This is a genomic window from Streptomyces sp. NPDC005070 (genome assembly GCF_053600395.1).
In genome coordinates this window covers 1-46429 of sequence record NZ_JBSFZS010000064.1, presented here as the reverse complement: position 1 = coordinate 46429, position 46429 = coordinate 1, and the positions used below count along the sequence as shown (strand labels likewise).

The following is a 46429-nucleotide window of genomic DNA, read 5'->3' as shown; positions in this document are numbered from 1 at the left end:
GGCCCCAGACCCGAGTACGTCCAGTACGCGGGTCTGGGGCCGGCACGCCGAGAGCACGCACCTGACGCCGCCGGGCCGCCCTTCGGGCGACGACGCGAATTGTCAGACAGGCCCTAGCGGGCCGCGGCCAGGGCCCGGGTCACCCCGTGCTCCTTCGGGCCGAGGAAATGCGGATCCGGCTCGAACACCGCGTCCAGCGCGGCCTTGCCCGCCGCGAAGATCTCCCGGGTGTTGCCGTAGTACCAGGTGACGTCGTGCTTGGCGGCCACGCCGATGCCGTACGAGCGCACGCCCGCCGTCCGGCACAGGGCCAGAGCGCGGCGGATGTGGAAGTCCTGGCTGATCAGGACGGCCTCGTGGACACCGAAGATCTTCCGGGCGCGGACGCAGGAGTCCCAGGTGTCGAAGCCGGCGTAGTCGCTGACGATCCGCCGGGCGGGCACCCCGTGCGCGGTGAGGTAGGCACGCATCGCGTCCGGCTCGTCGTAGTCCTCGCGGCTGTTGTCGCCGGTGACCAGGACCACCTCGATCCGGCCGGCCCGGTACAGCTTCGCCGCGGCGTCCAGGCGGTGGGCGAGATACGGGGACGGCTCGCCGTCCCACAGCCCCGCGCCGAAGACGATCGCGACCTCGGTGCGCGGGGCGTCCGCCGTCGTCCGCAGCCGGTCGCCCGTCGACACGTGCAGCCAGGTCGCCGGGAGCAGCGCCAGCACGCACAGGACCATCAGGGTCTGTACGGCCCGCCGTCGGGCGCGGCGCGTGCGCGGCAGCGGCGGCAGACGGAGCAGTCGCGGTCTGCGCGGGTTCGGACGCTTCAGGCGCGGCATGGTCGATGTCCCCCAGAGATCGTCACACGGACGAAGACGCATCGTAAGGCCGTCCGGTTCACCCGGACGCGCCGACCCCCCGGCCGTCCGGCGGGAGAGAGCCGCAGGTGAGAGTCCCTCACACCGTGCCCCCGCCGATCCGTGAACCACTGGAAAACACCCGACACGCCCACGCAACGGCCCGGCAACCTGCCGCCGCCAGGATCGACGTATGACGGCCTCGAACCCCGCTCGCGACGCGTTCCCCCACCGCTTCGGCGGCCCGCCGGTCCACCGTGCCCACGTCGAAGGCCCTGTCGAAGGTCTCGGCAGTGCGGCGCAGCTCATGAACCGGATCGCCGGCCAGCTCGGCAGCCGGCTCGCCCTCGTCGCGCCCGACGGCACCCGCCGTCCGGCACCGCCCGCCCTCGTCCTGGTCGCCCACGGCAGCCGCGACCCGCGCGCGCTCGCCACCGTACGGACCCTGATCGAACGCGTCGGCGAGCTGCGCCCGCACCTGGACGTGCACCTCGGCCACATCGAGCTGAACGAGCCCCTCCTCGCCGACACGCTCGCCGCCCTCGCCGGCCGGCAGGACACGGTCCTCGTGCCGCTGCTGCTCGGCCGCGGCTACCACGTCCGGCGCGACATCCCCGAGACCGCCGCCGCCGTCCCCGGCCTGCACGCCCGTGTCGCCGGCCCGCTCGGCCCCCACCCGCTGCTCGTGGAAACCCTCTACGCCCGCCTCGTCGAGGCCGGATGGCGCACCCGGATGAGCGACACGGCCCGCCGCGCGAGCGCGGTCGTCCTCGCCTCCGCCGGGTCCCGTGCCCCGGACTCGGCCGCCGACACCCGCCGCACCGCCCAGATGCTCGCCGAACGCCTCGGCGTCCCGGTCGTCCCGGCGTACGCCTCCGCCGCCGCGCCCACCGTCACCGCCGCCGTGCGCTCGCTGGCCGCCCGGGGCCGCCACCGGATCGCCGTCGCCTCGTACTTCACCGCCCCCGGCCGCTTCGCCACGCAGGTCGCCGAGGAGGCCCCCTGGATCTGCGCCGAACCGCTGGGCGACCACCCGGCGATGGCCCGCCTCGTCCTGCACCGCTACGACCAGGCCGTGGCCGCCCCCGAGTCCGCCCCGGAGCGCACCCTGATCCCGGCCTGAACCCGGCACGTCTCCCCCCGCCCGGCACCGTGCCGGACGGCGCCCCGCCCCGATTGTCACCGCCTGCGTCTACTGTCGGGGCATGGAAGGCATGGCACCGAGGACCGAAGACACCGCACCGCAGGCACACGAGAACCACACGGCACACGAGAACCACACGGCCCATGACGCGTACAACCTGTCCGCCGTCGAGCGCTGGGCCGCCGAGCCCGACAAACGGCCGGGCCGCACCGCCTTCCAGCGCGACCGCGCACGCGTGCTGCACTCCGCGGCCCTGCGCCGCCTCGCGGGCAAGACACAGGTCGTCACCCCCGGCACCCTTCCCCAGGTGCTCGGCGCGGCCGGGTCCGGCGGCGCGCCCATCCAGGTGTGGGACGCCAGTCCGCGCACCCGGCTGACCCACTCCCTGGAGTGCGCCCAGGTGGGCCGCGAACTGGGCGCCGCCCTCGGCTGCGACCCGGACCTGGTCGAGGCGGCCTGCCTCTCGCACGACCTGGGCCATCCGCCCTTCGGGCACAACGGCGAGCAGGCGCTCAACGAATTCGCCGAGGACTGCGGCGGATTCGAGGGCAACGCCCAGTCGCTGCGCCTGCTCACCCGGATCGAGCCGAAGCGCTTCGTGCGCAGCGACATGGTGACCCCGGCCTCCGCCGCCGCGGGCGACGACCTCGTCAGCGTCGGCCTCAACCTCACCCGCGCCGCCCTCGACGCCGCCACCAAGTACCCGTGGCCGAGAGGCGCCCGTCCCACCGATCCGAAGTCGCCGAAATTCGGGGTCTACGAGGACGACCGGCCGGTGTTCGACTGGATCCGCCAGGGCGCCCCCGGCACGCGCACCTGCTTCGAGGCCCAGGTGATGGACTGGGCCGACGACGTGGCGTACTCGGTGCACGACATCGAGGACGGCCTGCACGCGGGCCACATCGACCCCGCCAGCCTGCACGCCGGACCGGAACGCCGGGAGATCTTCGCCGTGGCCGTCGGGCGGTACACGCCCGAGGACACCGATCCGGCCGAGCTGGCCGAGGCCCTCGACCGGCTCCTCGGCCAGGAGTGGTGGCCGCACGGGTACGACGGATCGGCCGTCGCACAGGCCCGCCTGAAGGACGCCACCAGCCAGCTCATCGGCCGTTTCTGCCTGGCCGCCGAGGGTGCCACCCGCGCGCGGTACGGCAGCGGACGCCTCACCCGCTACGCGGCGGAACTGGTCGTGCCGCGCGCCGCCAGGCTGGAGTGCGCCGTCCTCAAGGCGGTCGCCGACCGGTACGTGATGCAGCGCGCCGAACAGGAGCGGCTCCGCGCCGACCAGCGGATCGTCGTCGCCGAACTGGCCGAGGCGCTCACCGCCCGCGCCCCCGAGGTCCTGGATCCGCAGTTCCGGGCGCTGTTCGACCAGGCGGCCGACGACCGGGCCCGCAAGCGCGTGATCGTGGACCAGATCGCATCTCTCACCGACGCCTCGGCGCGTTCCCTGCACCTCAGACTCACCACGCGTTCCCATGGAGGCGGAGAAGTGTGACCCTGCGTGGCCTGATCGGGCCACTACCCCTTCCCGCATAACGCTCCGTGCGGGAGGCTCGCATATGGCGACATCCTTACGAGGAGGCATCAAGTGGTCGACGCGGATCAGACATTCGTCATCGTCGGAGGAGGCCTGGCAGGCGCCAAGGCGGCCGAGACGCTCCGAGCGGAGGGCTTCACCGGCCGCGTGATACTGATCTGCGACGAACGCGACCACCCCTACGAACGGCCGCCGCTGTCCAAGGGCTACCTCCTCGGCAAGGAGGGGCGCGACAGCGTCTTCGTGCACGAACCCGCGTGGTACGCGCAGAACGACATCGAGCTGCACCTCGGCCAGACCGTGGACAAGATCGACCGCGCGGCCAAGACCGTCCGCTTCGGTGACGACGGCACCCTCGTCCACTACGACAAACTGCTCATCGTGACCGGCGCCGAGCCGCGCCGCCTCGACATCCCGGGCACCGGACTCGCCGGCGTGCACCACCTGCGCCGCCTCGCCCACGCCGAGCGCCTCAAGGGCGTCCTCACCGCGCTGGGCCGGGACAACGGCCACCTCGTCATCGCCGGAGCCGGCTGGATCGGCCTGGAGGTCGCCGCCGCGGCCCGCGAGTACGGCGCGGAGGTCACCGTCGTCGAACCCGCGCCGACCCCGCTGCACAACGTGCTCGGCCCCGAGCTGGGCGAGATCTTCGCCGAACTGCACCGCGAGCACGGGGTGCGCTTCCACTTCGGCGGCCGGCTCACCGAGATCGTCGGCCAGGACGGCATGGTGCTGGCCGCCCGCACCGACGACGGCGAGGAGCACCCCGCCCACGACGTCCTCGCGGCCATCGGCGCCGCCCCGCGCACCGGCCTCGCCGAGGCCGCCGGCCTCACGATGGCCGACCGCGCGGACGGCGGCGGCATCGCGGTCGACGAGCAGCTCCGCACCTCCGACCCCGATGTGTACGCCGCCGGTGACGTCGCCTCCTTCCACCACGGCCTCTTCGACACCCGGCTGCGCGTCGAGCACTGGGCCAACGCCCTCAACGGCGGACCGGCCGCCGCCCGCTCGATGCTGGGCCGCGGGGCGGCGTACGACCGGGTGCCCTACTTCTTCTCCGACCAGTACGACCTGGGCCTGGAGTACTCGGGCTGGGCGCCCCCGGGGACGTACGACCAGGTGGTGATCCGCGGCGACGCCGCCAAGCGGGAGTTCATCGCCTTCTGGGTGAAGGACGGCAGACTGCTGGCCGGGATGAACGTGAACGTGTGGGATGTCACGGACCCGATCCAGCGGCTGATCCGCTCCCGGGCCCAGGTGGACACCGAAGCGCTCGCCGACCCGCACGTCCCGCTGGAGAGCCTGGCCCCCTGACCGTCTCGCGGGAGCGGCTCGGGCCGGCTCCCGCACCGTCCGCCGTGCCGGGATTTCCGGGGTGTGCCCCCGGACCCGGGGCGGTGGGGGTCCACCTGCCCCGGGAGTGTCGGTGCGGCCCCGTAGAATCACCTCGTGGCAGGCAGGATCAATGACGAGGACGTGAAGGCGGTTCGGGACGCGGTCCCGATCGACGCCGTGGTGTCCGAGTATCTCCAGCTCCGCAACGCGGGCGGCGGAAACCTCAAGGGCCTCTGCCCCTTCCACGACGAGAAGTCACCCTCCTTCCAGGTCAGCCCCAGCAAGGGCCTCTTCCACTGCTTCGGCTGCCAGGAGGGCGGCGACACCATCACGTTCGTGATGAAGGTCGACCACCTCACCTTCTCCGAGTCGGTCGAGCGCCTCGCGGCCCAGGCCGGCATCACCCTGCGCTACGAGGAGGGCGGGTACAACCCCGCCCACCAGCGCGGCGAGCGCATCCGTCTGGTCGAGGCGCACAAGGCGGCCGCGCAGTTCTACATCGAGCAGCTCGGCACCAGCCCCGAGGCCGACACCGGCCGCACCTTCCTCGCCGAGCGCGGCTTCGACCAGGCCGCCGCCGCCCACTTCGGTGTCGGCTACAGCCCCCAGGGCTGGGACCACCTCACCCGCCATCTGCGCGGCAAGGGCTTCACCGACAAGGAGCTGGTCCTCTCCGGCCTCTCCCAGGAGGGCCGCCGCGGTCCCATCGACCGCTTCCGCGGCCGCCTCATGTGGCCCATCCGCGACATCGGCGGCGAGGTCGTCGGCTTCGGCGCCCGCAAGCTGTACGAGTCCGACAACGGCCCGAAGTACCTGAACACGCCCGACACCGCGATCTACAGGAAGTCCCAGGTCCTGTACGGCATCGACCTCGCCAAGAAGGACATCGCCAAGAGCAGCCGCGCGGTCGTCGTCGAGGGCTACACCGACGTCATGGCCTGCCACCTGGCCGGGATCACCACGGCCATCGCGACCTGCGGCACGGCGTTCGGCGGTGACCACATCAAGATCCTCCGCCGGCTGCTGATGGACAACGGCTCGGCCCGGGTGATCTTCACCTTCGACGGCGACGCGGCCGGCCAGAAGGCCGCCCTGCGCGCCTTCGAGGACGACCAGAAGTTCGCCGCCGAGACCTACATCGCCATCGCGCCGGACGGCATGGACCCCTGCGAACTGCGTCTGGCCAAGGGGGACCAGGCCGTCGCCGACCTGGTCGAACCCCGCACCCCGCTCTTCGAGTTCGCGCTGCGCCAGATCGTCCTGCGCTACGACCTGGAGACCCCGGCGGGACGCGCGGCCGCGCTCGACGAGGCCGCCCCGGTCGTCGCCCGCATCAAGAACAGCGGTGCCCAGCACGAGGTCGCCGTGCAGCTCGCCGGCATGCTCGGCATCCTCGACACCCAGTTCGTCGTCAAGAGGGTCGCCCAGCTCGCCCGTTGGGCCCGCGACCGCGGCGGCATGGGCCCCGCGCCCGCCACCGGCCGCCCGCAGCAGACCTATGCCGCCGCCACCCAGGGACCCACCGGCGGACCCGCCCTCACCCTGCGCAACCCCGTCTTCGCCACCGAGCGCGAACTGCTCAAACTCGCCCTTCAGCGGCCCGAGTTGGTCGCCCCGGCGTTCGACGCCTACGGCATGGACGAGTTCACCGCCCCGCCCTACGCCGCCGTGCGCCAGGCCGTGATGGACGCGGGCGGCGCCGAGTTCGGCGTCCAGGACCCCCAGGAGTTCCTGATCCGGGTCCGCGACGCCGCCCCGGACGACGCCGTGCGCGCGATGGTCACCGAGCTGGCCGTCGAGGCGATCCTGCGCAAGACCGTCGACGAGACGTACGCGGGCGACCAGCTCGTCATGGTCCGCCGCCGCGCCGTCGACCGCCGCATCCGGGACGTCCAGGGCTCCCTGTCCCGCCTCAGCGCGGGCGGCGACCCGGCTCAACTCGCCGCCGTGCAGAACGAGCTGTGGGTGCTCCAGCAGTACGGCCAGGCACTGCGCGAGCGGGGCGCCGAAGCCCTCTGAGGCGCGGCGACGGCCCCTCCGGTGGATGTTCCGGGAGGGGCCCCGCGAAGCCGCCGGGGCGCGACGGGCGGTCGAAGCGGCCCGGCACATGCCAATCCCGCGGCTGGATCCGCAGGTTTCGTCTCCGCTGAGCTGCGCACTCGTCCAGAGCAGTAACCAGGCGGTCACGGACCGGACGCAAAAAGTCACCGCACGCCCCTCGTGGCGGCGATGTGTCGTACTCCACACTGGGTTCCGGTGCCTGAGTCCTCGGAGCGCGGCCGACCCGCACGCGACGGGTTCCCCATCCCCGCGGTTCCGCCAAACGACTGTGGGATGGACAGCGGCGAGACCGTCGACCCCATCCCCGACACACCGCTGCCGCACGACTCAGCAGCGACATTCCTGGAGGTCGCCCCCGTGCAGACCCAGACCCTCGCCCAGACCGACAACACCACCGACACGGACGCGGATCCCGGCGTCGTCGGGGCGGTCCCCGCGCAGCGGCGTGCCGCGCACCACCCCGAGGGCGGGCCGGAGAGCCCTCCCGAAGCCATCGAAGAGGCTCCCGGGGCGGAGGTCGAGGTGGAGGTGGAGACCGAGGCCCCCGAACCGGTGGAGCCGGCCCGGAGCCGCGCCGCCGACACCGGCGGCCCCTCGTCCGACCTGTTCCGCCAGTATCTGCGCGAGATCGGGCGGATCCCGCTGCTCACGGCGGCCGAGGAGGTCGAACTCGCCCGCCGGGTCGAGGCCGGGCTGTTCGCCGAGGAGAAGCTCCGGCTCACGCCCGACCTGGACAGCCAGCTCGCCATGGACCTGGACAAGATCGTCGTCATGGGCCGGATGGCGAAGCGCCGGCTCATCGAGGCGAACCTGCGGCTCGTCGTCTCCGTGGCCAAGCGGTACGTGGGCCGCGGTCTGACCATGCTCGACCTGGTCCAGGAGGGCAACCTCGGCCTGATCAGGGCCGTCGAGAAGTTCGACTACGCCCGCGGCTACAAGTTCTCCACGTACGCCACCTGGTGGATCCGGCAGGCCATGTCGCGCGCGCTCGCCGACCAGGCGCGCACCATCCGCGTCCCCGTGCACGTGGTCGAGCTGATCAACCGGGTGGTCCGCGTGCAGCGGCGGATGCTCCAGGAGCGCGGCTACGAGCCCACACCCGAAGAGGTCGCGGCGCAGCTCGACCTGTCCGGCGAGCGGGTGAGCGAGGTCCTGCGGCTGGCCCAGGAGCCGGTGTCGCTGCACGCCCCCGTGGGCGAGGAGGACGACGTGGCCCTCGGTGACCTCATCGAGGACGGCGACGCGACGTCTCCGGTGGAGTCCGCCGCGTTCCTGCTGCTCCGGCAGCATCTGGAGGCGGTGCTGTCCACGCTCGGGGAGCGGGAGCGGAAGGTGGTCCAGCTTCGGTACGGGCTCGCGGACGGGCGTCCGCGGACCCTGGAGGAGATCGGGCGCATCTTCGGTGTCACGCGTGAGCGCATCCGGCAGATCGAGTCCAAGACCCTGAACAAGCTGCGGGACCATGCCTTCGCGGACCAGTTGCGGGGTTATCTGGACTGACGGCGTCGGCCGCTCGACGGCATTCCCGTCCCGCAGACGGGGGCGCTGCCCCCGGACCCCCGCTCCTCAATCGCCGGAGGGGCTGAATTCTCGGGCGATTCTCAGCGGGGGCCGAGGGAGGCCGGCTCTAGTCGACCTCTGCGACCGCCTGGGCGAACTGGGCCTGGTAGAGGCGTGCGTAGGCGCCGCCGGACTCCAGCAGGTCCGCGTGGGCGCCCTGTTCCACGATGGCCCCGTTCTCCATCACGAGGATGGTGTCCGCGTCCCGGATGGTCGACAGACGGTGGGCGATCACGAACGACGTCCGCCCGTGCGCCAGCTTCGCCATCGCCTTCTGGATCAGCACCTCGGTCCGGGTGTCCACGGAGCTGGTCGCCTCGTCGAGCACCAGGATCACCGGGTCCGACAGGAAGGCCCGGGCGATCGTGACGAGCTGCTTCTCGCCCGCGCTGACCCCCGTCCCCTCGTCGTCGATCACCGTGTCGTAGCCGTCGGGCAGGGTGCGGATGAACCGGTCGGCGTGCGCGGCGCGCGCCGCCTCCTCGATCTCCCCGCGTGTGACGTCCCGCGAGGCCCCGTACGCGATGTTGTCGGCGATCGAGCCACCGAACAGCCAGGTGTCCTGGAGCACCATGCCGATCCCCGAGCGCAGCTCGTCACGGGACATGGACGTCACGTCGACCCCGTCGAGGGTGATCCGGCCGCCGGTGACGTCGTAGAACCGCATGAGCAGGTTCACCAGGGTCGTCTTGCCGGCGCCGGTCGGGCCGACGATGGCCACCGTGTGGCCCGGCTCCACCTTCAGCGAGAGATCCTCGATGAGCGGCTTCTCCGGGTCGTAGCGGAAGGAGACGTTCTCCAGCGCCACCCGGCCGCGCAGCTCCTCGGGACGGGCCGACAGCTTCGGGTCCGCCTCCTGCTCGTCCGCGTCCAGGACCTCGAAGACCCGCTCCGCCGACGCGACACCCGACTGCACCAGGTTCGCCATCGAGGCGACCTGCGTCAGCGGCATGGAGAACTGGCGGGAGTACTGGATGAAGGCCTGCACGTCACCGATGGACAGCGAGCCCGAGGCCACCCGCAGCCCGCCGACCACCGCCACCAGCACGTAGTTCAGGTTCGACACGAACATCATCAGCGGCTGCATGACGCCGCTGTTGAACTGCGCCCGGAAACCGGCCTCGTACAGCTTCTCGTTCTGCTCGGCGAACTGCGCCGCCGACTCGTCCGCCCGCCCGAACACCTTCACCAGGGTGTGGCCGGTGTACATCTCCTCGATGTGGGCGTTGAGCTTGCCGGTGGTGCGCCACTGCTGCACGAAGTGCGGCTGCGAGCGCTTGCCGATCCGGGTGGCCACGACGAACGACAGCGGCACCGTGACCAGCGCGACGAGCGCGAGCAGCGGCGACACCCAGAACATCATCGCGAGCACACCCACGATGGTCAGCAGCGAGTTGACGAGCTGGCCCATCGACTGCTGGAGCGTCTGCTGGATGTTGTCCATGTCGTTCGTCGCGCGGCTGAGCACCTCACCGCGCTGGCGCTTGTCGAAGTACGACAGCGGCAGCCGCGACAGCTTCGCCTGCAGGTCCTCGCGCATGCGGTAGACGGTCTTGTTCACGGCCCGGTTCACCAGCCGCGTCGCCACCGCCATCAGCAGGCCGGCCAGCAGGAACGTACCGAGCGCGAGCAGCAGGACGTGACCGACGGCGGTGAAGTCGATGCCCTGGCCGGGGGTGAAGTCCGTCCCCGAGAGCATGTCGGCGACGCCGCCCTTGCCGTTCGCGCGCAGCGAGTCGAGGGCCTGCTCCTTGGTGGCCCCGGCGGGCATCTGGCGGCCGACGATCCCCGCGAAGACCAGGTCGGTGGCCTTGCCGAGGATCTTCGGGCCGACCACCGAGAGGCCCACGCTGAGCACGACGGCGACCAGCATCACGTACAGCGTGGCGCGCTCGGGCTTGAAGTGGGTGAGGAGCCGGCGGCCCGACGCCTTGAATTCCATCGAGCGCTGGTCGGGGCCGCCCCCGGCCATCATGCGTCCCATGGGCCCTGCCATCAGGCGGCCTCCGCTTCCGTGAGCTGGGAGAGCACGATCTCCCGGTAGGTCTCGTTGTCCGCCATCAGTTCGTGATGCCGTCCGGTGCCGACGACGCGGCCCTCGTCGAGGACCACGATCCGGTCGGCCTCCCTGATGGTCGACACCCGCTGGGCGACGATCACCACGGTCGCCTCCGCGGTCTCCTCGGTGAGCGCCGCGCGCAGCGCCGCGTCGGTCGCGTAGTCGAGGGCCGAGAAGGAGTCGTCGAACAGGTAGATCTCGGGGCGCTGTACGAGGGTGCGGGCGATGGCCAGGCGCTGGCGCTGGCCGCCGGACACGTTCGTCCCGCCCTGCGCGATCGGCGAGTCGAGACCGTTCTCGAGCTGCTCCACGAAGCCCTTGGCCTGCGCCACCTCCAGCGCGTGCCACAGCTCCTCGTCGGTCGCCTCCGGGTTGCCGTACCGCAGGTTCGAGGCGACCGTCCCCGCGAACAGGTAGGGCTTCTGCGGGACCAGCCCGACCGTCCTGGCCAGCAGCTTCGGGTCGATGGTCGCGACGTCCACGCCGTCGACGAGCACCTGGCCGTCGGTGGCGTCGAACAGGCGGGGGATCATGCCGAGCAGCGTCGACTTGCCGCTGCCGGTCGAACCGATGACCGCGGTGACCTCACCGGGGCGGGCGACCAGGGTGACGGCCTTCAGAACCGGCTCCTCGGCGCCCGGGTAGCGGAATCCGGCCTCGCGGATCTCCAGGTGGCCGTGCCGGCGCAGTTCCAGGACCGGCGCGACGGGCGGGACCACACTGCTCTCGGTGCCGAGGACCTCCTGGATGCGCTCGGCGCAGACCTCCGCGCGCGGCACCATCATGAACATGAAGGTGGCCATCATCACGGACATCACGATCTGCATCAGGTAGGCGAGGAACGCGGTCAGATCGCCGATCTGCATGCCGCCGCTGTCGATGCGGTGGGCGCCGAACCAGACCACCGCGATGGACGACAGGTTCACCACCGTCATGACGATCGGGAACATCAGGGCCAGCATCCGGCCGGTGGCCAGCGACGTCTCCGTGAGCTCGGTGTTGGCGCCCTTGAAGCGGTCCTTCTCGTAGCCGTCGCGCACGAACGCGCGGATCACGCGGTTGCCGGTGATCTGTTCGCGCAGCACCCGGTTCACGGTGTCCAGGCGGACCTGCATGGTGCGGAACAGCGGGCGCAGTCGGCGCACGATGAGCGTCACGCAGATGCCGAGGGTCGGCACCACGGCGATGAGCACCGCGGACAGCGGCACGTCCAGGCCGAGGGCCAGGATGATCCCGCCCACACACATGATCGGCGCCGACACCAGCAGGGTGAACGTCATCAGCGCGAGCATCTGCACCTGCTGGACGTCATTGGTCGTGCGGGTGATCAGCGACGGCGCTCCGAAATGGCCGATCTCACGCGCCGAGAAGGACTGGACGCGGTCGAAGACGGCGGCGCGGATGTCCCGGCCCACCGCGGACGCCGTACGGGCGCCGTAGTAGACGGCCCCCATGTTGCAGACGACCTGGGTCAGCGAGATGCCGATCATCAGGGCGCCGAAGGACAGGATGTAACCCGTGTCACCCTTCACGACACCGTTGTCGATGATGTGCGCGTTGAGTGTGGGCAGGTAGAGCGTGGCGCAGGTCTGCAGGAACTGCAGCAGCACCAGCAGGGCGATGGGTTTCTTGTACGGACTGAGGTGGGTCCGCAGGAGTCGTATGAGCACGCGGGGTCTCTCGGAATCGTGGACGGCGGGGGTGACCGGCGGGTTGTGCATGATGCACGCACCACCCCCTATCGTCGGACACTCCCCCCGCGTTACCTCAACCGATTAACCCAAGTGCGGTCCAAAAATGGACTCCGCCTCCGTCTTCGGACGTACGTCCGTCAAGGCGTTACGCCCGGAATGCCCCGGGGTGCGTCTGTTCGCGTACGGATACGTACTGCTGCCGTACGGCCTGCCCCACGGCGAGTTCGTCGCCGGGCTCCAGCACCTGGGCGACCGGGCCCTGCCACATCGGCGGGGTCCGCGGGTCGAGCGTGCCCCGGGAGACGCCGAGGGCCCAGGCCGCCTGACGGGCCGCGCCGAGCGCCGCGTAGTCCGCGGGCTGCGGTACGACGACCTGCGCGCCGAACAGCGCGGGCGCCACGGCCTGGACGGCGGGCAGCTCGGCGGCCTGGCCGAGCAGGAAGATCCGGCGCACGTCGACACCCCGGCCGCGCAGCACGTCCAGTGCGTCCGCGAGCCCGCAGAGCATGCCCTCGAAGGCCGCCCGCGCCAGGTGCTCGGGCTTCATCGACTCCCGGCGCAGGCCGGCCAGCGTCCCCGCCGTGTGCGGCAGGTTCGGGGTCCGTTCGCCCTCCAGGTACGGCAGCAGGACGAGCCCGTGCGAGCCCGGCGTCGACTTCATCGCCAGCTCGGACAGTCCCTCCAGGTCGGACACGCCGAGCAGCTCCGCCGTCCCGCGCAGAGCCCGTACGGCGTTGAGCGTGGTCACGACCGGAAGGTGCATGCCGGTCGCGTCGGCCAGAGAGGTGATCATGCCGGTGGAATCCGCCAGCGCCTCGGTGTGGACGGCCATCACGGAGCCGGAGGCGCCCAGCGACACCACCGCGTCGCCGAGCCCGATGCCGAGCCCGAACGCCGCCGCCATGGTCTCGCCGGTCCCGGCGGATATCAGGAGCCCCTCGGGCGTGGTCCCCGCCGCCTCGTAGGGGCCGAGCACGTCCGGCAGCCCGGCCTGGTGGCCGAGCGCCAGTTCGACGAGATCCTGCCGGTACGCGCCGGTCGCCGCCGACCAGTACCCGGTCGCCGAGGCCCCGCCGCGGTCCGTGGTCCTGCGTACGGGGCGTCCGAGGAGCTGCCACACCAGCCAGTCGTGGGCCTGCAGCAGCATGCTGGTGCGCCGCGCGGCCTCCGGCTCGGTCTTGCTCAGCCAGCGCAGCTTGGTGACCGGCTGCGCGGCCTGCGGGACGCTGCCCACCGCCTGCGCCCAGGCCTCGCGCCCGCCGAGCGCGTCGATCAGATCGGCCGCGGCGACCTGGGCCCGCTTGTCGCCGCCGACCATCGCGGGGCGCACGGTGTTGCCCTGCGGGTCGAGCGGGACCAGCCCGTTCTGCTGGGCGGACACGCCGATGGCCTGGACGCCTTCGAGGAGCCCGCCGCCCGCCGCCTCGCCCAGGGACAGCAGCCAGGCCTGCGGATCCACGTCGGAAGGACGGCCGCCACCTTCGCCGCCGTCGACCGGATGTGGCGCATACCCCTGCCTGAGCACGGCACCCGTGTCCGTGTCGCAGACGACGATGCGAGTGAAATCGGGCGCACTGTCCAGCCCGGCGACTATCCCCATGGCGGAAATTCTGCCGTACGGCGCGAGCCCGTGGCGCCGGGCCGGTACACAGGACTCCGCCGTACGGGGAGTCGGCGGTGCCGGGCGGCCACGCGGGGCACCGCCGTACCGGGGGAGCGGGTGGTGCCGGGCCGGTGCGCGGGACCCGCCGTACGGGTGCCGGGCCTGCGCGCGGAACCCGCCGTACGGGGGAGCGGGCGGCGCCGGACCGGGTCATCGGGACCGGCGCGCACCCGGTCACCTAGGTGTTGCTGGTGCCCCAGTCGTCCTCGACGGCGCCGGCCCCGTTCCGCTCGCGCAGGGAACGCACCCGGTCCGTGACCGAGTCGGGGACGCGGTCGCCGACCTTCTCGCTCACGGTGTGCAGCGCCTTGCCCGCGATCTCGCGGCTCTGCTGGGCCGCGGTCTCGGCGGTGTTGCGCACCGCGGGGTTCTGCGCGACCTGGCGCATGGACTTCTTCAGCTGTTCGTAGCGCTCGCGTCCGGCCCGCGTGCCGAGCACGTAACCCAGGGCCAGTCCGGCGACGAACGTGAGCCGGTAGCGCATGACGGCCACCCTTCCCTTGCGTCGGCATCGGTGTGGAGGGAACCGATTGGCGGAGCACCCCCCTGCTTGCGCTAATGTATGTGTCGCAGCAAGCGCACGCCCCCTGGCGAATACCCAGGTGGGTGCGTTCGATGCAAAGATCAATCCCCTGTAGCTCAATTGGCAGAGCAGCCGGCTGTTAACCGGCAGGTTACTGGTTCGAGTCCAGTCGGGGGAGCTCGATCTCCTGTAGCTCAATTGGCAGAGCAGCCGGCTGTTAACCGGCAGGTTACTGGTTCGAGTCCAGTCGGGAGAGCAACGAAAGAGGGCCCTTCGGGGTCCTTTTTCATGTCCGCAGGGACCGCCCAGGGCATGCCGAAGGCGTCATGGTCGCGCGAAGCCGACCAGCCGGAGCAGGAGATCGTATGAGCGGCTATGCTGCGGCAGACGGCGCGCACAAATGTGCGCGGCGCGCCGTAACGGGGCGGTAGCTCAGCCGGTTAGAGCAGCGGACTCATAATCCGTCGGCCGTGGGTTCGAGTCCCACCCGCCCCACCACTGGCTACGCGAGGAGAGGCCGTCAGGCCCACGGCAGGCGTCGACGGCTGCCGGAGACCCACGGAGTCCGTCCGGCACCTTCCCCCGGATTCCCGGGCGCGCGAGACTGCACCATGGCATCAGTGGGACGACTGTCTCCACCCCCTCCTCGCGGTCCGTTCGCGGACCTCACCGGTCATCGCAGGGCGGTCAACGCGGTGGCGTTCAGCCCCGACGGGCGGCTGCTGGCGTCCGGGGGCAACGACCGGGCCGTGATCCTCCGGGACGTCACCGACGCGGCCCGTCCGGCCCCCGTCGCCGAACTCACGGGCCATCGCAGGGCGGTGAACGCGGTGGCGTTCAGCCCGGACGGGCGGCTGCTGGCGTCCGGAGCGGGCGACTGGACCGTCATCCTCTGGGACGTCGGCGACCCGGCCCGTCCGGCCCGGTCGGCGACTCTCGTCCATCCACGCCCCGGCCCGCTGACGCGTGACGGCTGGCGGCAAGGCGGTGTCCACGCCGTGGGGTTCGGCCCGGACGGGCGGTCACTCGCCTGCGGCGTCGACCGGACCGTGGTCCTCTGGGACATCGGCGACGCGGCGCGTCCGGTCCGGTGCGCCGTCGTCACGCACAACCGCCGCCTGTGGCGGTCGGGTCCCGTCGGAACGGTGGCGCTCAGCCCGGACGGACGGCTCTTGGCCACGGGCGCCTCCGGCGACAAGAACACCGGGGTCCTGTGGGACGTCGGTGAGCCGGCGCGTCCGGTCCTGACCGCCGTCGTCCGGCCGCAGGTCCGTGACTGGGCGAAGGCGTTGACCTCGGGCGGGGCGCCCGCCGTCCACGCGGTGGGGTTCAGCCCGGACGGCCGGTTGCTGGTCACCGGAAGCGGGGATCTGGGCGTGGTCTCCGGCACGTACGGGTCGTGGCGGCAAGGAGCCGTCACGGTGTGGGATGTCGGCGACCCGGCGCACCCGGTGAGGACGGGCACGGGGATCGTCCCCCTGGCCCGCGGTGGGGACACGGCGCAGGTGTACGCGGTGGCGTTCAACCCCGACGGGCGGTCGCTGGCCTCCGGCGGCGAGAACGCGACCGTCACCCTGTGGGACGTCACCGACCCCGCGCACCTGACCGCGACCGCCGCACTCGTCGGCCACCGCGGCGCCGTGCGGGCTCTGGCCTTCCGCCCGGACGGACGGCTGCTGGCCGGCTGCGGCGCCGGCAGGACGGTCACCTTGTGGGACACGAGTTGACGCGCTTTCCGCCACGGTGGCAGCGCCGCCCACGCACGGTCCGTCGGTGACGACTGGTGACGGCCTTTCAAATGGCGCCATTCCAGGGGTTGTTGACGATCGCATTCCGGCGCTCAAAGAGCGCGCACAGTTTTCGCGGTGTAGCTTCTACCCGTCAGTAGAGGCTTCAGCAAGGGTGGATACGTGGCTGCCCCTTCGCAAACCGAGAAGTTCGCCGCCTGCCTTCGGATGCTGAAGGACCGCAGTGGCCGGGGCTATGACCGCCTCGGCAAGGAAGCGGGCGTGAGCGGCTCCAGTCTGCATCGCTACTGCTCCGGCCTCAGCGTCCCGGGCGACTACCGGGTCGTGCACTCCTTCGGCAAGGTGTGCGGGGCCAGTCCGGAGGAGCTCCGCGAACTCCACCGCCTGTGGGCGCTGGCGGACACCGACCGGAACGTGCCGGCCGTGACCACCGCGACCGACCCGGCCGTCGAGGGCCAGGCGGAACCGGCACCGGCGGAGGCACCGGCAGCGGCGCCGGCGGAGGATGCTCCGGCCGTGTCGGCCGGGACGGACCCCGGACCGGGCGACGCCGTCCCGCCGGAGCCCCTCCCCGCCGGGGCCGGGCAGCCGCGACGGCCCCGGCTGCCCGAGAAGCTGTCCTCGCGTTTCGCGGTCCTGGCCGGCGCGGTCGTGGTCGTGACGGGGCTGGTGGCCGGCTTCGTATGGATGCCCGCCGATGCCCCGCCGTCGTCCGAGGAGGGGCTGTTGTACTCCTCCGCGTGCAAGTCGGTGAGCATGGGCCAGCACGACGAGTGCGTGCGTGAGGTCCAGACGCTGCTGGTGCGGGCCAAGGGCAGGCTCGCCGTCGACGGCGACTTCGGGCCCGAGACTCTGCGCCGGCTCACCGCGTTCCAGGTGCTGGCGGGTATGCCGGCCAGCAGTGTGGTCGACGAGGGGACGAGGAAGGCGCTCTACGCGCGGAAGGTGAGCATGGCCACCTGGTCGCCGGACCGCGTGGCGAAGCGGATCCGCGAGGTGTTCGCCGAGGACCCCGGCACCGCCGTGGCCATCGCCCGCTGCGCCTCCTTCCTCGACCCGCTGTGGGTGCTGCCCAACACCAACGGCAGCCGCAACTGGGGCGTGTTCCAGATCTCCGACGTCCGCCTGCGGGAGCTCGGAGGCACCCCGCGGCGGGCGTTCGACCCGGAGTGGAACATCCGGGCGGCCCACCGGTTGTGGAGCGTCCGGCACGACTTCCACGACTGGCCCTCCTGCGAGGCGGCGCTGAAGGACTCGAAGGACTCGAAGGGCGTGAAGGACACGGCGAAGAGCTGAAGGCGGAAGGCCGCACCGCAGAGACGGAGCACGGAGGTCCCGGGTACTGCCCCGCGATACCCGGGACCCCCGCGTTCCGGATCACCGGGACCTCGGAACTCCGGGTCACCGGGACCTCCGTGCTCCCGATCACCGGGACCCCGGCTCCCGATCACCGGGACCCCCGGCTCCCGATCACCGGGACCCCCGGCTCGGGGTCACCGGGACCTCCGGCTCCGGATCACCAGGAGCGTCAGACCGTGCCGCTCTCCCACCACCAGTCGCGGCCGAGGTCGGCCCGGCTGTCGACGTGCTGGTGGTCGACGGTGTACCGCTCCAGGCCGGAGAACCCGCAGGTCTCCGCCTTCTGGTAGACGGTCTTGGTGGCCACGCCGGGAACGTCGAGGTCGGCCGCGGTGCCGTACAGGTGCATGCTGTCGCTGGCCCCGCCGATGTCGGCGTTGTGCGCGATGCTGCGGAAGCCGGAGTTGACGGTGATCGGCTTGTCGCCCAGCTTCTTGCGCAGCGCTTCCAGCTTGTACATGCAGCGGCGGGCGTTCTCCTTCGTGTCCGCCGCGCTCAGCTTGCCGCCGTTGAAGGTGCCGCTCGACTGGTCCACGAACTCGCTCCAGTTGAAGTGGGCCGTGGAACCGTCCGACTGCTCCAGAGCGTTGAGCTTCGCCTGGGTGTTGGGACCGGCGACCCCGTCGTTGTCGAGACCGTACGCCGCCTGGAACCGCTTGACGGCCGCGGCCGTGCCGGGACCGAAGTCGCCGTCCAGGCCGACCCGGGTGTGGCTCGCGCTGTCGGCCGCCCAGCCCGAGACCCGGATCTGCAGCTCCAGCACGTCGGCGCCGCTGTCGCCCTGCTTCATGGTGCGCGACCACGAGTAGGCCTGCGCGACACCGGAGAACAGGACCTGGCCGAACGCGACGCCGGCGCCGACGGCGAGCGTGCCGCGCAGCATGCTGCGGCGGTCGAGGGGGCGGCTGCCGAGGGAACGGCCGCCGGAGGAACGGAAGAGGAAGGTCATCGTCGTCCTTTCGGGACGGTGGTGCGAGAAGGAGCGGAAGGAGGTCAGTAGGCGAGCTGGAAGTTCACGTTCTGCGCGTCGGTGTCATAGGGGCCGACACGCAGGACGAAGCGGGTGCCGTCCTTGACCTCGGTGGCGACCGTCGCCCACGGGGTGCCGTGGAGGGAGTACGTGTTGTCGTGGTTGCACTTGTCGGTGTGGTCGACGAACACCACGCAGGCGTACAGGAACCCGCCGTCGTCCGTGGTGAGCCGCATGTTGATGTCACCGCACCGCGAGGACGTGGTGAAGGGGCCGAAGTCCTTGGGTCCCACCTGGTAGCGGTAGTTCAGGTTCTTCGCGCCGCCGTAGCAGCTGGTCGCCGCGGCCGAGGACTGTGCGGCGGCGGGCGCGGCACCCGCTCCCAGCAGTGCGGCCACGGTGACGAGAGCCGAGGCGAGCGCCCTGGTCTTGATCATGGTGGTCTCCGTTCGGTGAAGTGGGCGGGAGATCAGAAGGCGATCTGGAAGGTGGCGGAACTGCCTTCCAGATCAACGCCGTTGGGCACGGTGAACCTGGTTCCGTTCAGGACGTCGGTGGCGATGGTCGTCCAGCTCCGGCCGATCTTGGTCCAGTAGTTGCAGGCGCCGGCCCTCGCGAACTGCACGCAGGCCCAGCCGAACTCGGCGTCGCCGCCGGTCATCCGCATGTTGATGTCCGTGCAGCGGCTCGTGGTCACGTACGGGCCGAAATCGCGCACCTCCCCGTAGTGCACCGTGACCGCTCCGCCGTAACAGCTCGTGGCGGCGGCGGCCGAGGCGGGCGCCGGGACGGTGAAGCCCAGGGTGACGAGCAGGGCGACGAGGGACGCGCGGGCGAACCGGGCGGTCATGGGGACGCTCCTCGGTAGGGCGGCGGTGGCGGCCGGGGTCACCGGTTGGCCAGCCTGTCCAGGTCGGCCTGGGTGCCGTTGAACACGTCACCGGTCGCCGGCGCCCGCAGGCCCGGGAAGACCGCGGCGTCGGTGTACTGCCACATCGCCCAGGTCGTCGAGCCGTTCGGTACCGGCGGCTGGGTGATCGACTGGCGGTAGTCCGCGAGTTGCAGCGGATACCGGGCGAAGGCGGTGGTCGACCCCATGCAGTCGTCCAGGAAGGACTTCTGGGTGTAGATCATCGGAACGCGGCCGAAGGCGTTCTCCACCCGGTCGAGCCAGGCCTTGGCGTCGGCCACCGTGCCGTAGGTGGGACAGCGTCCGCTGCCGTCGTCCATGCGCTCCAGGTCGAAGATCGGCGGAAGGTCGCCGGCCCGCTTCCCCGTGTAGCCGGTCGCCCGCACGGCGGCGATGAACCGGTCGGCCTGCGCGGCACCCGTGTCGGCCGCCGTGCCCGTGTAGAAGTGGTACGGCGCCACGGCCAGCCCCGCCGTCCTGGCCCCTTCGAGGTCGGTGGCGAGGTATTCGTCGGTGACGTTCATGCCGCGGGTGGCCTTGACCGTCGCGAACTCGGCGCCCGAGGCCCGTACGGCCTTCCAGTCGATGGGCGCGCCACCGGGGTGCTGGTACTTGGCCGTGTCCAGGCCGTCGATCGGGTGGCCGGCGGGGTGGGGCGGCGTGCAGTACGCGTTACGGCTGGACCAGTCCACCAGCTTCGCCCAGGTGTTGGGGCCCACGGTGCCGTCGGCGCCGAGGTTGGCGCAGTGCTGGAGCTCGACGACCCGGTCCTCGGTGCCGCCCCCGAAGTCGCCGTCGATCGTCAGCGGCGGATAGTGGAACGGCTCCATGGCCAGGTTCAGCCGGCACTGGACCTCCTTGACCTCCTCGCTCTTCGCGCCCTTCTTCAGGGTCGGGCGCGCGTCGGTGTGGCCGCACACGGTCGCCTGCGCCGTCCCTGCCGTGCCCTGGGTCGCGCAGGTGTGCGGCTGAGCGGCCCAGGTGTTCAGCGCCGCCCAGGTGTTCGGGCCGAGCACGCCGTCCGCGCTCAGCCCGGCGCACCGCTGGAACTCCTTGACCCGTGTCTCGGTCGCCGCTCCGAACGAGCCGTCCGCCGCGATCGGCGTGTACCGGCTCGGTTTCGTCGCCAGGTCGAGTTCGCACTGCGCCTCGACCGTCGCGTCCCCCGTGGATCCCTGCTTCAGCGTGGGCTGTTCGCTCGTGTGCCCGCAGACCGCGACCGCGGCGGCCGGCGCAGCTTGCACCGCCGCCGGCCCGCACAGGGGCAGGACCGCTGCCACGGCGAGGGTCAGACCCCGCAGTAGCGTCCTTGTTCCCATCTGGTGTTCCCCCTCTGATCAGTAGCCGGGAAACCCCGGCCGCCGACCAGGCTGGCAGCGCCTGTCCCGCGGCGGATCCTCTTGATCCGGATCGGGACGACGGGACAGTCCCACCCGCGTGACCTGCGGGAACGCAACACCTCTGGGACGGGCATGGGACACGGGCGGCGACGCCGGAGCGCGATCAGGCCCGCGGGAGGCAGGGTCAGCCGCTCGCGGACCGCTTCCCGGCGAGGAAGCCCACCACCTCCCCGGGCACGATGTGCCCGGCCTCCGGTTCCTCCCACTGGACGGGATGGATGCCGTGGTCCGCGAGACTCCGCACGAACTGCTCGGGCAGCCTGTCGCCCTCGACCAGGTGGAGATCGAGGACCGCCTTCCGCGCCGAAGGCTCCAGAGCTTCCCACCACTGCGTGAGGCGCGCGCTGTGTGTGCTGTTCATGAGCCCAGGTGAACACGGACAATCAGCCGCGAACAACCGAAAGCGCCGTTTGCGCGTCGGGGCGCGGCCGGGCTGGGGGCCGGTGCGGCGGAGCCGGGACGGAACATGCTGCTCGGAGGGTAGGAGGGGCGCATCCGTGGGCACCATGCGTCTATGCGCGTCGACGAGGACGCCGGTCTCATCAGCCATGAGGAGGGGTCATGAACCGTCAGATCCGGATTCGCGTCAACCGTCGGCCCGCCGCTCCGCGCGAGATGCCGATCGACCGCAGGACGCCGTCGGGCCGACTCCTGCCGTACTGACGCACGCGCCCCGACTCACCCGCACCGACTCGTCCGCCGGTGCGAACGGCACGGCCCGCCTGGTGGATTCCCGGCGGGCCGTGTCCTGTCCGGACGGTGTGTCCGGTCGTCCGTGCCGACCGTGTCGCCGACGCGGTCCGCCGGTTCGGCGCCCGTCACCTGGAAGTCGGCGGTGTTCTCCGCGGTGACCGGTACGGTGCCCCCGTCCCGGTCCGGGTGCGCCCCCCCGCGGGATCGAGGCCCGCCCTCCACCGCCCCCGGCCGTCACAGCGGTGCCTGCCAGGTGACGTCCGGGTCCGCCGAGGCGCCGTTCGGGGTGCCGTCGTCGTGGACGGTCAGGCGGACGCCGGGGCGGCCGTCCGGCAGGGTCACCGTCACATCGACGGCGACCTCGATCCGCGACACCCCGGATCGCCGCGAGGCGGCGGCCAAGGCGCGCCGCAGCACGGAGAGCAGCCGGCCCGCCACCGGGTCCGTGATCCTGTTCTCCACCGGGCCCGTGAACCGGGTGGACGGCTGGACGCCGAGGACCGCCGCCGCGCCGGCCGTCTCGCGCAGGACCTTGCCGCGGAACGTGGTGGGGGCGTCGGCCGGCGGCTGCTGCAGCGCGAAGATGGCGGTGCGTACCTCCTGGACCGTGGCCTCCAGTTCGTCGACCGCCCGGCCGAGGGTCGCCGACACCTCCTCCGCCCGCCCGTCGTCGCCCCCGTTCGCGGCGTTCCTGCGCTGGGTCGACTCCAGCATCATGCCGGTCGCGAAGAGGCGCTGTACGACGAGATCGTGCAGGTCACGGGCGATGCGGTCGCGGTCCTCGTAGACCGCGAGGAGTTCACGGCTGTGCCGGGCGTCGGCGAGGACCAGGGCGAGCGCGACCTGCGAGGCGAACTGGATGGCCAGCAGGCGTTCGACCTCGGTGTACGGACGGTCGCCCCGCCCGCGCGGCAGGGCCAGCGTGCCGATGAGCCGACCCTCGGTCTGCAGGGGCAGCATCATGCTCGGCCCGAACCGGGACCGTACGGGGGTCGTCATCAGCGGGTCGGTCGCCGCGTCCTCGATGAAAACCGGCTCCCCGCCGAGGAGTTGTTCGAGGACGGGACTGCCGGGCGCGATGGTGGTGCCCACGAGGCCGGCGGGGTCCCCGGGGGTGGAGGCGACCACGATCTCCATGCCGCCCTCGGCCGTGGGCTTGAGGATGATCCCCGCCGCGGCTCCCGCGAGAATCCTGGCGCGTTCGGCGACCGCGGTCAGCGCGTCGGCCGCGGTCCCGCCGCTGAGCAGGGTGGTGGTGACGGCGGCGGCGCCCTCGATCCAGCGCTCCCGCTGCCGGGCCGTCCCGTACAGCCGGGCGTTGGCGATCGCGATACCGGCCTGCGCGGCGAGCAGGCGCACCACCTGCTCGTCCTCGCGGGTCACGGGCCCGGTGGACTTGTCCGCGAGACAGAGGTTGCCGAACACCTCGTCGTCGACCCGGATGGGAACGTCCAGACAGATGTCGACTTCCTGCGGCTCCCGGTGACCGGGGGAAGGGTGGGGGGACTCCTCGGGCGCCCCGGACTCCTCGGGGGCCCCGGATTTCGCGGAGGCCGAGGACTCCTCCGGCGCCCGGGACTCCTCCGGCGCTCCGGACTCCTTCGGCCCCCGGGACTCCTCGGACGTCCCGGGCTCCTCGGACGTCCCGGCCTCCTCGGACGGAGGGCCCGTCTCCGGGAGGTGCGGACTCGCCGTGCGGATCCGTACCAGCCCGTCCCGCGCAGGGTCCCGCATCCCCAGCACCGCGTACCGGGCCCCGGTCAGCTCGGCGGCGGCGTCCACGATCCGCTGGAGGGTCGCCCGCAGTTCGAGTTCGGTGCCGACGCTGAGGACCGCCTCCAGCAGCGGCGGGAGTCCGGGCACGGGGTCGGTCGCACGAGGCCCCTCGGACACCGGTTCGCCGGTCCGCCGGTGCGTCAGTTGGCCAGGGGGTTCAGGATCATCGGCTCGATCTTGCCCTCCAACATGTAGCCGAGGCCCTGGACGGCACAGAGTTCGGGCCGCTCGGCGATGTGGACGGGCACACCGGTCGCCTGCCGGAGCATCTGGTCGAGCCCGGGGAGCAGCGCGCTGCCGCCGACCATCATGATCCCGCGGTCGGCGACGTCCGCCACCAGATCGGGCGGGCAGGACCGCAGCACCTTGCCGATTCCGTCCAGTACGGCGGTCAGCGGCGTCTCGATCGCCATGCGGACGGCGGCGGTGTCGACCTTCACCGAACGCGCCAGCCCGGTCGCCACGTCCCGCCCGTGGATCTCGGTCAGGGCCGGCCCGTGCGGGGTCAGCCCGTTCCCGGAGAGGGCGAGCTGCAGAGGTCGTACGGCCTGACTCGGCAGCATCAGTTCGTGCTGGTGGCGCAGGTGCTGCACGATCGCGTGGTCGACGGCCTCACCGCCGACCGGGATGCGCTCGGCGGTGACGATCGAGCCCAGCGACAGCACGGCGAGCTGGGTCGCGGCGGCCCCGCACACCATGATCATGGTGGCCTCGGGACGTTCGACGGGCAGCCCGCAGCCGACCGCCGCCGCGATGAGGGTGTCGACGAGCTCGACCCGCCGCGCCCCGAGCCCGACCAGCGTCTCGATCGTGGCCCGCTGGGCCAGCGGGCCCGCGTCGTGCGGGGTGCAGGCCGCGGCCCGCAGGCGGGGCTTGCGGCGCAGGGTGCGCCGGACCTTGTCCCCCAGGAGCTGGCGCAGCATCCGCTGGGCCATGTCGATGTCGACGACGGTGCCGCCGGACACCGGGCGCACCACCCGGATGTAGTCGGGGGTGCGGCCCGTCATCCGCTCCGCGAACTCCCCGACCGCGATCAGCGCGCCCGTCTTCGTGTTGATCGCCGCGACGCTCGGCTGATCGACGACCAGGCCCCCGCCCCGCACCCACACACGGGTCCGCGCCGCGCCCAGGTCGACGGCGAAGTGACAGCGGCGAAGCTGCTCCAGACTGGCGGTCATGGCAGGCCCTCCCGAGAGCGCAGACCGTGGGGCTCCGCCGGGCGGCGGTCCTTGACTCGCATCCTGCGTGCGCGGCCGGGTTCGCGCCCCTTTTGGACCGCCGGGCGAGGTGCCGCCGGACGGGTGATCCGGGGGAGCCATGACGCGCCCGCGAGCCGCCGGCCGGGCTCGAACCCAGGGAGCCGGGCCCCGGTCCTCCGTCGCCGAGCGTCCGGAGCGCCGGGCGGTCCACCGGCACAACGGCGTTGCCGCACAAGCCACTTGAGACTGTCCCGGTTTCTGCGGCTCCTACCGGCATGTCCTGGCGGGAAGCCGCCAGGGCGCCTTCCCGCCAGGCTCCGTCGATGTCACGGCAACACAAGCCCCCCGACACTCTTCGCAAGTACCGGGCGCCACCCCCTGCCCGGTGCGCGCACGGCCGACGAAGAGAGGCCATGAATGACCAGAGGACCACTGATGCGACCGGCGGCGCTGCTGTCGGCGGGGCTCGTGTTCGCGCTGCTGCCCACGGGCCGGGCCGGCGCGCAGGCCGCGGCGGGCACCACCGCCGCCCCGGCCGCGACGAAAGCCGCCCGCACCGCACACACCGTCACCCTCGTGACCGGGGACAAGGTCACCGTCACCGACGTCGGCGGCGGGAAGAAGACCGTCTCCGTCGTACGTCCCCGAGGGGCCACCGGGGCCGTGCGCACCCAGGTCGCGAACGGGACCGTCACCGTCGTACCGGACGAGGCGCTGCCGTACCTGAAGGCCGGCACCCTCGACCGGCGGCTGTTCGACGTCGGCGAGCTGATACGGCAGGGGCTCACCGACGGGCAGACCGGTGAGCTGCCGCTGATCGTGACGTACGACCCGAAGGCACGCACCACGGTCCCGGGCGGAGCCGAGCGGACGCGATCCCTGCCGAGCATCCGCGGCGCGGCCGTCGACGCGGACAAGGGCCGGACCTTCTGGAAGGCGATGACCCGTCAGGCCGGGATCGGCAAGGTCTGGCTCGACGGACGCGTCAAGGCCGACATGGCCGAGAGCAACGCGCAGATCGGCACCCCGAAGGCCTGGGAGGCCGGGCTCACCGGCAAGGGCGTGACCGTCGCCGTCCTCGACACCGGCGTCGACACGAGCCACCCCGACCTGGCCGGCCGGGTCGCGCAGACCAAGAGCTTCATCGACGGGGAGGAGGTCGCCGACCGCAACGGGCACGGCACGCACGTCACCTCCACCGTCGGCGGCAGCGGCGCCGCCTCCGACGGCCAGGAGAAGGGCGTCGCCCCCGAGGCCACGCTCGCCGTCGGCAAGGTGCTCAGCGACCAGGGCTCGGGCAGCGAGTCGCAGATCATCGCCGGCATGGAGTGGGCCGCGCACGACGTGCACGCCAAGGTCATCTCGATGAGCCTCGGTTCGACCGAACCGAGCGACGGCACCGACCCCATGGCCGCGGCCGTCGACACCCTCTCGCAGGAGACCGGCGCCCTCTTCGTCATCGCCGCGGGAAACACCGGCGCCCCCTCCTCCATCGGCTCACCCGGCGCCGCCGACTCCGCCCTGACCATCGGCGCGGTCGACTCCGCCGACGAGGCCGCCTACTTCACCAGCGCCGGACCCCGCTACGGCGACAACGCGCTCAAGCCCGACCTCTCCGCCCCCGGCGTCGACATCCTCGCCGCCCGCTCCCAGCTCGTGAGCGGCAGCGGCTACTACACCTCCATGAGCGGTACGTCGATGGCGACCCCGCACGTCGCCGGTGTGGCCGCGCTGCTCGCCCAGGAACACCCCGATTGGACCGGCGCGCAGCTCAAGGACGCGCTGATGTCCACCTCCAAGGAACTCGACGCCTCCGCGTACCAGTTGGGCGCGGGCCGGGTGAGCGTCCCGGACGCGGTCGACGCGAAGGTCACCGCCACGGGCAGCGTCGACCTCGGCTTCGTCGGCTGGCCCTACGAGGACGACAAGCCCGTCACCAAGACCATCACCTACTCCAACTTCTCCGACGCGGCGGTGGAGTTGACGCTCGCCGCGGAGGGGGCCGGCGAGGGTGTCGCCACCCTCGCCGACACCACGCTCACGGTGCCCGCGCACGGCACCGCCTCCACCACGCTCACCGGCGACGGCCGGACGGCGCCCGTGGGCCAGACCTCGGGGCGGATCGTGGCGTCGGTGGACGGCACCCCCGTCGCGCACACCGCGTTCGGGCTGGTCAAGGAGGAGGAGCGGTACACGCTCACCGTCCATGTGAAGGACCGGGACGGCGGCCCGGCCGCGGCCTACCTCGTCGTGCAGCAGCTCGCGAAGGACGTCGACGCGTACCCCGCGGCCGTCGACGACTCCGGCACGCTGAAGCTGCGGCTGCGCCCCGGCACGTACAGCCTCACGTCGTTCCTCGACGTGCGCGGCAGCCACGGCGCCGACTCCCTCGGCCTCGGCTTCCTCGCCGCACCCCAGATCGCCCTCGACCGGGACCGCGAAGTCACCCTGGACGGAAGGACGTTGCGGGAGATCAGCGCCAAGGTCGACCGGCGCACCGAGACCCGGCAACTGATCATGGAGTACGACCGCTCAGGCGGCGGCTCCGACCTGTTCGACGCGGTCCAGCTTCCCGTCAAGTACGACAGCGTCTTCGCCGCGCCGACCCCGAAGGTCACCGAGGGCGCCTTCGACTACCGGACCGTGTGGCGGCTGGGGAAGCCGCTCCTCGAGGTCGCGGGCGTCAAGGAGACGGTCTTCCAGCCGGGAGCCACGCTGACCGAGGGCCGCACCCGGCTGCCGCTGGTCGACGTCGGAAGCGGACCGTTCACCGGCGTGAGCGGCAAGGCCGTGCTCGCGCGACTCACCGACGGCGTCTCGCCGGCCGCGCTCGCCCAGGCGGCCCAGGACGCGGGCGCCAAGGCCCTGTTCGTCACCGACGACTCGCCGGGACGCCTCAACGCCTGGTTCGGCACGGACGCCTACGAGAACCGGCCGCTGCAGGTCGCCACGGTCAATGCGGCCGACGCCGCACGGCTGCGCGCGCGGCGGACCGTCGACATGACCGGCACGCGCAACTCGCCGTACGTGTACGACCTTTCGCACGGCTACACGGGAGCCGTCCCGGACCGGAGTCTCGCCTATGAGCCCGGCAGCGGTGAACTGGCCGTTCTGGACACGAAGTTCCACGCGGTGAAGCCCGTCTCGGGCAGCGAGTACCGCTACTCGATCGTCGACCCCTTCCCCATCGGACTCGGCTTCCAGGAGCGGATCGACTACCCGGCCGAGCGCACCGACTACGTCTCCACCGGCACCGGACAGACCTGGATGGAGTCCGTGAACGTCGGGACGGGCGCGCTGGAGGAGCGCAGCGGCCTGGTCCCCTACCGGGGCGGCACCCACCGGACCCTGAACTGGTTCAAGCCCGTCTGGCACCCCTGGCTCGGCACCGGACTCGGCTGGGGCCAGCAGCGCTCGGGCAACGTCATCCAGTTCAACACGCCCGGCTGGGGCGACTCCGGGCCCGACCACACCGGCTTCGGCGACGTGTGGAGCGACGACACCGGGATGACGCAGTTCACCGCGGTCTACCAGGACGGTGTCCTGCTCGCCCGGCGGCAGAGCTCCGCGGGATACGTCTGGGACGCGCCCGCCGACGAGCACACCTACAAGGTCGTCACGGACACCACCCTCGACCCCGAGCGCTGGAAGCTGTCCACCAAGGGCCACACCGAGTGGACCGTCCGCTCGGCCGCCACCCCCGACGACCACTGGACCTTCCTCCCGCTCGTCAACCTCGGCTACGACGTCGACACCGACCTCGCGGGCGACGTGCGCGGCGGCCGGGTACCGGTGAGCATCCACGCCGAGTACGTGAAGGGCGCGCCGGACACCGGCACCCTCGGCGGCGGAAAGCTGGAGGTGTCCTACGACGACGGGGCCACCTGGAAGACGGTCCCGCTGAGCGGCGGCGGCACGGCCCGCTGGAAGGGCACGCTGAACGTTCCGCGCGGCGCCGATTTCGTGTCGCTGCGGGCCTCCGCCCACGACGACCGGGGCGGCTCGGTCCGCCAGGAGATCATCCGGGCGGTGGGTGTCCGGTGACCGGTCGCCGGGTGGCGGGCCGCCCGGGGCGGGAGCCCGCCGCCCGGTCCCCCTTCCCTCCGGCACGCCGCCACGGTGGCGGCACGGAGAGCGGGCGGCCGTCGCCGTGGGGCCGTGGCGCCCGTGTGAGCAGGCGCCCACCGCCGTGGCGCCCGCGTGAGCAGGCGGCCGTCGGGTCCTCCCGGGAGTGAGGAACCGGCGGCCGCCGTCCGTTCGCCCTCAGGGGCGGTGCGGCGAGATGCCCCGGATCACTCCCAGGTCCAGCAGGTCCTGCGGCCGTACCCGGAGCTGGGCGGCCGTCGCCCGGACCTCGTCGGCGGGCCGCTTGAGGATCGCGGCCGCCGACTCCGGCGCGATGACGGAGAAGTAACTGTCCGGCGTGGCCCAGGTGTTGCCGGGAGCGGCCAGCGCCAGCGCCCCGCCCGAGCCGCCCTCACCGATCACCAGCGTGGTGACGGGAGTCCGGGCGCCGGCGACCGCCGCGAACAGGTCCGCGATCGCCGAACCGGCCCCCTGCCGCTCGGCGAGCGCGTCGTTCGCGGCGCCCGGGGTGTCCACCAGCGTCAGGACCGGGATGCCGAGCCGTCCCGCCATCCGCACCAGCCGGGCCGCCGTGCGGTATCCGGCGGGACGGGTCGGTGTCCCGCGCTGGGCGGCGTACGCGACGGTCCGCCCGTCGTGCGCGCGGCCGAAGCCGCACAGCACGCCGTCGTCGGTGCCGCCGCAGCGGTCGCCGCCGATCGCCGCCCGACGGGTGAAGTACGCGTCCAAGTAGGCCTCGGCGCGCGGGCGTTCGGCGGACCGGGCGCGCCGCACCGCCTCCCAGCCCGTCGCGGGCGGGTCGGTCGCGTCACCCAGCGCGGCCGGGACGGGCGCCGCCCCGACGGCGGGCCGGGTGAGCAGGTCCAGCCACAGGGCGAGCGCCTCCCGCAGCCCGTCCTGCGGCACGAGGGCGTCGACCGAGCCCGCCGCGACCTGCGCCTCGGCGGTGTACGCGGCCGGGTCCGCGTCGGGCGGGCGGACCCGGGAGCCCGCGAAGGCGACCTGGGCACCCGGCAGCGCCAAGGTCACATCGGCGCCCGCGCCGAGCGTGGCCCAGCCTCCTCCCGTCGTCGGGTCCCGCAGCACCGCGACCTGCGCGAGCCCCGCCTCCCTGACGAGCGCCGACTGCCGTGCCACCCGCTGGAGCTGGGTCAGCGCGAGCATGCCCTCCTGCATCCGGCTGCCGCCCGTGGCGACCAGCGAGACGACCGGCAGCCGGTGCGTACGGGCGTAGTCGTAGGCCGCTTCCAGACGGTCCCCGGTGCGTTCGCCGAGGGAACCGCCGAGGAAGCCGAACTCGAAGACGACGAGGACGGCGGTGACCGGACCGAGCGGATCCCTGCCGTCGATCGTGGTGCCGAAACTCGCCGTCCCGAACGTCGCGGTACCGCAGACGACGGACTCCTCCTCGCCGGTACGGGCCGCCGCACGCGCCCGCGCGTCGCCGTACCCCTTCCAGGAGAGCGGGCCATCGTGCGGGAACTCGCCTTCGGGGGAGGGGAGTTCGGCGAAGCTGTCGGTGACGAGGGCGATGGCCTCACGGGCCGAGATCCGTTCAGTCACGCGGCAGCTCCCGCTTCAGGATCTTGCCCATGTCGTTGCGGGGCAGCTCTTCCAGGAAGCGCACGGTGCGCGGCCGTTTGTGCGGGGAGAGGCGCCGGGCCACGTGGTCGGCCAGCTCGTCCGCGGACGGCGGCGCCTGGGGGTCGAGCGGGACGATCCAGGCCGCGACGCGCTCACCGAGGTCGGCGTCCGGCTCCCCGGCGACGGCGGCCTCGCGCACCCCGGGGTGTTCGAGGAGCGCGTTCTCGATCTCGCCCGCGCCGATCTTGTAACCGCCGCTCTTGATCAGGTCGGTGGCCTTGCGGCCGACGATACGGACCGAGCCGTCGGGGTCGAGAACCGCCATGTCGCCGGTGCGGAACCAGCCGTCGGCGGTGTACGCGGCGGCCGTGGCGTCGGGCCGGTTCAGGTACTCGGTGAAGAGGTTCGGCCCCCGCACCTGGATCTCGCCCACACTCTCGCCGTCGTACGTCCCGGCCGGTGTGCCGTCGGCCTCGTACCACGCGATCGCCGTCCCGTCCTCCTCGACGAGCCGCAGACCGACGCCGGGCAGCGGCACGCCCACCGTGCCGGGGCGGACCTCCCCGTCGGCCCGTACGCTCGTGTTCATCAGGGTCTCTGTCATGCCGTACCGCTCGACGACCCCGCGCCCGGTCGCGGCACTGATCCGCTCGTGGTCGTGGAGCGGCAGCGCCGCCGAACCCGACACCAGCAGCCGTGCCCCGCCCAGCGCCTTCGCGAGCCCGGGGTCCTCGCCGAGCGCCTCGGCGAGCCGGTGGTACATCGTCGGCACCCCGAACAGCATGGTCGCCTCGGCGCCCAGCTCCCGCGCCACGCCCTCCGCGCTGAACCGGCCCAGATGCCGCACGGACCCGCCGCGCCGCAGCGGGCCCAGGATGCCGATGATCAGCCCGTGCACATGGAACAGCGGCAGGCCGTGCACCAGCACGTCGTCGCCGGTCCACTGCCAGGCGTCGGCCAGGGCGTCCAGGGTGGCGGCGATCGCGCGGCGCGGGATGACCGCGCCCTTGGGCGGGCCGGTGGTTCCGGAGGTGTAGACGATCAGGGCCGGGGCGGCGGGATCGGTGACCGTGCCGGAGCCGGTTGCCGTCGCGCCCTCGGCCCCCGCGCCCTCGGCCCCCGCGCCTGCCTCCCACTCCGCTCGGGCCGTCGCCGACGCCTCGGCGTTCACCTCCACGTCCACGCGCTCCAGCGCCTCGAGCGCCGCGGGCAGCCGGTCGCCCGGAGCCGCGAGCACCAGGGACGGCGTGCTGTCACCCAGGATGTGGCCGAGTTCCGTCTCCCCCGACTTCGGGTTCAGCGGCACGGCCGGCACCCCGGCGAGCAGCGCGGCGACGACACCCACGGCCGTCTCCAGGGCCGGCGTGGCCCAGACGGCGACCCTCCCGGCGCCGTCGAGCCGCGCGGCCAGTGCCTGCGCCGAGGCGGCCAGTTCCGCGTACGTCAGGGACCGATCGCCGAAGCGCAGCGCGGACCGGTCCGCGACCGAGCCGCCCACCAGGGCCGGGAAGAGGGAGAACACGAGGACTCCTTGCCGAGAGGACTTCACCGGGAGGGACACGTTCTTCCTACACGATCGGAATCCCGCACCGGGCGGTCGGCCGCCCGATCGCGCCGAGGACGTGGAGGGGGAGCGCAGGCTCCGTAGGGATCGCCGCGAAACGGGGAACGATCGCCGGGGAACCGTGGCGTGGACGGACCCGGACACGTAGTGTCGGGCTCGCGTCACAACTTGACGAGTCAACTGCCGGGAGACCTTTGGTGAGTGAGTCCCCGCCGCACCTTCCCGCGGTCCTGCCGGACGGTGAGGAGGCGGAGCGATGACGACGAGGCCTGCCGGCTCCGTCGGAAGGTTCGTGGCGGCGCTGCGTCCGCGCGGAGCCCGCTCCGAGATGCGGGCGCTGGCGGTGGAGCTCGGCCGGGTACTGCGGAGAAGGATCGATACGCCCGTCGACATGCGGGAGCTGGCGCAGGCCCTCTGCGAGGAGATGAGCCGGCGCCGGGGCGGCCGTCCGGTCCAGCTCCGCTTCGAGCGCTTCCCCGACGAGATCGAAGTCACCGGTTTGTGGATGGAGTTCAGCGACTTCGACCTCGTCGTTGTCGAGGAGCGTGCCGAGACGGTGCAGCAACTCGTCATCCTCGGGCACGAGTTGTGGCACATGAGGGAAGGCCACCGCGACCACCACGTGGACGGGGCGACGGCCGTGGCGCGGGCGGCCCTCTCGGACCGTTCCCGCTGGCACGAACCGGGACCGCGGGCGACGCCGTTCCGGCAGGAGGTCGCGCGTGCCGTCGCCGCCCGCGACGGTTCGCGTCAGGCGGACGAGGCGCAGGCCGAGGCCTTCGGCCTGCAACTGGCGAGCGTCTTCCGCTCCTGGGTGACCGGCCCCGTCGACCACACCCCCGTCGACCCGGTGAGCCGCGCCATCGAGGCCTCCCTCGGCTACCGCAGGCCCCAGGACTGACGCGAGGCCCGCCCGGACAGACCCTGCCCGGGCCGGAGTCCGTCCGGACAGACCCTGACCGGATCGGAGTCCGCCCGGACGGTCCCTAACCGAACCGGAGTCCGGCCGCACGGGCCGTCTCGACCACGTCCGCGACCACACAACTGACGTTGTCCGGCCCGCCCGCGTCGTTCGCCGCCCCGACCAGGGCCCGGACGGCCGTGCCGGGATCGGGCGCCGACGTGAGAAGCCGCTCGATCCCCTCGTCCGGCACGACGGTGGACAGGCCGTCCGAGCACAGCAGATAGCGGTCGCCCGGCCGGACGTCCTGAAGCCGCAGCTCCGGTACGGACGCGGCGCTGCCCAGCGCCTTGAGCAGCAGGGCGCGCTGCGGATGCGTGGCCGCCTCCTCCGGGGCGAGGCGGCCCTCGTCGATCATCGACTGGACCACCGTGTGGTCGTGGGTGATCCGGAACAGCCCGCCGTCGCGGAGCACATAGGCCCGGGAGTCCCCGATGTGGACGAGCGCGAGCTGGGAACCGGTCCACACCAGGGCCGTGAGCGTGCTGCCGGTGCCGCCGCCGTCCGGCGCCCCCGCCGTGGCGTGCCGCGGCACCAGGTCCGCCACCGCCTGCGCCGCGCCCTCCACGGCGTCCTCCAGCAGGTTGAGCACACCACCGGCCGACAGCGGCTCGTCGTCCAGGAACGTCAGGGCCCGTACGGCCGCCGTGCTCGCGGGTGCGCCGCCCGGCCCCCAGCCGTCGGCGACCGCGAGGACGCGGGCACCCGCGTGGACGCTGTCCTGGTTCGCCTCGCGGACCAGACCGGTGTCGGTGAGAGCGGAGCAACGGAGTTCCAGCATGGTGGTGTCCTTCCCTGGGGACGGTGACAGTTGGTCCACGAGGAACGCGGCCAGATCCCGGCGGGCGGCCGTCTCGGCCTCGACCCCGGCCCAGTACGCGCCGATCTCCCGCGCGGCCGGCCCCGGTTCCAGGGCGCACACCCGCCGGATCCTGGCGAGCGGCATGCCGAGCCGCCGCAGCCACGCCACCAGCCGGGCCTGTCCGAGCTGTTCGGCCGCGTAGTAGCGGTACCCGGTCCCGGGGTCCACCCGGGCGGGGCGCAGCAGCTCCAGTTCGTCGTAGAGCCGCAGTGCCTTGGGCGACAGCCGGGAGGCCTTCGCGAAGGCCCCGATCGTCAGCATGTCCACGTATCCACCCCGTCGCTCCCGTGCCCGGGCCGAACCCGGGCCGCACGCGGCTCGGATCCGGTCCCGCGTCCTCGTTCCGTCATCGATGCTGGGCCCTGCCCCTTGGTGAAGGTCAAGTGTGGCCCGGCCCGGGGGCGCGGGAGGTTGTTAGCCTGCGGCGGGGCCCGGGACGGCGTGCCGATGGGGTGCGTCCGGGGCCGTGCGCCGGTGCCGTGCCGGTGTCGTACGAGGATGGAGTCCGTTGTGGCCCGTATCGCGCTCGTCACCTACGACCCGGGCGAGGAGCCCGGCGCGGACCGGGACCTGCCCGTGCTGAGGGGAGCCCTGGAGGACGCCGGGGCGGTGGCGGAGATCGTGCACTGGGACGATCCCGCGATCGACTGGGCGGGGTTCGACCTGGCGCTGATCCGGTCGACCTGGGACTACAGCCGGCGCGTGGCCGAGTTCGTGGGGTGGGCCGAGCGGTGCGCGGGGCTCACCCGGCTGATGAATCCGGCGGCGGTCGTGCGCTGGAACACGGACAAGCGGTACCTCGGTGACCTGGCGGACGCGGGGGTGCCGGTGGTGCCGACCCGGTATCTCGCGCCCGGGGACCCGGTCGACCTGCCCGGCGGGCACGACTTCGTCGTGAAACCCACGGCGGGGGCGGGGGCGCGCTACGCCGCCCGGTACACGCCGAAGGAGCGGGAGACGGCCCTCGGGCAGCTCGCCCGGATGCACGCCGAAGGGCTGACCGCCATGGTCCAGCCCTACGTGACCGGCATCGACGTCCAGGGCGAGCGGGCGCTCCAGTTCTTCGGCGGACGACTGCTGCACGCCAGCCGCAAGGGAGCCGTGCTGGAGCCCGGGACGCCCTACGACGCGGACAAGACGCCCCACCCGCGCCTGGAGGTCTGGGAGCCGACCGCCGCCGAACTGGCCGTCGCCGAAAAGGCGTTGGCCGCCGTTCCGGGAGGCGCGGACCGTGTGCTCTACGCCCGTGTCGACCTCGTCGACGGCGAGGACGGCGAGCCCCGGCTGATGGAGCTGGAACTCGTCGAGCCGAACCTCTTCCTGTGGCTGCACCCCGGGTCGCTGCCCGTCGTCGTGGACCGGATCATCGAGGCCGCCGCCCCCTGAGAGCCGCGCCCTGAGGTTCCAAGAATCCCCGTCACCGGCCGGGATTCCGGAGGCCCCTACCGGCCGGGAGCCTCGGGTCCATCCGGTACGGGCCCCTTGACCCCCACCCGTTGCAGCAGCCCCCAGGTGAACTCCGCCGCGCACGCGTGCGGCACGCCCGACGCGTCGGGCGCCGTGAACGCCAGAGCCCACCGGGTCGGGGCCGTGCCCTCCAGCGGCCGGGCGGGGGCGAAGGCGCGGGCCACCTCGTCGACCGTGCAGCACCAGGGGGCCAGATCCTCCAGGGTCTCCAGCGCCGGGGCGGGGGTGCCCGGGGCCCGAACCAGCCATTCGTTCCAGACGACGCCGTTCGGGGCGAGCAGGACCTCGAAGCGCAGGCCGGGCCACAACGGCACGGGCCACCGCAGGGCCTCGCAGGTCAGATCGCCGATCCGGCGCTCGGACACCGACTCGGGGGCGCCGAGGACCGAACGGTAGCGCGAGGCGGCGGAGCGGGCCCGCGGGGTACGCAGCATGGCCTGCCAGCGCCGGTTGGCCTCGCGCATGTCCGCGACGGACACGCCCAGCTCGTGACGGGCGTCCTCGACCGGGCCGGGGTTGTGGTCGGCCATGCGGCGCAGCAGGACGAGCTGGAAATCGAGCGGGGTGAAGGGCGTGGCGGGGCGTCTGGCCGGCATGGGCTCCATGGTCGCGCACCCGGCACCCGCAAACCATTGCCCGCCCCGGGGCGAATGACTAGCCTGTGTTCGTCATCCCGATCGTCTGTTGAAATTTCGAACAAAAGGGAGGGGGCCGGCTGTGGGACGCCTCGTACCTGCCGTGACCCGGGCTCTGGACATACTGGAGCTCTTTCTCGACGGGGACGGGACGCTCTCCGCCCCCGACATCGTGCGCAAGCTCCAGCTTCCGCGCACCACCGTGCACGAGCTGGTGACCACGCTCGCCGCGCGGTCGTACATCGTGCAGGTGCCCGGCCAGCCGGGACGCTATCGGCTCGGCGTGCGCCCGTACCAGCTCGGCAGCCGCTACGCCGAGCAGCTCGACCTCGCGGCCGAGGGCCAGCAGGTCGCCCGTTCCGTCGCCGAGACCTGCGACGAGACCGTACACGTCGCGATCCTCGAAGGCACCGACGTCATCTACATCGCGAAGGTCGACTCCACGCACGCCGTGCGCATGGTCTCGGCCGCAGGGCGCCGCCTTCCCGCGCACTGCACCTCCGTCGGCAAGATGCTGCTCGCCTCCCTCTCCGAGCCGGAGCTCACCTCACGCGTCCCGGACGACGCCGACCTCGTGGCGATGACCCCGAACAGCATCACCGAGCCGGGCGCCCTGCGCGAGGCCCTCGCCGAGATCCGCCGGCGCGGGATCGCCGTCGAGAGCCGTGAGTCCAACCCGGACGTGAGCTGTGTCGCCGCCCCCGTGCGCGACCGGGCGGGACACGTCGTCGCCGCGCTCTCCATCTCCGTGCCGATGATCCGCTGGAGCGACGAGCGCCGCGCCGAACTGGAGCGGCTCGCGGTCAAGGGTGCCGAGGAGCTGTCCGAGCGGCTCGGCCACCGGAACGTGCGGTGACCGCCGTCGAGGTCGCGGTCCAGGCGCACGCGGCGCTCGGCGAGGGACCGACCTGGGACGCCCGGGCGGGGCGGCTCATCTGGGTCGACATCCTCGGCTCCCGGATCCACACCTACGACCCCGCCTCCGGCCGCCGCACGGTGCTGGCCACCGAACAGCACGTGGGCGCGGCCAAGCCCCGCGCGGGCGGCGGCCTGGTCGTCAACCTCCGTGACGGCGTGGGTCTTTACGGTCCCGCCGGGTCCGGCGATTCCGGTGCCGGGCCGGAGGGAGCCACGGAGCCGGCGGGCGGCGCGGCCGCACCGGCCGGCGGCTCGTTCCGCTGGCTGCACCGGGAGCCCGTGCCCGGCCGGCGCGCCAACGACGCCGCCGTCGCGCCGGACGGCTCGCTGTGGTGCGGCACCATGCGCTACGACGAGGCGCCCGGCGGGGGCACGCTGTCGCGGATCGCCCCCGACGGCACGGTCCGCCCGATCCTCGACGACGTGAGCGTCAGCAACGGCACCGGCTGGAGCCCCGACGGCCGCCGTGTCTACTACATCGACTCGCCGACCCGCCGCATCGACGTGTTCGACATCGGGGACGATCGACTGCCGGTCGGCAGGCGTCCGTTCGCCACCGTGGAGGACGGATTCCCCGACGGTCTGACCGTGGACGCGGAGGGCTGCGTCTGGGTGGCCCTCTGGGACGGCGGAGCGGTCCGCCGCTACACGCCGGACGGCGCGCTGGAGCGGGTGCTCGAACTGCCCGTCCGGCGCCCCACCGCCTGCGCGTTCGGCGGCGCCGACCTCACCGACCTGTACATCACCACAGCGCGTACGGGCCTCACGGCGCCGCACCCGATGTCCGGCTCCCTGCTCGTCGTCCCGGGCGCGGGCAAGGGCCTGCCGCAGCCGGAGTTCGCCGGATAGCCGGACGCCCGCGCGTCCCCGCCCGGTCGACGGTCACCGGGCGGGGACGCGCCTTTTCACACCCCCGCCCTTCCCGGCTCTCCGTCCGGTGCGCAAACCATTGACGAGTAAGCGCTTCCTGTCTACGGTCCCGTTCGAAGTCGCGATCACCCTCCGAAATCTCGGACAGGGAGGGTGAGGCTCCGTCCTCCGGCACCCCGAAAGGACACCATGCGCACCGCCCGCTTCACCCTCGACCCCGCCTTCACCGTCGGCGAGGTCGACCCCCGTCTCTTCGGTTCCTTCGTCGAGCACCTCGGCCGCTGCGTCTACACCGGCGTCTTCGAACCGGACCATCCGGCGGCCGACGCCGACGGCCTGCGCACCGACGTGCTGGAGCTCGTCCGCGAGCTCGGTGTCACCGCCGTCCGCTACCCCGGCGGCAACTTCGTCTCCGGCTACGCCTGGGAGGACTCGGTGGGCCCCGCCGAGGAGCGGCCCCGGCGGCTGGACCTCGCCTGGCGCTCCACCGAGACCAACCGTTTCGGGCTCAGCGAGTTCATCGGCTTCGTGCGGAAGATCGGCCCGCGCGCCGAGCCGATGATGGCCGTCAACCTCGGCACCCGCGGGGTCGCCGAGGCCCTGGCACTCCTGGAGTACGCCAACCACCCCTCGGGGACCGCCCGTTCCGAACAGCGGATCGCGCACGGCGACAAGGCCCCCTTCGGCATCCGGCTGTGGTGCCTCGGCAACGAGATGGACGGCCCCTGGCAGACCGGCCACAAGAGCGCGGAGGAATACGGCCGGCTCGCCGCCGAGACGGCCCGCGCGATGCGGCAGATCGAGCCCGGCCTAGAACTCGTCGCCTGCGGCTCGTCCGGCCAGGGCATGGCCACCTTCGCCGCGTGGGAGGCGACGGTCCTCGCCGAGACGTACGACCTCGTCGACCACATCTCCCTGCACGCCTACTACGAGGAGACCGACGGCGACCGGGGCTCGTTCCTCGCCTCCGCCGTCGACACCGAGTCGTTCATCGAGAACGTGGTCGCGACCTGCGACCACGTGGGCGCCGGACTGAAGTCCAAGAAGAAGATCAGCCTCTCCTTCGACGAGTGGAACGTCTGGTACCAGAGCCGGCCCAACCCGCACCCGGTCCAGGACTGGCAGGAGGCCCCGCGCCTGCTGGAGGACGTCTACACCGTCACGGACGCGGTCGTCCTCGGTTCGCTGCTCATCGCGCTGCTGCGGCACGCGGACCGGGTGGCCGTCGCCTGCCTCGCCCAACTCGTCAACGTCATCGCGCCGATCATGACCGAACCGGGCGGCCCGGCCTGGCGGCAGACGACGTTCCACCCTTTCGCGCAGGCCTCCGCCCACGGGCGCGGGCGGGTCCTCGACGTCCGGGTGGACTCGCCGACGTACGAGACCCGCAAGTACGGAGAGGCGGACCTGCTGCACGCCACCGCGGTACGCGCCGAGGACGGCTCGGTCACCGTCTTCGCCGTCAACCGCGGCCAGACCGAGCCGCTGCCGCTCGAAGTCGCCCTCCACCGGACAGGGCTGACGACGGTCGTCGAGCACAGCGCGCTCGCCGACGCCGACCCGGACGCCGTCAACAGCCTGCACGACCAGGAGCGGGTCACCCCCCACCCGGTCGAGGGGACCACGCTCCGGGACGGCACGCTCACCGCCGTCCTGGAGCCGCTGTCCTGGAACGTGATCAGGCTCGCCTAGGGCTCCCTTCCCTGCGCGCTCCCGGGGCCGGGGGAGGCGACCGGTGTCACCGGCACTCCTCCGGCCACGCTGCCCAGCAGCGTCAGTTCCACCCGGCCGGGCCCCGCGGGCGTGGTCCCGTCGGACAGCACCGCGAGGGCCAGTGTGTTGGCCCCCCGGGTGCGCAGCACCCCGTTGGGGAGGACGAACGTGTGCTGCGGGCCCACGTCGTTGATGTACTGGCCCATGTTCCAGCCGTTCAGGAAGATCTGGACACGATAGGCGCGGGCCGGATCGTCCGTGAGGGTGAGCCCGATCGACGCGTCCACCCCGCTGTCCACACCGAGCCGGAAGCCGGTGCGGTACCAGGTGACGCCCTGGCGCGGCTCGGCGCGCGGGAAGCCGACGGTCCGCCAGCCGCCGTCCGCGAAACCCGGCAGATGCCAGCCGTGGCGTTCCCCGTGCAGACCTCCGGTGTTGAGCGGTCCGCGCACCGGGTCGGGGGCCGCCTCGCCCTGGATGCGCCAGCGGACCGCCGGGGAGGCCCCGGCGAAGGTGACGGCCGTCAGGCCCCGGGCCGCCTTGTGCGTGTCGTCGGCCCGGCCGTCCTCGTCGTGCTGCATCCGCCGGACCAGGACGGACAGCACATGGGAACGCCGCTCCCGCGGCCGGACGGGGAAGGTGGCGGTGGCCGCCCAGGTGCCCTTGCGCACGGTCTTCTTGTCCGGCACGGGCATCCGGTGCGTGCCGAGCGGTACGCCGTCCAGCCAGGCCATCAACAGCCCCTGGGTACCGGCGACATAGGCCAGGGAGACGGAGTCCGCGTCACCCGCGTCGGTGAAGTGCCCCCGGTACCAGACGTCTCCGTAGTGGAAGCCGTAGTCGTCGGCGAACAGCACGGGCTGCCCGGCGGGTACCGGCGTGACGCTGTACGAGGCCGTCCGGTCCGCCGGCCGCCACGCCGCGTCGTCGTGATCGGCAGCCGCCTCGGGGTTCTCCTCGGCCCGGCGCCAGCCGGTGAGCGCGGGCAGCCGCACCCGGCCCGGTCCGGCCAGCGGCCGCTCGGCCCGCAGACTCCCGGAGGAGGTGGCGTGGGCCGTCAACGCGCGCTCGTTCCAGACGAGTTCGGTCATCCCGCGCGGCCCCCACACCTCCAGGTCCGCCGTCCCCGCCGTGTCGCCGGTGAGACGCGCCGTCGTGCCGCGCAGGACCGCCGTGCGCAGCAGGGCCGGGCCGCGCACCAGCACCGGACCCGACGGGGTGTCGTGGCGCCACAGCAGGCGGGAGCTGTCGTCGTCGGCGAACAGCAGCAGGAGGGGAGCCGAGACCCCGCCGCCCTCCACCCGGACTCGGGTGATGCCGTCGAGGACGGCGTCGACGCGCAGGACCCCGTCCTCGTAGCCGTACCCGGCGTCCCCGTCGAGCACGGTGACCTTCGGTTCGCTCGTGGCCTCCAGACAGGTGCGCGTCGACTCGCCCGTCCGGCCCGTGAACACGGCGATGTCCTGCCGTCCCGCGGTCAGCCACAGCATCGGCTGGGCGGTGGACCAGCTCAGCCTGCGGCGCCCCAGGGCGATCCCGGCGGCGAGCAGCCGCGCGTCGAGGCCGGGCACCGGCACCTCGACGCTCGCTCCGGCGAGCGCCACGGTCGCGACGGCTTCGGAGGCGGAGTCGTTGCGCAGCACGTGGAAGCGCGCCTTGGTGTCCGGATTGACCAGGTGGTACGCCTTGATGCCGGGGCCCGCCCCCATGTCGTCGCCGGGGAGCGGTTCGGCGCGGTCGAGCTTGGCCAGATCGGGCACCGACTGCAGCAGCCGGCCGATCTGGTGCATCGGGACGAGCTTGGCGGTCGGCTGCCGCGCCTCGTCGATGGCGGCCCCGTAGTCGTACGACGTGTAGACGATCGGCGCGGGCAGCCAGCCCCAGGAGGTGCCGCCGAAGGTCATGTAGACGTTGTGGAGCGTGATGCCGTTGGCGAGGTTGGTGAGGTAGAAGCGCCGTTCGTAGGCCGCGTCGCGGGTGCGGCGGGACTCGGCGTATCCGCGGCCGTCGAACTCCGCGCCGCCCCACGGGTCGAACCAGCCGCCGCCGAACTCCGGGATGAACCCGGGGGTGTCCGGGCTGGCGGTCGAGCCGCCCTTCATGCCGCCGGGGCCGAAGTACCCCCAGTCCGGCGGTGTCTTGAAGGGGGAGGGGTAGCCGTCGAAGCCGTACAGATAACGCCCGCCCTCGCCGCCCGTGTCGAAGGTGCCGGGGGCCCAGTGACCGTTCCTGCCCTTGTCGTTGTGGAAGAGGGGGACGTCGATGCCGTCGGCCCGCACCTTGGCGTACAGGTGCGCCATGTAGTCGCGGCCCGCGGGCTCGGTCACATGGTTGTCGTACTCGTTCTCGAGCTGGTACAGGACGATCGTGCCGCCGCCGTCGGTGTGGAGGTGGCGGGCGGCGATGCGGTCGACGGCGGTCAGCCAGGCGTCGACGTGCTGGAGATAGGCGGGGTCGGAGGTGCGGGCGACGCCGGGGGTGGCCGTCAGCCAGCCGGGGAAGCCGCCCGCGTCGACCTCGGCGTTGATGTACGGGCCGGGGCGCAGGATGACGTACAGCCCGGTCTCGGCGGCGGTGCGCAGGAAGAGGTCGAGATCGCGGACCCCGGTGAAGTCGTGCTTCCCGGGTGCGGGGGAGTGGTAGTTCCACGCGACGTACACGCTGACCGCGTTGTAGCCGTGGGCGCGCATCTTCTGCAGGACGTCCCGCCACAGGGACGGGCTGGGCAGCCGGAAGGGGTGGAACTCGCCCGACCAGATCACCAGGCGTCTGCCGTCGATCAGCATCGAGTAGCGGTCGAAGCCGACCGTGTGTCTCCGGCCGTCGGCCGCGGGCGGCGCGGGTGGGGGTCCGGTGGGTGCGAGGGGCGCCCTTCCGGCCGCGCAGGCCTCGTCGCTCCCGCTGCCGCTCAGCGAGAGACCGAGGGCGGCGGTACCGGCGAGCGCGCTGAAGGTACGTCTGCTCAACACCATGCGGGTTCTCCCGGGGGACGGCGACAGGGGTCCCCCCGACGCCCGGTGGGCGCCGGGAACCGGGGGAGGATGCGGCCATTGTCCACAGGAGCAGGTCATTTGATGGTCGTATGACGATCAAGGCGCGGGGGGATTACCCGGTATGGCCGTGGCCGGGGGCGGCCCGTGGTTTCGCGGACCGCCCCCGGCCTCCGTGGGGGGAGGGTGCGGGTCAGCTCGTCTCGACGCCGAGCGTCAGCGTGCCGGTGTAGCCGGCCGAGGCGCCGCTGCCGAGGGCCGTCAGGGTCAGGAGGCCGGAGGAGGCGCCCCCGTCGTCGTAGACGGAGTCCTGGGCGAGGGTGGTGCGGGTGACCTTGTTGGTGGAGTACGGGGACACCTTGGCCATCGCCGTGGTGATCGTCTCGTTGAAGAAGAGCTGACCGGTGTGGAGTTCCCGGCCGCCGGTGAACGAGCCGTCGGAGGTGAGGGTGACGCCGGTGTGCACCTTGACGTGGATGTGCACGCAGCGGCCCCGGTACCAGCCGGGGTAGAGGGTGGTGAGGTTCGCGACGCCGGAGGCGTTCGTCAGGACGCCGCCGCGCAGGAAGGTGCCGTCGTCCGGCTCGCTGTGGCCGTTGTTGCCGACGAAGCCGGAGTACTCGCCGAGTGCGTCGCAGTGCCAGATCTCCACGAGGGCGTTGCCGATCGGTGCGCAGGTGGAGTCGTCGACGACGGTGAGGACCAGCTTGAGGGGGGCGCCCGCCTTGCCTTCGGTGACGTCGGAGCGGACGAGCTGGCCGTCGAGGTAGTAGGGGCCTTCGGTCATCTCCTTGGTGAGGGTGCAGACGGCCGCCGCCGCGGGGGCCGTGGCGGTGACGGGGGTGGGGGCGACGGGTGCCGCGGCGGCCACGGCGAGTGCCGCGGCCGAGGCGCCCGCGGCGATCAGTACGGTCCGGCGCCCGACAGGGGCCTGTGACGAGTCGTTCGTGGGGGTGTCTGTCATGAACATGGCACCGTAGAGAGGGATGCTGTCGGTGGACTGTGGGTTCCGCAAAGTGACGGCTCGTCAAGTCGCTTGTCGGACACCTGGCCCGCGCCTCCGGTCGTGGGCGGATCCCCGCGGCCGGCCTGTGGGGAGGCCGATTCCGCGAGGGTCCCGCCCGGCCTGTGGGGAGGCCGGCCGCGCGGGGTGGGCGCGCGGCGGTATGAGGGGCCTAACCGGCCTGGTTGTACAGCATGGCGCCCACGGCGCCCCAGCCGTTGCCGTTGCTCGAGGACTGGGGTGGGGGTGGTTCCGGCTGGGTCCTGCCGCGGACCTGGGCCGCCGTCAGGCCGCCCTGCGCGCCCATGGAGGCGGCGCCCGCCATGCCGGGCATGCCGGTCTGGCCGGCCGGCTGGAGGGCGGGCGACGGGGCCTGCATGGCGACGGGCGGCATCTGGGCCGGCATCGCACCCGGGCCCTGGGCGGCGGCCGGCCAGTTGGCGGGCTGCGGGGCGGCGGGGTAGGCCTGGGCGGCCGCGGGCTGCTGCGGGGCCGGATAGCCGGGGGCGGCGGCGGGCTGCTGGGCCGGGTAGGGCGACGCGGCGGCTGCGGGCCGCGGCTGCTGAGCGGCCGGCAGGATGGGCTGCGGGACGGCGGCGGCCACCGGCTGAGGCATCGGGGCGGGCTGGCCGGGCCACGCGTTCGCCTGCGCGGCCAGCCCCTGCATGCCCGCCCCGTTGGTCGAGCCGACGAGGCGGTCCACCATGGCCGTACCCGAGCCGTAGCCGCCTCCATTGCTCAGTTCGGGTACGGCGGCTTCCTTCCTGGCCCCGTAGAGCACCTGCTCCAGGCCGGCCACCAGGCGGCGTACATCCGTCTGGGGACGTACGACGAGTCTCAGGAAGCGGCTGGACGAACCGACCTTGTTGCCGCACTCACGGACCAGGATGCGGTGCTCGGTGAGCAGCCGGTCCCGGACCACGGTGCCCTCGGCGCCGACGGGAAGACGTACGAACAGGAAGTTGCCCTGCGAGGGGTAGATCGTCAGACCGGGCAGAGCGGAGAGCTGGCGGGCCATGTCGAGCCGGTCGCGGCGGACCATGTGCAGGCTCTCCATGTACTCCTTGCCGTGGTTCTTGAGCATGAACACCACGGTCTCCGCGAAGGAGTTGAGGTTCCACTTCGGCAGCATCGAGCGGACCCTGCCCGCGAGCGAGGGGTTGGCGACCATGTAGCCGAAGCGGATGCCGTGCAGGCCGAAGTTCTTGCCGAGGCTGCGCAGCACGATGACGTTGGGTCTCATGACCGCGTCCTCCACCACGCTGGGCTCCGACTCGGCGTCGGCGAACTCCAGGAAGGACTCGTCGATGACGACCAGGTCCAGATCGGCCATCGCGTCCATGAACTGGATGACCGACTGGCGCGGCAGGAAGCCGCCGTCGGGGTTGTTCGGGTTGCAGATCACGGCGACCTTGGTGCCGCGCGAGCGGATGAACTTGGCGTAGGCGGCGAGGTCGAGCGCGAAGCCGTTGGACTCCTGGAGCGGGAACATGTCGACCCGCTTGCCGGTCTCCATCGGCTGGTCGGTCCAGCGGCCGAACGTGGGGACGGGTATCGCGAGGGACTCACGGACCAGCAAGTGATCGATCCATGTGATGAGTTCGGTCGAGCCGTTGCCCATCGCGACGCACTGCGGCGGAAGCTGGAGCAGCGAGCAGAGCTCGCTGGTGATCGTCTCGGCGCTGCTCGGGTAGTAGGTGATGATCTCGCGCAGACGGCCGGCGAGTTCGTCGAACATCGCCGGGGTGGGGAAGTACGGGTTGCAGGGGATGCAGAAGTCAACCGGACCGGCTCCGTCGCCCTCCCGCGTCAGTGCGGCCATCGACGGGCTGTGCGCCGCGGTGCCGCGAAAGAGCGAGGTGACATTGCCGGCCATGGAACCTCCGTATAGGGCAAGCCCGTTGGGGAGGACGGGCCCCCGTTCTTTGGGTGGCCCGCGCGGGGGAGCACGGGCCGCCCTCTCATACGGATACGGATGGGGCGCTGTTCAATCGTTGTGAGGTCGTGCGGATTTTGTGAACCGGCTGTGAGGTTCGGTCACACACCGAACGAGTGAACCGTGCTGGTCCGGTACGTCTGCCCGGGCCGCAGCACCGTCGACGGGAACGCCGGGTGGTTCGGGGAGTCCGGGAAGTGCTGGGTCTCCAGGCACAGCGCGTCGCCCTGGCGGTAGATGTGGCCGCCGGTGCCGACCAGGGTGCCGTCCAGGAAGTTGCCCGAGTAGAACTGCAGGCCGGGCTCGTTCGACGCGATCGTCAGGGTGCGTCCTGAGGACGGGTCGCGGAGCGTCGCGACATGCTCGGGCTTCGCCGTGATCCCCTTGTCGAGGACCCAGTTGTGGTCGATGCCCTTGCCGTACAGGAGCTGCTGGTGGGCCACCCGGATGTCCCGGCCGACGGTCTTGGTCCGGCGGAAGTCGAAGGGGGTGCCGGCGACCTTCGCGCGTTCCCCGGTGGGGATCAGGCCCGAGTCGACGGGGGTGTAGCGGGAGGCCGCGATCTCGAGTTCGTGGTCGTAGATCGAGCCGCTGCCCTCACCGGCGAGGTTCCAGTACACATGGCTGGTGAGGTTGACGACGGTGGCCTTGTCGGTGGTGGCCTCGTAGTCGATGCGCCAGTCGCCGTGCCGGGTCAGGGTGTAGGTGACCTTCGCCCTGAGCGTGCCGGGGTAGCCCATCTCGCCGTCGATGCTGGTGTAGTGCAGGACGAGCCCGACGTCGGAGCCCGAGGTGAAGCCCTCCACGTCCCAGACGTGCTTGTCGAAGCCCTTGGCGCCGCCGTGCAGGCTGTTGACGCCGTCGTTGACGGAGAGCTGGTGGCTCTTGCCGTCGAGGGTGAACTGCCCCTTGGCTATGCGGTTGCCGTACCGGCCGATGAGAGCACCGAAGTACGGCGTCTTCGCGACGTAGTCCTCGATGTTGTCGAAGCCCAGGGAGACGTTCTTGTACCTGCCGTGCCGGTCGGGGATCTCCAGGGACTGGACGATTCCGCCGTAGGACAGGACCCCCAGCCGTGTCCCGCCGTTCTCCAGCGACCACCGGTGGACCTTCGTCCCGTCGGCGAGCCTGCCGAAGAGTTCCTTCCCGGGCTTCTTTCCGCCCGAGGCGTGCGCCGTGCCGATGGTGGCCGCGGTTAATCCCGCTGCCGCCGCTGCGATGACCGTTCGTCTGCTCGTTTCCATTTCGCGGCTCCTGCCCAATGGAGGGGGGGGCGCCCGCGGGCGGGGGGCCCGCGCACTTTAGAAACAAAACAACGGTTGTTGAACACAAAGAAAAACACACAAGCCCGCACAGGC

At 72.4% G+C, this 46429-nt stretch carries 33 protein-coding genes and 3 tRNA genes; 16 read left to right on the top strand and 20 right to left on the bottom strand.

The features are described from left to right. Positions 1–113: 113 nt before the first annotated feature. Positions 114–827, bottom strand: a complete 714-nt coding sequence (locus ACWEBX_RS22130; RefSeq protein ID WP_451886549.1) for a SanA/YdcF family protein — start codon at positions 825–827, stop codon at positions 114–116. A 325-nt stretch (positions 828–1152) separates the two neighbouring features. On the opposite strand from ACWEBX_RS22130, the gene ACWEBX_RS22125 reads away from it, so the two are divergent. From ACWEBX_RS22125 to ACWEBX_RS22105, 5 genes are all read left to right on the top strand, one after another. Further along, positions 1153–1968: a sirohydrochlorin chelatase gene (locus ACWEBX_RS22125; protein ID WP_451886550.1), complete on the top strand. Its 816-nt coding sequence runs from the start codon at positions 1153–1155 to the stop codon at positions 1966–1968. Positions 1969–2050: 82 nt separating this feature from the next. Beyond that, positions 2051–3487, top strand: a complete 1437-nt coding sequence (locus ACWEBX_RS22120; protein ID WP_451886548.1) for a deoxyguanosinetriphosphate triphosphohydrolase — start codon at positions 2051–2053, stop codon at positions 3485–3487. A gap of 93 nt (positions 3488–3580) precedes the next feature. Continuing rightward, positions 3581–4846, top strand: a complete 1266-nt coding sequence (locus ACWEBX_RS22115) for an NAD(P)/FAD-dependent oxidoreductase (protein WP_451886547.1) — start codon at positions 3581–3583, stop codon at positions 4844–4846. Positions 4847–4981: 135 nt separating this feature from the next. Then, entirely contained in the window at positions 4982–6886 is a 1905-nt protein-coding gene (dnaG, locus tag ACWEBX_RS22110; RefSeq protein WP_451886546.1) for a DNA primase, read from the top strand. A gap of 237 nt (positions 6887–7123) precedes the next feature. Continuing rightward, a complete protein-coding gene (locus ACWEBX_RS22105; protein WP_451886545.1) occupies positions 7124–8428 on the top strand; it encodes an RNA polymerase sigma factor in 1305 nt (434 codons plus the stop codon). A 127-nt stretch (positions 8429–8555) separates the two neighbouring features. On the opposite strand, the gene ACWEBX_RS22100 is transcribed toward ACWEBX_RS22105, so the two are convergent. The 4 genes from ACWEBX_RS22100 to ACWEBX_RS22085 form a co-directional block, all read right to left on the bottom strand. Beyond that, positions 8556–10484, bottom strand: coding sequence for an ABC transporter ATP-binding protein (locus tag ACWEBX_RS22100; RefSeq protein ID WP_451886544.1), 1929 nt, complete (start codon positions 10482–10484; stop codon positions 8556–8558). Then, on the bottom strand, positions 10484–12217 hold the full coding sequence (locus tag ACWEBX_RS22095; RefSeq protein WP_451886543.1) for an ABC transporter ATP-binding protein: 1734 nt from the start codon (positions 12215–12217) through the stop codon (positions 10484–10486). The genes ACWEBX_RS22100 and ACWEBX_RS22095 overlap by 1 nt, the downstream gene beginning before the upstream one ends. 169 nt (positions 12218–12386) lie before the next feature. Beyond that, on the bottom strand, positions 12387–13841 hold the full coding sequence (locus ACWEBX_RS22090; RefSeq protein ID WP_451886542.1) for an FGGY family carbohydrate kinase: 1455 nt from the start codon (positions 13839–13841) through the stop codon (positions 12387–12389). A gap of 241 nt (positions 13842–14082) precedes the next feature. Continuing rightward, complete coding sequence (locus ACWEBX_RS22085; RefSeq protein ID WP_451886541.1) at positions 14083–14388, bottom strand: YtxH domain-containing protein; 306 nt, start codon at positions 14386–14388, stop codon at positions 14083–14085. Between the two features lie 144 nt (positions 14389–14532). Between ACWEBX_RS22085 and ACWEBX_RS22080 the strand changes: the two genes are divergently transcribed. From ACWEBX_RS22080 to ACWEBX_RS22060, 5 genes are all read left to right on the top strand, one after another. Further along, a tRNA-Asn gene (locus ACWEBX_RS22080) sits at positions 14533–14605 on the top strand. A gap of 5 nt (positions 14606–14610) precedes the next feature. Beyond that, positions 14611–14683: transfer RNA gene (locus ACWEBX_RS22075), tRNA-Asn, on the top strand. Between the two features lie 165 nt (positions 14684–14848). Then, positions 14849–14925, top strand: a tRNA-Ile gene (locus tag ACWEBX_RS22070). Positions 14926–15047: 122 nt separating this feature from the next. Beyond that, positions 15048–16154, top strand: a complete 1107-nt coding sequence (locus ACWEBX_RS22065) for a WD40 repeat domain-containing protein (protein ID WP_451886540.1) — start codon at positions 15048–15050, stop codon at positions 16152–16154. 183 nt (positions 16155–16337) lie between these two features. Then, positions 16338–17471, top strand: coding sequence for a helix-turn-helix domain-containing protein (locus tag ACWEBX_RS22060; protein WP_451886539.1), 1134 nt, complete (start codon positions 16338–16340; stop codon positions 17469–17471). Positions 17472–17703: 232 nt separating this feature from the next. On the opposite strand, the gene ACWEBX_RS22055 is transcribed toward ACWEBX_RS22060, so the two are convergent. From ACWEBX_RS22055 to ACWEBX_RS22025, 7 genes are all read right to left on the bottom strand, one after another. Continuing rightward, positions 17704–18483 carry a D-Ala-D-Ala carboxypeptidase family metallohydrolase gene (locus ACWEBX_RS22055; protein WP_451886538.1) on the bottom strand — a complete coding sequence of 260 codons (780 nt, stop codon included), beginning with the start codon at positions 18481–18483 and terminating at the stop codon, positions 17704–17706. Positions 18484–18527: 44 nt separating this feature from the next. After that, positions 18528–18941, bottom strand: a complete 414-nt coding sequence (locus ACWEBX_RS22050) for a hypothetical protein (protein WP_451886537.1) — start codon at positions 18939–18941, stop codon at positions 18528–18530. 32 nt (positions 18942–18973) lie between these two features. Beyond that, positions 18974–19354 (bottom strand): hypothetical protein, encoded by a 381-nt coding sequence (locus ACWEBX_RS22045; RefSeq protein WP_451886536.1) that lies wholly within the window; start codon positions 19352–19354, stop codon positions 18974–18976. A 38-nt stretch (positions 19355–19392) separates the two neighbouring features. Next, complete coding sequence (locus ACWEBX_RS22040) at positions 19393–20733, bottom strand: GH25 family lysozyme (RefSeq protein WP_451886535.1); 1341 nt, start codon at positions 20731–20733, stop codon at positions 19393–19395. 205 nt (positions 20734–20938) lie between these two features. Further along, a complete protein-coding gene (locus tag ACWEBX_RS22035) occupies positions 20939–21175 on the bottom strand; it encodes a hypothetical protein (RefSeq protein ID WP_451886534.1) in 237 nt (78 codons plus the stop codon). 566 nt (positions 21176–21741) lie between these two features. Beyond that, positions 21742–23400 carry a GAF domain-containing protein gene (locus ACWEBX_RS22030; protein ID WP_451886533.1) on the bottom strand — a complete coding sequence of 553 codons (1659 nt, stop codon included), beginning with the start codon at positions 23398–23400 and terminating at the stop codon, positions 21742–21744. 23 nt (positions 23401–23423) lie between these two features. Then, positions 23424–24461, bottom strand: a complete 1038-nt coding sequence (locus ACWEBX_RS22025) for a rod shape-determining protein (RefSeq protein WP_451886532.1) — start codon at positions 24459–24461, stop codon at positions 23424–23426. Positions 24462–24899: 438 nt separating this feature from the next. On the opposite strand from ACWEBX_RS22025, the gene ACWEBX_RS22020 reads away from it, so the two are divergent. Further along, positions 24900–28526 carry a S8 family serine peptidase gene (locus ACWEBX_RS22020; RefSeq protein WP_451886531.1) on the top strand — a complete coding sequence of 1209 codons (3627 nt, stop codon included), beginning with the start codon at positions 24900–24902 and terminating at the stop codon, positions 28524–28526. A gap of 219 nt (positions 28527–28745) precedes the next feature. Here the strand turns inward: ACWEBX_RS22020 and ACWEBX_RS22015 are convergent, their stop codons facing one another. Then, complete coding sequence (locus ACWEBX_RS22015; RefSeq protein WP_451886530.1) at positions 28746–30131, bottom strand: carboxyl transferase domain-containing protein; 1386 nt, start codon at positions 30129–30131, stop codon at positions 28746–28748. After that, complete coding sequence (locus ACWEBX_RS22010) at positions 30124–31674, bottom strand: acyl-CoA synthetase (RefSeq protein ID WP_451886529.1); 1551 nt, start codon at positions 31672–31674, stop codon at positions 30124–30126. The genes ACWEBX_RS22015 and ACWEBX_RS22010 overlap by 8 nt, the downstream gene beginning before the upstream one ends. 298 nt (positions 31675–31972) lie before the next feature. On the opposite strand from ACWEBX_RS22010, the gene ACWEBX_RS22005 reads away from it, so the two are divergent. Further along, positions 31973–32617 (top strand): toxin-antitoxin system, toxin component, encoded by a 645-nt coding sequence (locus ACWEBX_RS22005; RefSeq protein WP_451886528.1) that lies wholly within the window; start codon positions 31973–31975, stop codon positions 32615–32617. Positions 32618–32702: 85 nt separating this feature from the next. On the opposite strand, the gene ACWEBX_RS22000 is transcribed toward ACWEBX_RS22005, so the two are convergent. Next, on the bottom strand, positions 32703–33800 hold the full coding sequence (locus ACWEBX_RS22000) for a MerR family transcriptional regulator (protein WP_451886527.1): 1098 nt from the start codon (positions 33798–33800) through the stop codon (positions 32703–32705). A 237-nt stretch (positions 33801–34037) separates the two neighbouring features. On the opposite strand from ACWEBX_RS22000, the gene ACWEBX_RS21995 reads away from it, so the two are divergent. Continuing rightward, positions 34038–34925, top strand: a complete 888-nt coding sequence (locus ACWEBX_RS21995) for an ATP-grasp domain-containing protein (RefSeq protein WP_451886526.1) — start codon at positions 34038–34040, stop codon at positions 34923–34925. 56 nt (positions 34926–34981) lie between these two features. Here the strand turns inward: ACWEBX_RS21995 and ACWEBX_RS21990 are convergent, their stop codons facing one another. Beyond that, positions 34982–35611, bottom strand: coding sequence for a hypothetical protein (locus ACWEBX_RS21990; protein ID WP_451886525.1), 630 nt, complete (start codon positions 35609–35611; stop codon positions 34982–34984). 112 nt (positions 35612–35723) lie between these two features. Between ACWEBX_RS21990 and ACWEBX_RS21985 the strand changes: the two genes are divergently transcribed. The 3 genes from ACWEBX_RS21985 (at position 35724) to arfA (ending at position 39121) form a co-directional block, all read left to right on the top strand. Then, positions 35724–36497, top strand: a complete 774-nt coding sequence (locus ACWEBX_RS21985; protein WP_451886524.1) for an IclR family transcriptional regulator — start codon at positions 35724–35726, stop codon at positions 36495–36497. Then, entirely contained in the window at positions 36494–37408 is a 915-nt protein-coding gene (locus tag ACWEBX_RS21980) for an SMP-30/gluconolactonase/LRE family protein (protein WP_451886523.1), read from the top strand. Before ACWEBX_RS21985 ends, ACWEBX_RS21980 begins: the two co-directional genes overlap by 4 nt. A gap of 210 nt (positions 37409–37618) precedes the next feature. Beyond that, entirely contained in the window at positions 37619–39121 is a 1503-nt protein-coding gene (gene arfA / locus ACWEBX_RS21975; protein WP_451886522.1) for an arabinosylfuranosidase ArfA, read from the top strand. Here the strand turns inward: arfA and ACWEBX_RS21970 are convergent. The 4 genes from ACWEBX_RS21970 to ACWEBX_RS21955 form a co-directional block, all read right to left on the bottom strand. Beyond that, on the bottom strand, positions 39118–42114 hold the full coding sequence (locus tag ACWEBX_RS21970) for a beta-galactosidase (protein WP_451886521.1): 2997 nt from the start codon (positions 42112–42114) through the stop codon (positions 39118–39120). The genes arfA and ACWEBX_RS21970 overlap by 4 nt on opposite strands. A gap of 211 nt (positions 42115–42325) precedes the next feature. Further along, positions 42326–43096 (bottom strand): intradiol ring-cleavage dioxygenase, encoded by a 771-nt coding sequence (locus ACWEBX_RS21965; RefSeq protein ID WP_451886520.1) that lies wholly within the window; start codon positions 43094–43096, stop codon positions 42326–42328. A gap of 211 nt (positions 43097–43307) precedes the next feature. Continuing rightward, positions 43308–45011, bottom strand: coding sequence for a pyridoxal phosphate-dependent aminotransferase (locus tag ACWEBX_RS21960; protein WP_451886519.1), 1704 nt, complete (start codon positions 45009–45011; stop codon positions 43308–43310). Positions 45012–45172: 161 nt separating this feature from the next. After that, positions 45173–46315, bottom strand: a complete 1143-nt coding sequence (locus ACWEBX_RS21955) for an aldose epimerase family protein (RefSeq protein ID WP_451886518.1) — start codon at positions 46313–46315, stop codon at positions 45173–45175. Positions 46316–46429: the final 114 nt, after the last annotated feature.

Coding starts and splice junctions, on each gene's coding strand:
- ACWEBX_RS22130 (WP_451886549.1), bottom strand. CDS start 827: ATGCCGCGCCTGAAGCGTCCGAACCCGCGCAGACCGCGACTGCTCCGT.
- ACWEBX_RS22125 (WP_451886550.1), top strand. CDS start 1,153: ATGAACCGGATCGCCGGCCAGCTCGGCAGCCGGCTCGCCCTCGTCGCG.
- ACWEBX_RS22120 (WP_451886548.1), top strand. CDS start 2,051: ATGGAAGGCATGGCACCGAGGACCGAAGACACCGCACCGCAGGCACAC.
- ACWEBX_RS22100 (WP_451886544.1), bottom strand. CDS start 10,484: ATGGCAGGGCCCATGGGACGCATGATGGCCGGGGGCGGCCCCGACCAG.
- ACWEBX_RS22090 (WP_451886542.1), bottom strand. CDS start 13,841: ATGGGGATAGTCGCCGGGCTGGACAGTGCGCCCGATTTCACTCGCATC.
- ACWEBX_RS22085 (WP_451886541.1), bottom strand. CDS start 14,388: ATGCGCTACCGGCTCACGTTCGTCGCCGGACTGGCCCTGGGTTACGTG.
- ACWEBX_RS22055 (WP_451886538.1), bottom strand. CDS start 18,483: ATGACCTTCCTCTTCCGTTCCTCCGGCGGCCGTTCCCTCGGCAGCCGC.
- ACWEBX_RS22050 (WP_451886537.1), bottom strand. CDS start 18,941: ATGATCAAGACCAGGGCGCTCGCCTCGGCTCTCGTCACCGTGGCCGCA.
- ACWEBX_RS22045 (WP_451886536.1), bottom strand. CDS start 19,354: ATGACCGCCCGGTTCGCCCGCGCGTCCCTCGTCGCCCTGCTCGTCACC.
- ACWEBX_RS22040 (WP_451886535.1), bottom strand. CDS start 20,733: ATGGGAACAAGGACGCTACTGCGGGGTCTGACCCTCGCCGTGGCAGCG.
- ACWEBX_RS22035 (WP_451886534.1), bottom strand. CDS start 21,175: ATGAACAGCACACACAGCGCGCGCCTCACGCAGTGGTGGGAAGCTCTG.
- ACWEBX_RS22025 (WP_451886532.1), bottom strand. CDS start 24,461: ATGACCGCCAGTCTGGAGCAGCTTCGCCGCTGTCACTTCGCCGTCGAC.
- ACWEBX_RS22020 (WP_451886531.1), top strand. CDS start 24,900: ATGACCAGAGGACCACTGATGCGACCGGCGGCGCTGCTGTCGGCGGGG.
- ACWEBX_RS22005 (WP_451886528.1), top strand. CDS start 31,973: ATGACGACGAGGCCTGCCGGCTCCGTCGGAAGGTTCGTGGCGGCGCTG.
- ACWEBX_RS22000 (WP_451886527.1), bottom strand. CDS start 33,800: ATGCTGACGATCGGGGCCTTCGCGAAGGCCTCCCGGCTGTCGCCCAAG.
- ACWEBX_RS21995 (WP_451886526.1), top strand. CDS start 34,038: ATGGAGTCCGTTGTGGCCCGTATCGCGCTCGTCACCTACGACCCGGGC.
- ACWEBX_RS21990 (WP_451886525.1), bottom strand. CDS start 35,611: ATGGAGCCCATGCCGGCCAGACGCCCCGCCACGCCCTTCACCCCGCTC.
- arfA (WP_451886522.1), top strand. CDS start 37,619: ATGCGCACCGCCCGCTTCACCCTCGACCCCGCCTTCACCGTCGGCGAG.
- ACWEBX_RS21970 (WP_451886521.1), bottom strand. CDS start 42,114: ATGGTGTTGAGCAGACGTACCTTCAGCGCGCTCGCCGGTACCGCCGCC.
- ACWEBX_RS21965 (WP_451886520.1), bottom strand. CDS start 43,096: ATGACAGACACCCCCACGAACGACTCGTCACAGGCCCCTGTCGGGCGC.
- ACWEBX_RS21960 (WP_451886519.1), bottom strand. CDS start 45,011: ATGGCCGGCAATGTCACCTCGCTCTTTCGCGGCACCGCGGCGCACAGC.
- ACWEBX_RS21955 (WP_451886518.1), bottom strand. CDS start 46,315: ATGGAAACGAGCAGACGAACGGTCATCGCAGCGGCGGCAGCGGGATTA.